At 71.9% G+C, this 57,671-nt stretch carries 49 protein-coding genes and 1 tRNA gene (2 of these 50 only partly in view); 40 read left to right on the forward strand and 10 right to left on the reverse strand.

The window, feature by feature from the left end:
• The 5 genes from pcrA to HC031_RS10915 all read left to right on the forward strand — a co-directional run.
• A protein-coding gene (gene pcrA, locus HC031_RS10895) for a DNA helicase PcrA (protein WP_167925100.1) crosses the window boundary here: on the forward strand, positions 1-2,245 show its 3' portion. Its footprint begins 275 nt before the window's first position; the window shows 2,245 of its 2,520 coding nt (coding positions 276-2,520); its start codon lies beyond the left edge, outside the window; its stop codon occupies positions 2,243-2,245.
• Positions 2,246-2,371: 126 nt separating this feature from the next.
• Positions 2,372-2,776: a coenzyme B12-dependent isobutyryl CoA mutase small subunit gene (locus HC031_RS10900; RefSeq protein ID WP_167925101.1), complete on the forward strand. Its 405-nt coding sequence runs from the start codon at positions 2,372-2,374 to the stop codon at positions 2,774-2,776.
• Positions 2,777-3,258: 482 nt separating this feature from the next.
• Positions 3,259-4,440, forward strand: coding sequence for an ADP-forming succinate--CoA ligase subunit beta (sucC, locus tag HC031_RS10905; RefSeq protein ID WP_167925102.1), 1,182 nt, complete (start codon positions 3,259-3,261; stop codon positions 4,438-4,440).
• Positions 4,441-4,448: 8 nt separating this feature from the next.
• On the forward strand, positions 4,449-5,336 hold the full coding sequence (sucD, locus tag HC031_RS10910; protein ID WP_167925103.1) for a succinate--CoA ligase subunit alpha: 888 nt from the start codon (positions 4,449-4,451) through the stop codon (positions 5,334-5,336).
• An 81-nt stretch (positions 5,337-5,417) separates the two neighbouring features.
• Positions 5,418-6,824: a cell division protein PerM gene (locus HC031_RS10915; protein WP_167925104.1), complete on the forward strand. Its 1,407-nt coding sequence runs from the start codon at positions 5,418-5,420 to the stop codon at positions 6,822-6,824.
• 54 nt (positions 6,825-6,878) lie between these two features.
• Here HC031_RS10915 and HC031_RS10920 read toward each other — a convergent pair whose 3' ends face one another.
• The gene (locus HC031_RS10920) at positions 6,879-7,160 is read right to left on the reverse strand and encodes a DUF4190 domain-containing protein (RefSeq protein ID WP_240942342.1); all 282 of its coding nucleotides are present in this window, start codon (positions 7,158-7,160) and stop codon (positions 6,879-6,881) included.
• 135 nt (positions 7,161-7,295) lie between these two features.
• Positions 7,296-7,853, reverse strand: a complete 558-nt coding sequence (locus tag HC031_RS10925) for a DUF4190 domain-containing protein (RefSeq protein WP_167925105.1) — start codon at positions 7,851-7,853, stop codon at positions 7,296-7,298.
• A gap of 288 nt (positions 7,854-8,141) precedes the next feature.
• Here HC031_RS10925 and purN point away from each other — a divergent pair, with 288 nt between their 5' ends.
• The 6 genes from purN to HC031_RS10955 all read left to right on the forward strand — a co-directional run bounded on the left by purN (position 8,142) and on the right by HC031_RS10955 (position 14,768).
• Positions 8,142-8,771 carry a phosphoribosylglycinamide formyltransferase gene (gene purN, locus HC031_RS10930; protein WP_338090586.1) on the forward strand — a complete coding sequence of 210 codons (630 nt, stop codon included), beginning with the start codon at positions 8,142-8,144 and terminating at the stop codon, positions 8,769-8,771.
• Positions 8,768-10,324 carry a bifunctional phosphoribosylaminoimidazolecarboxamide formyltransferase/IMP cyclohydrolase gene (gene purH / locus HC031_RS10935; protein WP_338090587.1) on the forward strand — a complete coding sequence of 519 codons (1,557 nt, stop codon included), beginning with the start codon at positions 8,768-8,770 and terminating at the stop codon, positions 10,322-10,324. Before purN ends, purH begins: the two co-directional genes overlap by 4 nt.
• A gap of 176 nt (positions 10,325-10,500) precedes the next feature.
• Positions 10,501-11,451 carry a malate dehydrogenase gene (gene mdh / locus HC031_RS10940; RefSeq protein ID WP_167925107.1) on the forward strand — a complete coding sequence of 317 codons (951 nt, stop codon included), beginning with the start codon at positions 10,501-10,503 and terminating at the stop codon, positions 11,449-11,451.
• Between the two features lie 140 nt (positions 11,452-11,591).
• Positions 11,592-12,809: an NADP-dependent isocitrate dehydrogenase gene (locus HC031_RS10945; protein ID WP_167925108.1), complete on the forward strand. Its 1,218-nt coding sequence runs from the start codon at positions 11,592-11,594 to the stop codon at positions 12,807-12,809.
• A gap of 401 nt (positions 12,810-13,210) precedes the next feature.
• Complete coding sequence (locus HC031_RS10950) at positions 13,211-13,984, forward strand: WecB/TagA/CpsF family glycosyltransferase (RefSeq protein ID WP_167925109.1); 774 nt, start codon at positions 13,211-13,213, stop codon at positions 13,982-13,984.
• Positions 13,985-14,063: 79 nt separating this feature from the next.
• Positions 14,064-14,768: a DUF4232 domain-containing protein gene (locus HC031_RS10955; RefSeq protein WP_167925110.1), complete on the forward strand. Its 705-nt coding sequence runs from the start codon at positions 14,064-14,066 to the stop codon at positions 14,766-14,768.
• Between the two features lie 22 nt (positions 14,769-14,790).
• Here HC031_RS10955 and cysC read toward each other — a convergent pair whose 3' ends face one another.
• The 4 genes from cysC to HC031_RS10975 all read right to left on the reverse strand — a co-directional run bounded on the left by cysC (position 14,791) and on the right by HC031_RS10975 (position 21,953).
• On the reverse strand, positions 14,791-16,314 hold the full coding sequence (gene cysC, locus HC031_RS10960; RefSeq protein WP_167925111.1) for an adenylyl-sulfate kinase: 1,524 nt from the start codon (positions 16,312-16,314) through the stop codon (positions 14,791-14,793).
• A 192-nt stretch (positions 16,315-16,506) separates the two neighbouring features.
• On the reverse strand, positions 16,507-19,305 hold the full coding sequence (ppc, locus tag HC031_RS10965; protein WP_167925178.1) for a phosphoenolpyruvate carboxylase: 2,799 nt from the start codon (positions 19,303-19,305) through the stop codon (positions 16,507-16,509).
• Positions 19,306-19,596: 291 nt separating this feature from the next.
• Entirely contained in the window at positions 19,597-21,381 is a 1,785-nt protein-coding gene (locus HC031_RS10970) for an FG-GAP-like repeat-containing protein (RefSeq protein WP_167925112.1), read from the reverse strand.
• A 95-nt stretch (positions 21,382-21,476) separates the two neighbouring features.
• A complete protein-coding gene (locus HC031_RS10975; RefSeq protein ID WP_167925113.1) occupies positions 21,477-21,953 on the reverse strand; it encodes a hypothetical protein in 477 nt (158 codons plus the stop codon).
• 193 nt (positions 21,954-22,146) lie between these two features.
• Here HC031_RS10975 and HC031_RS10980 point away from each other — a divergent pair, with 193 nt between their 5' ends.
• The 3 genes from HC031_RS10980 (at position 22,147) to HC031_RS10990 (ending at position 27,644) form a co-directional block, all read left to right on the forward strand.
• On the forward strand, positions 22,147-26,193 hold the full coding sequence (locus HC031_RS10980; RefSeq protein WP_167925114.1) for a polymorphic toxin-type HINT domain-containing protein: 4,047 nt from the start codon (positions 22,147-22,149) through the stop codon (positions 26,191-26,193).
• A gap of 65 nt (positions 26,194-26,258) precedes the next feature.
• On the forward strand, positions 26,259-27,056 hold the full coding sequence (locus tag HC031_RS10985; RefSeq protein WP_167925115.1) for a hypothetical protein: 798 nt from the start codon (positions 26,259-26,261) through the stop codon (positions 27,054-27,056).
• 162 nt (positions 27,057-27,218) lie between these two features.
• Complete coding sequence (locus tag HC031_RS10990) at positions 27,219-27,644, forward strand: YciI family protein (protein ID WP_167925116.1); 426 nt, start codon at positions 27,219-27,221, stop codon at positions 27,642-27,644.
• Positions 27,645-27,659: 15 nt separating this feature from the next.
• Here HC031_RS10990 and HC031_RS10995 read toward each other — a convergent pair whose 3' ends face one another.
• Positions 27,660-28,484 carry a formate/nitrite transporter family protein gene (locus HC031_RS10995; RefSeq protein ID WP_167925117.1) on the reverse strand — a complete coding sequence of 275 codons (825 nt, stop codon included), beginning with the start codon at positions 28,482-28,484 and terminating at the stop codon, positions 27,660-27,662.
• A 248-nt stretch (positions 28,485-28,732) separates the two neighbouring features.
• Here HC031_RS10995 and HC031_RS11000 point away from each other — a divergent pair, with 248 nt between their 5' ends.
• The 5 genes from HC031_RS11000 (at position 28,733) to HC031_RS11020 (ending at position 36,020) form a co-directional block, all read left to right on the forward strand.
• Positions 28,733-29,950 carry an EAL domain-containing protein gene (locus tag HC031_RS11000; RefSeq protein WP_167925118.1) on the forward strand — a complete coding sequence of 406 codons (1,218 nt, stop codon included), beginning with the start codon at positions 28,733-28,735 and terminating at the stop codon, positions 29,948-29,950.
• Between the two features lie 100 nt (positions 29,951-30,050).
• Positions 30,051-30,425 carry a VOC family protein gene (locus HC031_RS11005; protein ID WP_167925119.1) on the forward strand — a complete coding sequence of 125 codons (375 nt, stop codon included), beginning with the start codon at positions 30,051-30,053 and terminating at the stop codon, positions 30,423-30,425.
• A gap of 117 nt (positions 30,426-30,542) precedes the next feature.
• The gene (mfd, locus tag HC031_RS11010; RefSeq protein WP_167925120.1) at positions 30,543-34,190 is read left to right on the forward strand and encodes a transcription-repair coupling factor; all 3,648 of its coding nucleotides are present in this window, start codon (positions 30,543-30,545) and stop codon (positions 34,188-34,190) included.
• Positions 34,191-34,289: 99 nt separating this feature from the next.
• On the forward strand, positions 34,290-35,039 hold the full coding sequence (locus HC031_RS11015; RefSeq protein ID WP_167925121.1) for a hypothetical protein: 750 nt from the start codon (positions 34,290-34,292) through the stop codon (positions 35,037-35,039).
• A gap of 9 nt (positions 35,040-35,048) precedes the next feature.
• Positions 35,049-36,020 (forward strand): nucleoside triphosphate pyrophosphohydrolase, encoded by a 972-nt coding sequence (locus HC031_RS11020; RefSeq protein WP_167925122.1) that lies wholly within the window; start codon positions 35,049-35,051, stop codon positions 36,018-36,020.
• Here the strand turns inward: HC031_RS11020 and HC031_RS34340 are convergent.
• Positions 35,948-36,874: an EamA family transporter gene (locus HC031_RS34340; RefSeq protein WP_167925123.1), complete on the reverse strand. Its 927-nt coding sequence runs from the start codon at positions 36,872-36,874 to the stop codon at positions 35,948-35,950. The genes HC031_RS11020 and HC031_RS34340 overlap by 73 nt on opposite strands.
• A 68-nt stretch (positions 36,875-36,942) precedes the next feature.
• Here HC031_RS34340 and pdxR point away from each other — a divergent pair, with 68 nt between their 5' ends.
• Together pdxR and HC031_RS11035 are read left to right on the forward strand one after the other, a co-directional pair.
• Positions 36,943-38,331 (forward strand): MocR-like pyridoxine biosynthesis transcription factor PdxR, encoded by a 1,389-nt coding sequence (pdxR, locus tag HC031_RS11030; RefSeq protein ID WP_205862552.1) that lies wholly within the window; start codon positions 36,943-36,945, stop codon positions 38,329-38,331.
• A 37-nt stretch (positions 38,332-38,368) separates the two neighbouring features.
• Positions 38,369-39,976, forward strand: a complete 1,608-nt coding sequence (locus HC031_RS11035) for a DUF885 domain-containing protein (protein WP_167925124.1) — start codon at positions 38,369-38,371, stop codon at positions 39,974-39,976.
• Between the two features lie 3 nt (positions 39,977-39,979).
• On the opposite strand, the gene HC031_RS11040 is transcribed toward HC031_RS11035, so the two are convergent.
• Positions 39,980-40,708, reverse strand: coding sequence for a hypothetical protein (locus tag HC031_RS11040; RefSeq protein ID WP_240942344.1), 729 nt, complete (start codon positions 40,706-40,708; stop codon positions 39,980-39,982).
• A 219-nt stretch (positions 40,709-40,927) separates the two neighbouring features.
• On the opposite strand from HC031_RS11040, the gene eno reads away from it, so the two are divergent.
• The 17 genes from eno (at position 40,928) to HC031_RS11125 (ending at position 55,078) form a co-directional block, all read left to right on the forward strand.
• Positions 40,928-42,211 (forward strand): phosphopyruvate hydratase, encoded by a 1,284-nt coding sequence (eno, locus tag HC031_RS11045; RefSeq protein ID WP_167925125.1) that lies wholly within the window; start codon positions 40,928-40,930, stop codon positions 42,209-42,211.
• Positions 42,212-42,296: 85 nt separating this feature from the next.
• A complete protein-coding gene (locus HC031_RS11050) occupies positions 42,297-42,977 on the forward strand; it encodes an FtsB family cell division protein (protein ID WP_167925126.1) in 681 nt (226 codons plus the stop codon).
• On the forward strand, positions 42,978-43,502 hold the full coding sequence (locus tag HC031_RS11055; RefSeq protein WP_167925127.1) for a DUF501 domain-containing protein: 525 nt from the start codon (positions 42,978-42,980) through the stop codon (positions 43,500-43,502).
• An 11-nt stretch (positions 43,503-43,513) separates the two neighbouring features.
• Positions 43,514-44,020, forward strand: a complete 507-nt coding sequence (locus tag HC031_RS11060) for an amino-acid N-acetyltransferase (RefSeq protein WP_420813626.1) — start codon at positions 43,514-43,516, stop codon at positions 44,018-44,020.
• Positions 44,021-44,054: 34 nt separating this feature from the next.
• The gene (locus HC031_RS11065) at positions 44,055-44,960 is read left to right on the forward strand and encodes a Ppx/GppA phosphatase family protein (protein WP_167925181.1); all 906 of its coding nucleotides are present in this window, start codon (positions 44,055-44,057) and stop codon (positions 44,958-44,960) included.
• Between the two features lie 191 nt (positions 44,961-45,151).
• Complete coding sequence (locus tag HC031_RS11070; RefSeq protein WP_167925129.1) at positions 45,152-45,667, forward strand: LppU/SCO3897 family protein; 516 nt, start codon at positions 45,152-45,154, stop codon at positions 45,665-45,667.
• Positions 45,668-45,801: 134 nt separating this feature from the next.
• Positions 45,802-46,485 carry a dienelactone hydrolase family protein gene (locus HC031_RS11075; RefSeq protein ID WP_167925130.1) on the forward strand — a complete coding sequence of 228 codons (684 nt, stop codon included), beginning with the start codon at positions 45,802-45,804 and terminating at the stop codon, positions 46,483-46,485.
• 31 nt (positions 46,486-46,516) lie between these two features.
• Positions 46,517-47,254, forward strand: a complete 738-nt coding sequence (locus HC031_RS11080; RefSeq protein ID WP_420813627.1) for a uracil-DNA glycosylase — start codon at positions 46,517-46,519, stop codon at positions 47,252-47,254.
• A 15-nt stretch (positions 47,255-47,269) separates the two neighbouring features.
• Positions 47,270-47,977 (forward strand): DUF4129 domain-containing protein, encoded by a 708-nt coding sequence (locus HC031_RS11085; RefSeq protein WP_167925131.1) that lies wholly within the window; start codon positions 47,270-47,272, stop codon positions 47,975-47,977.
• Positions 47,977-48,570 (forward strand): hypothetical protein, encoded by a 594-nt coding sequence (locus HC031_RS11090; RefSeq protein WP_167925132.1) that lies wholly within the window; start codon positions 47,977-47,979, stop codon positions 48,568-48,570. Before HC031_RS11085 ends, HC031_RS11090 begins: the two co-directional genes overlap by 1 nt.
• 37 nt (positions 48,571-48,607) lie before the next feature.
• Positions 48,608-49,639, forward strand: a complete 1,032-nt coding sequence (locus HC031_RS11095) for an AAA family ATPase (protein ID WP_167925133.1) — start codon at positions 48,608-48,610, stop codon at positions 49,637-49,639.
• A 3-nt stretch (positions 49,640-49,642) separates the two neighbouring features.
• Positions 49,643-50,950: a DUF58 domain-containing protein gene (locus HC031_RS11100; RefSeq protein WP_167925134.1), complete on the forward strand. Its 1,308-nt coding sequence runs from the start codon at positions 49,643-49,645 to the stop codon at positions 50,948-50,950.
• The gene (locus HC031_RS11105; protein ID WP_167925135.1) at positions 50,947-51,495 is read left to right on the forward strand and encodes a hypothetical protein; all 549 of its coding nucleotides are present in this window, start codon (positions 50,947-50,949) and stop codon (positions 51,493-51,495) included. Before HC031_RS11100 ends, HC031_RS11105 begins: the two co-directional genes overlap by 4 nt.
• 50 nt (positions 51,496-51,545) lie before the next feature.
• Entirely contained in the window at positions 51,546-51,911 is a 366-nt protein-coding gene (locus HC031_RS11110; RefSeq protein ID WP_167925136.1) for a cupin domain-containing protein, read from the forward strand.
• On the forward strand, positions 51,908-52,471 hold the full coding sequence (locus tag HC031_RS11115) for a GrpB family protein (RefSeq protein ID WP_167925137.1): 564 nt from the start codon (positions 51,908-51,910) through the stop codon (positions 52,469-52,471). The genes HC031_RS11110 and HC031_RS11115 overlap by 4 nt, the downstream gene beginning before the upstream one ends.
• 97 nt (positions 52,472-52,568) lie before the next feature.
• Positions 52,569-53,534, forward strand: coding sequence for a polysaccharide deacetylase family protein (locus HC031_RS34345; RefSeq protein WP_338090588.1), 966 nt, complete (start codon positions 52,569-52,571; stop codon positions 53,532-53,534).
• A 182-nt stretch (positions 53,535-53,716) separates the two neighbouring features.
• Positions 53,717-55,078 (forward strand): FAD-dependent oxidoreductase, encoded by a 1,362-nt coding sequence (locus tag HC031_RS11125; protein ID WP_167925138.1) that lies wholly within the window; start codon positions 53,717-53,719, stop codon positions 55,076-55,078.
• Between the two features lie 19 nt (positions 55,079-55,097).
• On the opposite strand, the gene HC031_RS11130 is transcribed toward HC031_RS11125, so the two are convergent.
• Entirely contained in the window at positions 55,098-56,936 is a 1,839-nt protein-coding gene (locus HC031_RS11130) for a hypothetical protein (RefSeq protein ID WP_167925139.1), read from the reverse strand.
• Positions 56,937-57,015: 79 nt separating this feature from the next.
• On the opposite strand from HC031_RS11130, the gene HC031_RS11135 reads away from it, so the two are divergent.
• A tRNA-Leu gene (locus tag HC031_RS11135) sits at positions 57,016-57,099 on the forward strand.
• A gap of 82 nt (positions 57,100-57,181) precedes the next feature.
• On the forward strand, positions 57,182-57,671 hold the 5' portion of the coding sequence (locus tag HC031_RS11140; RefSeq protein WP_167925140.1) for a Bax inhibitor-1/YccA family membrane protein. Its footprint extends 278 nt past the window's final position; only the first 490 of its 768 coding nucleotides appear in the window; it begins with the start codon at positions 57,182-57,184; the stop codon falls past the right edge of the window.

A 57,671-nucleotide genomic window follows, 5' to 3' on the forward strand; every position in this document is an offset into this window, starting at 1 on the left:
CGCGATCACCTTCACCAACAAGGCCGCGGGTGAGATGAAGGAGCGCGTCGCCGCGCTGGTCGGTGGCCGCGCCCGGATGATGTGGGTGTCGACGTTCCATTCCGCGTGCGTGCGGATCCTGCGGGCCGAGCACGAGCACGCCGGGCTGAAGAGCACCTTCTCGATCTACGACGCCGACGACTCCCGCCGGCTGATGACGCTCGTGGCCCGCGAGCTCGACCTGGATCCCAAGCGGTTCCCGGCCCGCGGGCTGGCCGCACAGGTGTCCAACCTCAAAAACGAGCTGATCGGGCCGGAAGCGGCGGCGGCCAACGCGGCCGGTCCGCAGCAGCGCACGGTCGCCGAGGCGTACGCGCTCTACCAGCAGCGGCTGGGCGAGGCGCAGGCGCTCGACTTCGACGACCTGATCATGCGTACGGTCGAGCTGCTCCAGAATCACCCGCTCGTGGCGGACTCCTACCGGCGGCGCTTCCGGCACGTCCTCGTCGACGAGTACCAGGACACCAACCACGCGCAGTACGTGCTGATCAAAGAGCTGGTAGGCGGACATTCAGGGCCGCAGGGCGACGACCGTTCTGGGCCGCATGGCGAAGCCCGCGGGCCAGAACGGTCGCACGCGCGGGCCGGAATGTCCGTAGAGACCGGGGAGCTGTGCGTCGTCGGTGACGCCGACCAGTCGATCTACGCGTTCCGCGGCGCGACGATCCGCAACATCCTCGAGTTCGAGCGCGATTACCCCGACGCGCGCACGATCCTGCTGGAGCAGAACTACCGCTCCACCCAGACGATCCTGTCGGCCGCCAACGCCGTCATCGACCGCAACACCGAGCGCAAGCCGAAGCGGCTGTGGAGCGACGAGGGCGTCGGCGAGCAGATCGTCGGGTACGTGGCCGACACCGAGCACGCCGAGGCCGACTGGGTGGCCCGCGAGATCGACCGGCTCTGCGACGACCACGGGTTCCGCCCCGCCGACGTCGCTGTCTTCTACCGCACCAACGCGCAGTCGCGAGTGTTCGAAGAGGTGTTCATCCGGTTCGGGCTGCCCTACAAGGTGGTCGGCGGGGTGCGCTTCTACGAGCGCAAGGAGGTCCGTGACGCGCTGGCGTACCTGCGGGCGGTGGCCAACCCGGACGACACCGTGAACATCAGGCGGATCCTCAACACGCCCCGCCGCGGTATCGGCGAGCGGGCCGAGGCGTGCGTCGAGGCGCTCGCCTCGCGTGAGCGGATCTCGTTCGGCGCGGCGCTGGCCCGCGTCGACGAGGCGATCGGGGTCTCCGCCCGGGCGGCCAAGTCCATCAAGGACTTCGTGACGCTGCTCGACGAGGCCCGTGAGCTGGCCGCGACCGCGCCACCCGAGGAGGTGCTGGAGGCGGTGCTCCAGCGCAGCGGCTACCTCGCCGAGCTCGAGGAGAGCCTCGACCCGCAGGACGCCGGCCGGGTGGAGAACCTCCAGGAACTGGTGAGCGTAGCCCGGGAGTACACCGAGCGCGTCGAAACCGCGGCTGCCGAAGCGGAATCGGAGGAGGAAGCGGCGCGTCCATCGCTGGCCGGCTTCCTCGAGCAGGTGGCCCTGGTCGCGGACGCCGACGAGATCCCGTCCGACGACCCCGACCACCAGGGCGTCGTGACGCTGATGACGCTGCACACCGCCAAGGGCCTGGAGTTCCCGGTGGTGTTCCTGACCGGGCTGGAGGACGGCGTCTTCCCGCACCTGCGCTCGCTCGGCGACAAGCGTGAGCTGGAGGAGGAGCGCCGGCTGGCGTACGTCGGGATCACCCGCGCCCGCAAGCGGCTCTACCTGTCGCGCGCGGTCACCCGTACGGCGTGGGGTCAGCCGCAGTACAACCCGGCGTCGCGGTTCCTGGAGGAGCTGCCGACGGACCTGGTGCGCTGGGAGCGCACCGACGCGTCGTACACGAGCTGGTCCGGTGGGGGTGGCGGTGTCGGTGGCCGGGCGTCCGCAGTGGAGCGCAACAGCAACAGCCGCTTCGTGGGTGGGACCCCGAAGGCCACGCAGTTGGCCCAGAAGCTGGGCCTCGATGCCTCCAAGCTGTCGACGGCCAGTGAACTGAAGACGGACGTGCCGGCGGTCGCCGTCGGCGACCGGGTCAACCACCAGCGCTACGGGCTGGGCCGGGTCACCGCGGTCGAGGGGTACGGGGCGCGGGCCCAGGCTCAGGTGGACTTCGGTGACCAGGTGATGTGGATCGTCCTCCGGCACGCGCCGATCGAGAAGCTGTGACGCAGTAGTCACTCCGATTCCGGTCGGCGTCCCCGCCGGGGTACGTTTCGCGCGGGGGCATCGGCGCACCCGGCGCGCAGACCGTGGCGATCACGCAGCGCGCGAGATCTGAAAGGACGCGTCACCATGAGCTCACGGATTCGGGTTGTTGTCGCCAAACCGGGCCTCGACGGTCACGACCGGGGAGCGAAGGTGGTGGCCCGCGCGCTGCGTGACGCCGGTATGGAGGTCATCTACACCGGCCTGCACCAGACGCCGGAGCAGATCGTGGAGACCGCGATCCAGGAGGACGCCGACGCGGTCGGGCTGTCGGTGCTGTCGGGCGCGCACATGACGCTGTTCCGCCGGGTGGTCGAACTGCTGCGGGAACGCGGTGCGGACGACATGGTCGTGTTCGGCGGCGGCATCATCCCGGACGCGGACATCCCCGATCTGGAGAAGCTGGGCGTCGCGAAGGTCTTCACTCCGGGTGCCACCACCCGGTCCATCGTGGACTGGGTACGGGCGAACGTGCCCGCCGCGGTGGCGTAACGTTCCCAATAGGGGAGGGGCCGGACGTACCCCTCACACGTCCGGCCCCTCATGCACGATGCCCCGCCGCCACCCCTCGACCGACAGGGCATCGGCCGTCTTCGTCGTCGCTGGGCGTTTCGCCCGTTTAGTGCGCCGACATCACATCCAACGATGTGCCCGCGCGGGGGTTACGCCATGGTTGCTCCGTTTTTCGTGTGGGTCTTTGTCATATTTTCGTGCCACGGATGTTCGGCTGAGGGGCGCCTGCATTCGGGCGAGGCGGGCTCAGACGTCGGGCGACGCGGGCTGACCGTTGTGTGTAATCGAGCACACGTCGCGCCCGCTGCCGTCACCGGCGTACCACGCTCGCTAGGCTGCGCCGAAGGCGGCCTCACCCGGCCGGCGACTGGTCTGGGTCGCGGCGCGTCGTCAAACGCGCCGAGCCGGAGCCGTCGAGCGCCGAGCCAGACCAGTCCAAGAGATCACCAGAAGAGGTAGTTGTGGACCTGTACGAGTACCAGGGGCGCGAGCTGTTCGCCCGGCACGGGCTGCCGGTGCTGGACGGCGACGTCGCTACCACTCCGGATGAGGCCGCAGCCATCGCCGAGCGACTCGGTGTGCGCGCGGTTGTGAAGGCCCAGGTCAAGGTCGGGGGCCGAGGTAAGGCCGGCGGCGTCAAGCTCGCCGAGAACGCCGAGGAGCTGCGCGGGCACGCCGAGCGCATCCTCGGGATGGACATCAAGGGCCACACGGTCCACAAGGTCATGGTCACCACGACGGCGTCGATCGAGGAGGAGTACTACTTCTCGTACCTGCTCGACCGCGCGAACCGGACCTTCCTGTGCATCGCCAGCACCGCCGGCGGTATGGAGATCGAGCAGGTCGCCGAGGAGAGCCCGGAGAAGGTCGCGAAGATCCCGGTCGACGCCGGCAAGGGCGTCGACGAGGCGACCGCCCGCGAGATCGTGGCGAAGGCCGGCTTCCCGGCCGAGGTCGCCGACCAGGTCACCGAGATCGCGGTCAAGCTGTGGCAGGCGTTCGTCGCCGAGGACGCCACCCTGGTCGAGGTCAACCCCCTCGCCAAGGTCGCCGGCGGCAAGGTCCTGCTGCTCGACGCCAAGGTGACGCTCGACGAGAACGCCGGCTTCCGCCACCCCGAGCACGAAGAGTACGAGGACAAGTCGGCGGTCGACCCGCTGGAGCAGGCGGCCAAGGCCAAGAACCTCAACTACGTCAAGCTCGACGGGCAGGTCGGCATCATCGGTAACGGCGCCGGTCTGGTCATGTCGACCCTCGACGTGGTCGCCTACGCCGGCGAGGAGTTCGGTGGGGTACGCCCGGCCAACTTCCTCGACATCGGTGGCGGCGCGAGCGCGCAGGTGATGGCGAACGGCCTGGAGATCGTGCTGTCGGACCCGGGCGTCAAGAGCGTCTTCGTCAACGTCTTCGGTGGCATCACCGCCTGCGACGCCGTCGCCAACGGCATCGTCCAGGCGCTGGAGCTGCTGGGCCAGCGTGGCGAGCAGGTCACCAAGCCGCTGGTCGTACGGCTGGACGGCAACAACGCCGAGGAGGGCCGGCGCATCCTCGACTCGGCGAACAACCCGCTCATCGAGCGGGTCGACACGATGGACGGCGCGGCGAAGCGAGCGGCCGAACTGGCTGCGACGGCAGGGAAGTGACCTGACAAATGGCTATCTGGCTCACCAAGGACTCCAAGGTCATCGTTCAGGGGATGACCGGCTCCGAGGGCTCCAAGCACACCCGGCGCATGCTCGCCGCGGGTACCGACATCGTCGGCGGCACCAACCCGAAGAAGGCCGGCACGCAGGTCGACTTCGACGGCACCAAAGTGCCGGTGTTCGCCACCGTCGCCGAGGCGATGGCCGAGACCGGCGCGGACGTGTCGGTGGTCTTCGTGCCGCCGGCCGGCACCAAGGCCGCGGCGATCGAGGCGATCGACGCCGGCATCGGGCTCCTCGTCGTCATCACCGAGGGCGTCCCGGTGCACGACACCGCCGCCGTCTGGGCGCACGCCTGCGCGACCGGCAACCGGACCCGGATCATCGGGCCGAACTGCCCGGGCATCATCAGCCCCGGCAAGTCCAACGCCGGCATCATCCCGGCCGACATCACCGGCCCCGGCCGCATCGGCCTGGTCAGCAAGTCCGGCACGCTGACCTACCAGATGATGTACGAGCTGCGTGACTTCGGCTTCTCCACCGGCGTGGGCATCGGCGGCGACCCCGTCATCGGCACCACGCACATCGACGCGCTCGCGGCCTTCGAGGAGGACCCGGAGACCGAGGCGATCGTGATGATCGGCGAGATCGGCGGCGACGCCGAGGAGCGGGCCGCGGAGTTCATCAAGGCCAACGTCACCAAGCCGGTCGTCGGCTACATCGCCGGCTTCACCGCCCCGCCCGGCAAGACCATGGGGCACGCCGGCGCGATCATCTCCGGCTCGTCGGGTACGGCCGACGCGAAGAAGGCGGCCCTGGAGGCGGCCGGCGTGCGCGTGGGCAAGACCCCCAGCGAGACCGCGCGCCTCATGCGTGAGGTGATGAGCAAGCGCTGACGCGCTTTCTCGTAAACCCAACAAGTGTCGAGCGGCCGGTCGGATGACCGGCCGCTCACATTTTTGGAAGAGTGGACCTCGATGTCTGCCACAACCCCCGACGAAGTGCCCACCGCGCCCACCGACCCCCCGGCCGCCACGCCAGCCCCTGCCCCGTCGCCGGAGCACGCCGCGGATCCGGTCGTGTCGCGCGACGCGACCACGGACGGTCCCGCCCCGCGCGAGGCCCCCGCCGGCTCCGCGCCACGGGCCGCGGCCACACGTCCCCGTCCGGTCCGCCGCGCCCCGCTGGCGCTGGCCGCCACGGTCACGACCGGGTGGGCGGCGATCGTGTCCCTCGGCCCCGTACTCGTGGTCGTCTTCCTGGCCCAGCTCGCGTCCGGCGCGCACGCCCCGTTCGGTCGCGTGCTCCGGATCGGGCTGGCCGGCTGGCTGTTCGCCCACGGCGTCGAACTGCACACCGCCATCGGGCCGCTCGGCCTCGCGCCGCTCGCGTTGACGGTGCTGGCCGGCTGGCGGGTCGCGCGGGCGGGGGTGCACACCACCCGGGCCATCGGCGGCCGCCGTCGCGGGTCACCCTCGGTGGCGCTGACCGTCGCGGCGGCGGTGGGGGTCGTGTACGGGCTCCTCGGCGCCGGGCTGGCCGCACTCGTGACGATGCCGGGGCTGACCGTGCCGGCGTCGTCGGCCGGGTTGACGCTGGCCGTCTTCGGGTTCGTCACCGCGCTGGTCGGCGCCGCAGCCGAGAGCGGCGCGTACGCGCGGCTCTTGCGCCGGTGCCCGGCGGCGGTACGCGACGCGACCCGTACCGGCGTCATCGCCGCCCTGCTGGTGCTCGGTGCGGGCGCGGCGGCGGTCGGCACGTCGCTGGCGCTGTCCGGCGGCGCCGCCAGCAAGGTCCTTTCGGCGTACGACACCGGTGTGGCGGGGCAGATCGGGCTGACCCTGCTCTGCGTCGCGTACGCGCCCAACCTGGCCGTCTGGGCCGCCAGTTACCTGATCGGGCCCGGATTCGCCCTGGGGACCGGCACCGTGGTGAGCGCGGGCCGGGTGTCGCTGGGTACCGTGCCCGCATTGCCGGTGCTCGCCGCGGTGCCGACCAGGCCGCAGTCCGGTTGGGCGGGGCTGCTGCTCGCCGTGCCGCTGGCCGCCGGTATGGCGGCGGGCTGGCTGCTGACCCGCCGGCGGCTACGCGGGGCGGCGGCGGGGACGGGCGAGGCTCCGCTCGCCGCCGACGGGGCCACGGGCTCGCCGGTCGGGTGGGGGCAACTGCTCGTCGCGGCGGTGCTCGCCGGGCCGGTCGCCGGGCTCGCGCTGGCGTTCGCCGCGTGGGCGTCGGCCGGGTCGCTGGGCGGTGGCCACCTGGCGCACATCGGCCCCGGCGTGTGGCCGATGGCCGGCATCGCGGCCGGGCTCGTGGCGTTCGGCGCGGTGGTCGCGGCAGCGGCGACGAAGGCTCTCATCGGGACGCGCCGCAAGGACGCCTGATACGCCGATGGGACGCCTGCGAACAGGCGTCCCATCCAGGTTGTCGTGGTGTGTCTACTTGTTGCTCAATCCCGACAGGGCACCCGAGACGACACCGATGACGTTCAAGACCAGGAACACCGCGGCCAGGGCGAACCCTACGTAGGCGAGGGTCGGCTGCTTGCCCGCCTTCTTGGCCTCCAGCAGGGACAGGACGGCGAAGACGACGCCCAGTGGCAGACAGCAGATGGAGAAGATGATGCCGAGAACACCCCACAGAGTGGTCTTGTCGTTGCCGGCAGGCTGCGGCGTGGGCGGCATGGGCGCCATCGGGGGCATCGGGGGAATGTCGCTCAAGGTGTCCTCCAGGATCAATCACGCGGCTCCGGGCGCGGCGTGAACCGCATGATCGTCGCCGGTGGCCGGGCTCCGGTCAAGCACACACGCCTGACCGGAGCCTCTTGTGGACGCCTCGGTTTGTGGACGCCTCGGTCAGGGCGCGGTCGGGAAACTGAAGTTGTTGAGGCGAAGCACGAAGACGAGGATGATCGAAACGATCGCGAGGACCGCGCCGATCGCGCCGCAGATGACGCCGGCGAGGGCCTGCCCTCGGTTACTCGCCTGTCCCGCCTCCGCCTTCTTCATGCCGAGCCTGCCGAGCACGACCGCGGCGATGCCCAGGCCGAGCCCGACGATCGAGCAGCAGAGGGCGCCCGGTAGCGCCACGATGCCGAAGATCATGGCGAGCAGGCCCTGCGTGTTGTTCTGCTGCGGCGTCCCCGTCGGCGCTCCGTAGCCGGCGATCGGGTACGGCGTCGCGCTCGGGTAGCCGGGGCCGGAGGTCGGGTACGGCTCGCCCGAGGCCGGTGGCGGGTACGGGGCCTGGTACTGCGGCGGCTGTTCGGGCTGCTGCCCCGTCGGCGCCGCGGTCGGGTCGGCGGGCGGTTGCTGTGGCTGCTGTGGTTGATATTGCGGTTGGGCGTACGGGTCCGTGTACGGCGGTTGCTGTCCGTACGGGTCCTGGCCGGATCCGGGGTAGCCAGGCTGCATGGTGGTCGGCTCCTAGTGTTGACGTCGGTGTCCCGTCTGAGGACGTGCCCTGAGGGTACTAAGGGCATGCCCACGGGCCCGTCAGTTTTCCAGCGGTGGCCCGCCACTCCCGGCTGGCGCCGATGGGCAGGAACGATCGGCAGCGTACTGGCAGAGGGTGCGCTCGCGCAGTACCCGAGGGCGGGCGGTGGCGGATCGTCCGGCCGCGGGCCGCTGGCCGGAGTCGATGCGGCGCCCGTTAGGGTAGGCCCGCCGGGAGAACGATTCCGCGAAGAAATGGGAGCAGTTGTGACCGGACAGCCCGCCCCGCGCCGGGTGGCTCGCCTGCTCGTCCTCATCTCCGGCTCGGGTACCAACCTGCAGGCCCTCCTGGACGCCTGCGCCGACCCCGGTTACGGCGCGGAGGTGGTGGCGGTCGGCGCGGACCGGCCCGACGCCACCGGCCTGCGCCGCGCCGCGGATCGCGGCATCCCGACCTTCGTCTGCCGGGTGGGCGACTTCGCCACCCGCGAGGAGTGGGACGCCGCCCTCACCGAGGCCTGCGTCCGGCACAGCCCGGATCTCGTCGTCTCCGCCGGTTTCCTGAAGCTGGTCGGGCCGCAGTTCCTGGCCGCGTTCGGCGGCCGGTACATCAACACCCACAACGCCCTGCTCCCGGCGTTTCCCGGCATCCACGGGCCGCGTGACGCGCTCGCGTACGGCGTGAAGGTCGCGGGTGCCACGCTCCACTTCGTCGACGGCGGCGTCGACACCGGGCCCATCATCGCCCAGGTGGCCGTGCCCGTTCTCGACGACGACAGCGAGGACTCTCTCACCGAGCGGATTAAAGAGGCCGAGCGGCGGCAGTTGGTGTCGTACGTGGGTCGCATGGTCCGTGAGGGCTGGACCGTCAACGGAAGAAAGGTCACGATCCCGTGAGCGAGCAACGCCGCCCGATCCGCCGGGCCCTGGTCAGCGTGTACGACAAGGCCGGCCTCGAGGAGCTGGCCCGAGCGCTCGCCGGCGCGGGCGTCGAGATCGTCTCGACCGGGTCGACGGCCGCCCGGATCGAGGCCGCCGGGGCGCCGGTGACCCGGGTCGAGGAGCTGACCGGCTTCCCGGAGTGCCTCGACGGGCGGGTGAAGACGCTGCACCCGCGCGTGCACGCCGGCCTGCTGGCCGACCTGCGGCTGCCCGCGCACGTCGCGCAGCTCGCCGAGCTGGGGATCGAGCCGTTCGACCTGTTGGTCAGCAACCTGTACCCGTTCCGCGAGACGGTGGCCTCGGGGGCGTCCGTCGACGAGTGCGTCGAGCAGATCGACATCGGCGGCCCGGCGATGGTGCGGGCGGCCGCGAAGAACTACGCGAGCGTCGCGGTGGTGACCACGCCGCTGGCGTACCCGGCGATCCTCGAGGCGCTCGGAGCCGGCGGCTTCACGCTCGAACAGCGGCAGCGGCTGGCGGCCCGGGCGTTCGCCGACATCGCCGAGTACGACGTGGCGGTGGCGGAGTGGACGGCGGCGACCCTCGCTCCGGCCGAGGGTGGCTGGCCGGAGTTCGCCGGGCACGCGCTGCGCCGTTCGACGGTGCTGCGGTACGGCGAGAACCCGCACCAGCCGGCGGCCCTCTACGGCGACCCGGACGCGCCGGCCGGGCTGGCCCAGGCCGAGCAGCTGCACGGCAAGGAGATGTCGTACAACAACTACGTGGACGCCGACGCCGCCTGGCGCTCCGCGCACGACTTCACCGAGCCCTGCGTGGCCATCATCAAGCACGCCAACCCCTGCGGGATCGCGGTCGGCGCCGACGTCGCGGAGGCCCACCGCAAGGCGCACGCCTGCGACCCGGTCTCGGCGTTCGGCGGCGTGATAGCCACCAACGTCCCGGTCAGCGTGGCCATGGCCGAGCAGCTCGCCGACATTTTCACCGAGGTGATCGTCGCGCCGGCGTACGAGGCCGAGGCGCTGGAGGTGCTCACCCGCAAGAAGAACCTGCGGATCCTGCGCGCGCCCGAGTGGAGCCCGGCGCCGGTCGAGTTCCGGCAGGTCTCCGGTGGCGTCCTGGTCCAGGCCCCGGACCGCATCGACGCGGCCGGCGACGACCCGTCGACCTGGCGCCTGGTCTCCGGCGAGGCGGCCGACTCCGCGACCATGGCCGATCTCGTGTTCGCCTGGCGGGCGGTGCGGTCGGTGAAGTCGAACGCGATCCTGCTCGCCGCCGACCGGGCGTCGGTCGGGGTCGGCATGGGCCAGGTCAACCGGGTCGACTCGTGCCGTCTGGCGGTGTCGCGGGCGGGGGAGCGGGCGGCTGGTTCGGTGGCGGCGAGCGACGCGTTCTTCCCGTTCGCCGATGGACCGCAGATCCTCATCGACGCCGGCGTCCGGGCGATCGTGCAGCCGGGCGGGTCGGTCCGGGACGAGGAGACCGTCGCGGCGGCCAAGGCGGCCGGCGTGACGATGTACCTGACCGGCACCCGCCACTTCTACCACTAGCGCTTCCGCGCGATCTTGGACACCTGGCGGGCCTATAACCCCGCCAGGTGTCCAAGATCGCCGAAGAGTGTCGGTCGGCACCACCCGACGACCCGGGGCGGCCGTCGATCGGGGCCCGAGTTATGGTGCTGGACGCGTCGGGATAACCCGTTCTCACCGGGGAGAGCTGAGGATTCATGGGCAAGAAGGTCACCGTCGTCGGAGCCGGCTTCTACGGCTCGACGACCGCACTGCGCCTGGCTGAGTACGACATCTTCGAGACGGTCGTGCTCACCGACATCGTTGAAGGCAAGCCCGAGGGCCTGGCGCTGGACATGGGCCAGTCCCGACCGATCGAGGGCTTCGAAACCAAGATCGTGGGCCAGACCACCGGGCCGAACGGCGAGGGCTACGAGGCCATCGCGGGCTCGGACGTCGTCGTCATCACGGCGGGTCTGCCCCGCAAGCCCGGCATGAGCCGGATGGACCTGCTCGAGGTCAACGGGAAGATCGTCCGCCAGGTCGCGGAGAACGTCGCCAAGCACGCGCCGAACGCTGTGGTCATCGTCGTGAGCAACCCGCTCGACGAGATGACCGCGCTCGCGCAGCTCGCGACCGGATTCCCGAAGGAGCGGGTGATCGGCCAGGCCGGCATCCTCGACAGCGCCCGCTTCACGACGTTCGTCGCCGACACCCTCAACGTGCCGGTGCGCAGCGTCAAGACGCTCACCCTCGGCTCGCACGGCGACACGATGGTGCCGGTGCCGTCGCAGTCGACGGTCGACGGCAAGCCGCTGTCCGAGGTGCTGCCGGCTGACAAGATCGACGAGCTGGTGACGCGTACGCGTAACGGCGGCGCCGAGGTCGTCAACCTCCTGAAGACCGGCTCGGCCTACTACGCCCCGTCGGCCGCCGCCGCCCGCATGGCGAAGGCCGTGGCGGAGGACACCGGCGCGGTCATGCCGGTCTGCGCGTGGGTCGACGGCGAGTACGGCATCTCGGGCGTGTACCTGGGCGTCCAGGCCGAGATCGGCGCCGGCGGCATCAAGCGGGTCGTCGAGACGCCGCTCACCGACGGCGAACTGGCCGCGCTGAAGGAGGCCGCCGAGGCCGTGCGCGCGAAGCAGGCGGACGTCGCCAACCTGTAAGCGAGATCGTCACGGTGGCCCCGGGTGTCTGGTGACGCTCGGGGCCACCTGCCTTTGTGAGATGGAACCCGTCGGGGCGCCGACGTCCCCGGCATCCAGTACGCTCGTACTGTTAACTTCCGGAGAGGAGCGCCCTGCCGATGGCGAAGATCAAGGTTGAGAACCCGGTTGTCGAGCTCGACGGCGACGAGATGACCCGGATCATCTGGAAGCAGATCCGCGACCAGCTGATCCTGCCCTACCTCGACGTCAACCTTGAGTACTACGACCTGTCGATCCAGTACCGCGACCAGACCGACGACCAGGTCACGGTGGACGCCGCCAACGCGATCAAGCGGCACGGCGTCGGCGTCAAGTGCGCCACCATCACGCCGGACGAGGCGCGCGTGGAGGAGTTCGGCCTCAAGAAGATGTGGAAGTCGCCGAACGGCACGATCCGCAACATCCTCGGCGGCGTGGTGTTCCGCGAGCCGATCATCATGTCCAACGTGCCGCGGCTCGTGCCCGGCTGGACCAAGCCGATCGTCATCGGCCGGCACGCCCACGGCGACCAGTACAAGGCGACCGACTTCGTGGCGCCCGGCCCCGGGACAATGACCGTCACCTTCACCCCGGACGACGGCAGCGCCCCGATGGAGTTCGAGGTCGCCAAGTTCCCCGGCGGCGGCGTCGGCCTGGCGATGTACAACTTCGACGACTCGATCCGCGACTTCGCGCGGGCGTCGTTCCGGTACGGCCTGGCCCGCAAGTACCCGGTCTACCTGTCGACGAAGAACACCATCCTCAAGGCGTACGACGGCCGCTTCAAGGACCTGTTCGCTGAGGTGTTCGAGACCGAGTTCGCCGACGAGTTCAAGGCGGCCGGCATCACGTACGAGCACCGGCTGATCGACGACATGGTCGCCGCCGCCCTGAAGTGGGAGGGCGGCTTCGTCTGGGCCGCCAAGAACTACGACGGTGACGTGCAGTCCGACACGGTCGCCCAGGGCTTCGGCTCGCTGGGCCTGATGACCTCGGTCCTCATGACCCCCGACGGCCGCACCGTCGAGGCCGAGGCGGCGCACGGCACGGTCACCCGGCACTACCGGCAGTGGCAGAAGGGCGAGAAGACCTCGACCAACCCGATCGCGTCGATCTTCGCCTGGACCCGGGGCCTCGCGCACCGGGGCAAGCTCGACGGCACGCCGGCGGTCACCGAGTTCGCCGAGAAGCTCGAGCAGGTCTGCGTCGAGACCGTCGAGGGCGGCCAGATGACCAAGGACCTGGCGCTGCTGATCTCGAAGGACTCGCCGTGGCTGACCACCGACGAGTTCATGAACGCGCTCGACGAGAACCTGGCGCGCAAGCTCAACGCCTGAACCGCGCGGCGGCCGGCCGGTCCGCTGGAGACTCGGACGATCCGGGTCCCGGCGGATCGGCCGACCCCGTTCGGGGGAAAGGCGCGTCACCCGGCGCCGAGCCGGATCGTTGAAACCAACGTGGACGCGATGTGAATCGCGGCCCAGCGGGCAACTCGGGCAGGTCCCCACCGCAGCGCGAGCAACGGTGTGTCCGGGTTTTCGTCCGTACTGGTGATTGCCTGCCGTCCCTTCCCAGTCGGGGCCCGGTCCAACCGGGCCCCGTCCCATGTCCGGCAGGAATCCGCGGGGCGGCGACCGCGCGTCGGCAGCGCGGCGGCCGTACAAAATGTCCGCGTACCAGTTGCCCCCGGTCCCTCGTTTGCGTAGTCGTGGCGTTCGATACACGGGCTGGGGGCGGGATGGAACAACGAGTCGTACTCGATGGCGTCGGCATCGACCGCCGTACCGAGGCCGAGATCGTCGCCCACGTACGCGAAAGCCTCTCCCGGTGCCGCGGCGGGCGGATCGTCGCTCCGACCGTCGACCTCCTGCGCCTCGCCCGTCGAGATCCGGACCTGCGCGCCCAGCTCGCCGACGCCGACCTGGTGGTCGCCGACAGCACGCCGCTGCTGTGGGCCTCCCGGCTGGCGCGCGCGCCGCTGCCGGAGCGGGTGGCCGGGCTGAGCCTGGCCAGGTCGCTCGCCGCCGCCCTGGCCGCCGACGGGCGGTCGCTGTACCTCTTCGGCGGCGCGCCGGCCTTCTTCGGCCGCATCGAGGGCTCGCACCGGGCCGCCCGGGCGCTCGTCCACGCGTACCCGGGGCTGCGCATCGCCGGCCACGCGAGCCCCCGGGAGGGCTTCGACCGCGACCCGGCCACCCGCGACGCGTTCCACCGCGAGATCGTCGAGGCCCGCCCCGACGTGGTGTACGTCGGGCTCGGCGCGTCCACGTACGCGTGGCTGGCCGAGCGGCTACGCCACGACCTGCCCGGCGCCTGGCTGCTCGGCTGCGGCGCGGCGATCGACGCGCTCGCCGGCGACCACGTGCGGGTCCGGGAGCGGGTACGGCGACGGGGCCGGGAGTGGGCGCACCGGCTGGTGCGCGAGCCCAGCCAGCTGGCGGACCGGTACCTGTGCCACGACGGCCCGTACGCCCTCGGATTGCTCCTTCGTGCAGCGGTTCGCCGCAGATAACGAGTTGTGCGCAATCTTGGACAGTTGTGCCGCCTATAACCGGCATCAGCGTCCAGTATTGGCTCGAGGAGGCGGTGCGATGTACCAGGACGATGAGATGGCGGAAGTCGCGGCGCCCCGCGGGCGACGGACCGGCGTCCTCGCCGTCACCGCCGTAGTGGTCGTGGTGCTCGTCGCGGCCGGGATCTGGCTCGCGCTGCGTGGCGGCGGGCGGCCCGGTTCGCCGGCCGACGGCGGCACCGGCCAGGCCAACGCCGCGCCGGTCGCATCGGCGTCCGGCGCAGGCGCGCCGGGTGGCACCACCGAGCCGGGGGCGGGCACGTCAACAGCCGCCGACGGCGGCTCGACCGCCGCGCTGCCCCGCTGCCACACCGCCGACCTCGACGCGCACCTCGAGCCGTCGGCCGGTGGTGGCGCCGCCGGCTCGATCTACGTCGATCTCGGCCTGACCAACCACGCGGCACACCCCTGCGCGGTCTACGGGTACCCCGGCATGACGCTGGTGGATTCGGCCCACAAGTGGCTTCCCACCACGCTGCGCCGCGACCCGGGCGAGCCCACGCGGGTGACGCTCCAACCGGGGCAGACCGCCTGGGCGGTGGTGCACTACACCCACATCCCGGCAGACGACGAGGGTTCTCCCTGCGCGCCGGCGGCGGCCGGCCTCGCCGTGACCCCACCGGACGAGACGACCCAGCTCACGGTCGACAGCAAGCTCGACGACGTCTGCCAGCACGGCCAGATGTCGACCAGCCCACTGACGGCCACCCGCGGCACGCACTGACCACCCTCCCGGAAGGGGAGGATCAGGCCAGCCGCGGATCGATCCAGCCGTGGGCGCCCAGGTGCCGCAGCACCATGGCGACCGCCTCGCCGATCTTCACGCCCGTGGTGTCGATGACGAGGTCGGCGTCGGTCGGCGGCTCGTACGGGTCGTCGATGCCGGTCATCCCGGTGATCTCACCGGCCCGCGCCTTCGCGTACAGGCCCTTGCGGTCGCGCCGCTCGCACTCCTCGAGCGGGGTCGCGACGTGAACCAGCACGAAGTCGGCCCCCGCCTCGGTGGCGAACCGCCGCGCCGCCGTGCGGGACACCGCGTACGGGGCGATCGGGCAGCACAGGGCGACCCCGCCGTGCCGGCCGACCTCGGCGGCGACCCAGCCGATGCGCCGGACGTTGGTGTCGCGGTCGGCGGCGGAGAAGCCCAGGCCCTTGGACAGGTGCCGGCGTACGACGTCGCCGTCGAGCAGCGTGACCGTACGCTCGCCGGTCTCCTTGAGAGCGTCGGCCACCCCGCGGGCGATCGTCGACTTCCCCGAGCCGGACAGGCCCGTGAAGAACACGACCAGGCCGCGGTGGCGGCGCGACGGCCGGGCCCGGGCGAGCTCCTTGGCGACGGCCGGCGGGGTGTGCCACTCCGGCAGCGCCGCGCCCCGGTCGAGCAGATCGTCGATCTCGGTCTTGGTCAGCGCCAGCCGCCGGTGACGCGGCGGGATGTCGTCGCGGGTGCGCCACTGCCCGTCGCGGGTGTCGTAGGCCAGCTCGCGCGGCACCAGGACGCGCAGGCCGCCCGAAATCATCGACGTGCCGGTGGCGAGCAGGTGGGTGACCCCGTACGCGGCTGCCACCCGCGCGCGCAGCAGCGCGTCGCGGACCTCGTCGCCGTGCGGGACCAGCGGAACGGTGACGAACGTGACCGGCGGCATCCGGTCCCGCGCGGCCAGGACACAGCGCACCAGCGCCTCGGGCGCGAGCCCGTCCGGTCCGGGCGCCGCGACCGGGATCAGGACCAGCAGGTGGCCGGCCAGGGTACGGGCGGCGTGCGCGATCTGGGCGAGCTGGGGGCGGTGCAGGGGCCGGTCGACGATGACCCCGAGCACCCGGCCGGACGGGACCAGCTCGCGGACCTCGGCCGGGGTGCGGCGCAGCCGGCGGAAGGGGCCCTGCCCGGTGTCGCCGATCCGGCGCACCACGCCGGCGACGCCGCCCATGCCGTCCCGGGTGGGCCACACCTCGGTCACGTCGACGGCGGCGACCGGAGCGCCTTCGGTGTCGGTGAGCACCAGCACGCGCTCCAGCGGGTTCGCCACGTCGATGCGGCTCAGGAGGTCGGTCGGGACCTCCAGGGTGACCGGCACCGGCCACGCGGTGCCGTCGACGAGCCGGCCGGTGCGGGCGACGCTGATCAGGTCGGCCCGGCTCAGGAAGCCGGTCAGCGGCGCGTACACCTCGGTGAGCAGCAGCTCCAGGTCGGCTAGCTCGTGCATGCGCGGCGTGTACGCCGGAGCGTCACGCAGCACTCCGTCGGGCAGCACCCACCCGTTGTTCATGTCACCTCTCACGCCGTACGCCCCCGCTGGCCTCGCCACAGTCTGTCAGCACCTGGCGTCCCTGGTCGAGGGAATCGGCCAGGGACGGAGGCGTCCAGTACACCACGCGCCGGCTGTGCCCGGTTTTGTCGCTGCCGATTCGTGTCTCCGGCAGCGGGCCGGGCGCTCCGGGTCAGACCAGCGGGGCCGGCCTCACCCCGTGTTACGCATGCCGGCCGCGATGCCGTTGATCGTGGTCAGCAGCGCCCGCTGCAGCGCCGGGTCGGCCGGCTCCCGCTGCGCGGTGGCGGCCCGGTGCCGGGCCAGCAGCGACACCTGCAGGTGGTGCAGCGGCTGCAGGTACGTGTCGCGGACGCCGAGCGTACGGGCCAGCACCGGCTGCTTCTCCAGCAGTTCCGACTCGCCGGTGACCGCGAGCACCTCGGCGACGGTCCGGTCGTACTCCTCCCGGATCTGCTCGAAGATCGGCCGCAGTTGCTCCGGGACCAGCGAGTCGACGTACCGGGACGCGATGTCCAGATCGGTCTTGGCGAGCGTCATCTCGACGTTGGACAGGAACGTCCGGAAGAAGTGCCACCGCTCGTGCATCTCGCTCAGCACATCGGACAGCCCCGCGGCCCGGGCGGCGGCGAGGCCCGACCCGACGCCGAACCAGCCGGGCACGATCTGGCGCGACTGGGTCCAGCCGAAGACCCACGGGATCGCCCGCAGACCTTCCAGGCCGGCACCGGTGTTCGGGCGCTTCGACGGCCGGGAGCCGATGTTGAGCGCGCCCAGCAGTTCGGTCGGCGTGGACGCCCAGAAGTACGCCGGCAGGTCGGGCTGCTCCACCAGGCCCCGGTAGGCCTGGAAGGCGGCGTCCGACACCAGGGTCATCGTCGAGTCCCAGCGGGCGAGCTCCTCGGCGGGCTGACGGGGCGCGGTGTGCAGCAGGGCGCTCTGGAGCACCGCCGCGAGCGTCAGCTCGAGGTTTTCGCGGGCCAGCGCCGGCAGCGTGTACTTGTCGGAGATGACCTCACCCTGCTCGGTGACCTTGATCGCGCCGTCGAGGGTGCCGTACGGCTGGGCCAGGATCGCCTCGTGGGTGGGGCCGCCGCCGCGCCCGACCGTGCCGCCCCGGCCGTGGAACAGCCGCAGGCGTACCCCGTGCTTGGCCGCGACGTCGCGCAGCGCGCGCTGGGCGCGGTGGATCGACCACTGCGAGGTGGTGATCCCGGCCTCCTTGTTGGAGTCCGAGTAGCCGAGCATGACCTCCTGCACGTCGCCCCGGGCGCGGACCACCGAACGGTACGTGGGCAGCGACAGCAGCGCGTCCAGCAGCGGACCGGCGGCGTCCAGCTCCTCGGTGGTCTCCAGCAGCGGCACGAACCCCAGCCGCGCCCGCACCGGGTCCGCGCTCAGGTCGACCAGCCCGACCTCACGGGCGAGCACGACCGGGGCGAGCAGGTCGTCGATGCCGCGGGTCATGGAGACGATGTACGACTCGATGACGCCCGGCCCGAACCGGTCCTGAGCCTCCCGGATCGTGGTGAACACGTCGTACGTCTTGCGGGCGGCGTCGGACAGCGGCGTGTCGGGCAGCGACAGCGGCCGCCGCGAGGCCAGCTCGCTGACCAGCAGCGCGGTCCGCTCACCGCGGTCCAGTGAGCCGTACTCGACCTCACCGACCCGCGCGTACAGTTCGGCGAGCACCGCGTGGTGGGCGTCGGCGTGCTCGCGTACGTCGAGCGTCGCGAGCTGCAGCCCGAACGCCGAGATCGCCCGGATCGCCGAGGCGAGGTGGCCCGCCGCCGCGAGCTGGCCGCCGTTGCGGGCCAGCGACGCCCGCATCAGCTCCAGGTCGGTGATCAGCTCATCGGTGCCGAGGTAGTCCCGGCCGGGCACGTGTGATGTCCCGGCAGTGAGCCGGGCGCGCGTGTTTGCCAGCTTGAGCCGGATGCAGCGCAGCTTGAGCCGGTAGGGCTCCTCGGCGTTGACCCGCCGGAACCGGGCCGGCAGCTCGGGCAGCGCGTCGAGGTCGGCCGCCAGGCTGGCCGCGAGGTCGAGCGAGGTGCCGCGCAGGCGCTTGGAGACCGACAGCGTGTCGATCAGGTTGTCGATGACGCGTTCGGCGGCGCGAATGCCGTACTCGTGCTGGATCAGCAGCACCTCGCGGGTGACGGCGGGCGTGACGTAAGGGTTGCCGTCGCGGTCGCCGCCGATCCACGACCCGAACGTCAGCGGCCGGGCCGCCGGGGGGAGCTTCACTCCGAGGTCACGCAGGATCTCGGTCAGCTCGTCCAGTACGTGCGGAGCGGCGTCGCGGGCGAGGTCGGCCAGGTAGTAGACCGCGTTGCGGGCCTCGTCGGCCGGCTCCGGCCGCTCCAGCCGCAGCTCGTCGGTCTGCCACAGCATGTCGAGCAGTTCGGCCAGCCGCTGGTCGGTCCGGTGGACGAGGTTCGGGTCCCGCCACCCGTCGATCGCGGTCGCCGTGGCCTCGGCGTCCAGCGCGTCGGCGACCCCGCGCAGCTTGGTCAGGATCGACCGCCGGGCCGCTTCGGTCGGGTGCGCGGTGAACACGGGACGGACCGCCAGCCGCCCGGCAATGATCCCGATCTCGCGGGTGTCGACCCCGCGGTCGGCGATCAGCTTGGCGGCCCGGTCCAGCCAGCCGCCCTCGCGTACCCGGATCCGGCGCAGTTCGCGCGCCCGGTGCACCTGCTCGGTGACGTTGGCGAGGTGGAAGTACGTGGAGAAGGCGCGGGCCAGTTGGGTGCCGGTGGTCAGGTCCAAGCCGGCCAGCCGCTCGGCGGCGGCCTCGGGGTCGGAGCGCACCAGCGCCCGTACCTCTTCCACCAGGTCGAGCAGGTCCTGGCCGTCCTGGCGGACGAGGCTCTGGCCGAGCAGGGTGCCCAGCCGCCGGATGTCGGCGCGTAGCGCCGCGTCGGCTTCGTCGGTGTGGGGGGCTTCGCCACCGGCCGGGGGTGTCGTCTGGTCCTGGTCGAGCTCGATGCTCACGCTGGGTCCTTCGTCTCGGGGTACCGGGGGACAGCGCTGTCCAGGGTTAACGCAATGCTATCGGGTGGCCGGGTAGTGGCGTCCGCTCGGTAGGCCGGCGTGCGGTCGGCACCCGAAAGTAACCGTACGTAGCTGATCGAGCACGTCTGGGCCATGAGCGCGCGCCGCCGGGCCGCGGCTCGGCTGACCGCCATTGACGTCGCTGCGCCCCGGATCCCGCGCGGGATCCGGGGCGCAGTCGTTTCCGCCCGGCGGCGCTCGGCCGGTGTCCGGCGGGATCGTTGGTCAGGAGACCGGTGTGATGCGGTCCCAGTACCAGTTGCCGGGGCCGGAGTCCCACACCATCTTGGTCGTTACCGACGGTGTGCCGACTCCCTGGAAGAGCCAGAGTGCGGTGCGGCCGTTGCCGTAGTCGTAGTAGGCGGCGATGTCGGTTTTGCCGTCGCCGTTGAAGTCGCCGGCGACCGGCTTGGTGCGGGTCATCTCCCAGTTGCCGGTTCCGGAGTCCCACGCGATCTTGGGTGTGACGGAGGGGGCGTCGAGTCCCTGGAACAGGAACAGTCGGGTGAGGCCGTTGTCGTAGCGGTAGTAGGCGGCGATGTCGGTCTTGCCGTCGCCGTCGAAGTCGCCGGTCACGGGTGTGATGCGGTCCCAGTACCAGTTGCCGGGGCCGGAGTCCCACACCATCTTGGTCGTTACCGACGGTGTGCCGACTCCCTGGAAGAGCCAGAGTGCGGTGCGGCCGTTGCCGTAGTCGTAGTAGGCGGCGATGTCGGTTTTGCCGTCGCCGTTGAAGTCGCCGGCGACCGGCTTGGTGCGGGTCATCTCCCAGTTGCCGGTTCCGGAGTCCCACGCGATCTTGGGTGTGACGGAGGGGGCGTCGAGTCCCTGGAACAGGAACAGTCGGGTGAGGCCGTTGTCGTAGCGGTAGTAGGCGGCGATGTCGGTCTTGCCGTCGCCGTCGAAGTCGCCGGTCACGGGTGTGATGCGGTCCCAGTACCAGTTGCCGGGGCCGGAGTCCCACACCATCTTGGTCGATACCGAGGGTGTGCCGACTCCCTGGAAGAGCCAGAGTGCGGTGCGGCCGTTGCCGTAGTCGTAGTAGGCGGCGATGTCGGTTTTGCCGTCGCCGTTGAAGTCGCCGGCGACCGGCTTGGTGCGGGTCATCTCCCAGTTGCCGGTGCCGGAGTCCCACGCGATCTTGGGCGTGACGGAGGCGGCGTCGAGTCCCTGGAACAGGAACAGTCGGGTGAGGCCGTTGTCGTAGCGGTAGTAGGCGGCGATGTCGGTCTTGCCGTCGCCGTCGAAGTCACGGAGGACGGGTACGCGGGCGTTCTGGGTGATCCAGGCGGTGATGTCGTCGGTGCGGGTCTCGGTGGCGCCCTGTCGGGTCTCGGTCTCGGCGTAGCAGCCGTGCTGCCAGGAGGTGTGGTTGAGGCCGACGAGCTCGGGACGGCCACCGGCGTCGCGCAGGGCCGGTCCGCCGGCGTCGCCCTTGCAGATCGCCGCGTCCGGGGTGGCGCCGACGAGATCGAAGGTGGTGGCGGTGGAGCCCTGCACGGTGAACTGGGCGGTGTGCTGGGTGTCGGGCACCCATTCGGTGGCGGTGCGCCCGTAGCCGGCCACGGTCACCGTCTGGCCGGTGGTGGCCGGGGTGGTGGCCAGCGCGACCGGGGCGACGTCGGTGACCGCGGAGGCGAGCTTGGCGAGCACCAGGTTGCGGCCGTCGCGCGGCACCAGGGTGGTGACGGCCAGGACGTGCCCGGCGGTGGTGGTCAGGTCGGGGCGGCCGACGGTGACGGTGGCGGGCTTGGTCGGCGGTCCGGCCGGCAGGGTCTGGCCGGGTTCGGTGAAGCAGCTCGCGGCGGTGACGACCCACCAGGCGTTGATGAGGGCACCGGTGCAGCCTCGGCCGCCCGCGTCGATTTTGGCGACGAAGCCGTAGGCGTCGGCGGGCGCCGGGGCCGGTCCGGCGACGGCGTGGGCCGGCGTGGCGGCCGTCAGGCCGATCGCGAGGGTGGAGGTCAGCAGGCCGGCGGCCCAGCCGACCCGGGTACGGGTACGTGGCACGGCGGTCTCCCCGTGGTGTGTGCCGTTCGGACGATGTGGACAGAGGTTGTCATCGTGGGCGTGCCGGACGTCGCTTATGGACGTGGTGCCCGGCGTCAACTCTGCGAGCGAAGCTCCAGCAGGATCGCGGGGCCCGTGCCGCCGGCGACCCCGACACCTTTCCAGCTGTCTTTGGGCACCGGGATGGGGTCTTTGACGGTGCTGACCTTGGCACTGATGTCGAAGTCGTTGTAGTTCCTGATCCCGTAGACGTCGTGCAGTTCGAGGGTCACGTAGCCGGTCTTGCCCGTGAACTGGAAGCAGTACGGCTGGTCGGAGTTGTAGCTCCAGACCAGCGCGGAGGTCTTCCCGGCGTCGCACCCGACGAGCAGGATGTGGCCGTCCCCCTTGATGAGCTTGATGCCGGTCGTCTTGTCGCCGTTCGGATAGTCGTAGGTCTCCACCAACGAATCCGGCGACGGTGTGCCGTCGGCGGCGGTGGCCGGCAGGGCGTGCCCGAGGCTGCTGACGCCGACCACGGCGGCGGCGACGCCCAGGACGCTGACGGCGAGCAGGCGTGGATTGATCCTCACGGTGATGTCGCTTTCGGGGTGGGGGAAGGCGTGTCTCGCGGTCGGCCGTAGGGATATCGGCTCATCGAGATCGTATTGATGTGCCACTATACGTTGCATCCGGTTCGCGTGCTGCCCGGGGTCGCGCCGCACGGATCGCTTCTGCGCGTTCATGGACGGCTGTCTGTCGCCGTTTCTCACGAGGGGATGTACGTTGCTGCTCCGAATCCGTGGGCGCCACGCGCCCGGTCACCGCCTGCGCCGACTGGTCGCCGGCGCGCTGGTGCCGATCCTCACGATGACGACGCTGTCCGTTCCGGCGGTCGCGTACGCGGACACGCCTCCGCCGTCGGGCCCGTCGGAGCCGCCCTCACCGGCGGACCTGCGGGCTGATCGCGCCGACGTCCGGTGGCTGATGCGGTTCGGCGGTCCGGCTACGGCGAAGGCCGCGAAGGCCGCGCTGCTGGGTTCGGACGAGGACGTCCGGCAGTTCCTCACCACCGGTCAGGAGTCGTTGCGCGGTCACGACCTGCGCGTTCAGGTCCTGCGCCTGATGGCTGCCGGTGGCCCCGGGGTGCGGGCCGCCGCGAGCAAGGCACTCGATGGCTCGGACTCCGACCGCGAGGACTTCGTCCGTTCCGGCTGGGACAAGGCGTGGGTCCAGGATGAGCGGGCGCGGGCGGTGCTGGTGAGCAACGAGGGCGGGTTCGCGGTGCAGCGGGCAGCGAAGACCGCTCTGGACGCCGGGGACGACGCGATAGCCGAGTTCCTGGCGTCTGGTCAGTTCAAGGCGCGCGAGCAGGACGAGCGTGCACAGGTGCTGTCCATCATGGAGTCAGGTGGGGCGGCCACCAGGGACATGGCGAAGGCGGCCCTTGACGGTGGGCCGGAGACGATCCGCGAGTTCCTGGCCACCGGTGCGGAGGTCGGGCGCGCGCGGGACGCGACGCTGGCGTCGGTGACCGAGCTGGCCGACCAGGCCAAGGCCGCAGGCCAACAGGCCGCCGCCGAGACGGAGGCCGCGAAGGAGGCCGCCGCGCAGGCTCTCGCGGCGGCCGAACGGGCCAAGGCGGCGGCGCAGCAGGCGGCCGCGGAGACCGCGGCCGCGAAGGACTCCGCGGCGAAGGCCGCCGCTGCGGCGGGTCGGGCCGCGGACGCCGCGAGCCAGGCCGCGAACGCCGCGCAGGTCGCGATCGGGGCGGCCAACCAGGCGCATGCGGCGGCCCGCGCGGCGGCCGGGGCGGCGGCGCGCGCTGCCAGCCTGGCGGTACAGGCCGGGGACGCCGCGAGGCGGGCCTACCAGGAGGCCTCGGCCGCGACGCTCGACAAGAACAGAGCCGACGACGCCCGTAGGGCCGCCACGGACGCATTGAAGATCGTGCAGGTGGCGAAGGCCGCCGCGCAGGCCGCGCAGCAGGCGTCCCAGGCCGGAAGCGCGGCGGGACAGGCCGCGCTCGCGGCGGCGTCGGCATCGGACCACGCCGACAAGGCGGGCCAGGCCGCGGATGAGGCCGGCGGCTACTCGCAGGCCGCCGGCGAGGAGGCCGACCGGGCCCGGCGCAACGCCGCGGCCGCCCACGCGGCGGCGGCCCGCGCGACGAGGGCGGCGAACGCCGCCAAGGCACTGGCCGACAAGGCCGCAGCCGCCGCGCGGGAAGCCGCGCAGGCGGCCCAGGACGCCGCGGCGCACGCCGAGGCCGCCGCGGTCGCCGCCAACAAGGCGGCCGACGCTGCGGGGCAGGCCCGCGACAAGGCGGCGGAGGCCAAGGCACACGCCGACGCCGCGATCGCGGCCGCGAACGACGCCAGCGCCGCCGCGAGCCAGGCCGAGAAGGTGGCGGCGATCGCGGACGCGGCCGAGACGGAGCGGCTCCAGCTTCAGACCGACGAGGGGGTCGCGGCGGCCGAGGCCGCGCTGCGCACCGAGGAGGAACAGCGCAACCAGGCTACGTGGGACGCCGAGGAGCAGGCCCACCGTGACGCCGAGACCCAGCAGTTGCTGGCCGATGCCGCCGCACCCGGGGCTCCCGCCGACGTGATGCTCAGCAAGGGCCGGCAGGCGGCGATGCGGCTGCTGACCGCCGCCGGGCCGTACACGAGCAGCGCAGCCGAGGAGGCCCTGATCGGTGGCGAGACGGAGATGCGCTATTTCCTCACCGACGGGCTGGCCGCGGCCGGGGAGCAGGACGACCGGACGAGGGTGGCGTACCTCGCCGAGTACGGCCAGCCCGCCGCGCTGCGAACCGCTGCGGAGCAGGCGCTGGCCGGCCCCATCGCCGGGGTCCGCGCGTTCCTCAGGACCCGCGCCTACCCGGGCAAGGCCAACGACGACCGGGCCAGGATCCTGCAGTTGATGGAGGCCGCCGGCCCCGATTCCGCGACCCACGCCGCCGGCGCCAAAGCCCTGGACGGTACCGACGCGGACCGGCAGGAGTTTCTCGCCCACGGTCAGTACGTCGCCGCGGTCCACGACGAGCGTGCTCAGATCCTGAAGATCCTGTCGGCTACGCCCGGGCCCGGCCCGGAGGTCGCGTCGGCCGCCAAGGTCGCGCTGGCCGGACCCGAGTCGTACCTGCGCGGCTTCCTGCGCGTCGGGCTCGCTCGCGCCCAGGAACGCGACTACTTCGCCGCGACGCACCGGGCCCGGGTGGGCGCGGTCGTGGCCGAAGCGGCGCGCACCGCGGCGGTCGCCCAGCAGAACGCCTACGAAGCCGCGCGGGCCGCTGTCGTCGCCCGCGGCGCCAGCGACGACGCCACCCGCTACGCCAACCAGGCGGCCGAGTCCGCCCGGCAGGCCAGCGGGTACGCCAGCCAGGCCGGTGAGTCGGCCAAGCGGGCCCAGCAATCGGCCGACCGGGCTGCCGCGTCCGCCGCGACCGCCCGGAGCGCCGCCGCGTCGGCTCACGCCGATGCGCAGCAGGCCGACCGGTCGGCCGCCGACGCCCGGTGGTCGGCGTACGTGGCTGCGGACCATGCCGGTGACGCGCGGGCCGCGGCCGACCGGGCCCGTGAGGATGCAGAGGCGGCCCACAAGAGCGCCGAGGAGGCGCAGCAGGACTACCGGACCGCCTACGACATCGCCCTCGACAAGATCAAACAGGAGGAGGAGGCTCGGCGGAAGAACCCGGGCTCCAGCGACGGCAAGCACTGCGACCGGCCGGCCGGCTACGGCGCCGACCCGTCCTGCTATCCCAGCCTGCCCAACCTCAACCGGACCGCGAACGACGGCGAGATCATCTGCTACACCTGGAACGCGGAGGCCGGCCAGAAGCAGTGCGGCTACACCGTCGTCACCCCGGAAGACCGCCGGATCTTCGAACAGCAGCGCCAGGCCCAGGAGAGTCTCAACGCCTGCCTGATGCTCGTACCCGGTTGCTTCAGCGTCGTTACCGCCATCATCGGTGCTTCCGATCCGGACGCGCTACGCGACCCGGAAACGATTCTGGATGCCACGCTCCAGGTCCGGATGGGGGAGAAGGCGGCGCAGCTCACCCGTGAGTGGAAGCTCTACGGCAAGGTCCGGTGCGGCGCGGGCGGGAACAGCTTCGACGGCCACACCGAGGTCGTGATGGCTGATGGCAGCACCAAGCCCATCAGCGCCGTCAAGCTCCATGACCGGGTTCGGGCCACGGATCCGGTCAAAAAGTCCACCGGTGCCCGTGAAGTGATCGCGCTGCACCGCCATCAGGACACCGATCTGGCCGACGTCAGGATCAGAGACGACAGGGGTCGCATCTCGACGATCCACACAACCCAGGAGCACCCCTTCTGGAACGCCGGACGCAACGTGTGGACCGAGGCGAAGGACCTGACACACGGCGATCGTCTGTACGCGTCGGAGACGGTCAGGCCCACCGTTGTCGGGACCACCTCGTTCACCGGCGGTGAGGCGATGTACAACCTCACGGTCGCCGGTGTCCACACCTACTATGTGGTGGCCGGGCGTACGCCGGTGCTGGTGCACAACGCCCGGTGCACGACGCCGCTGACCAAGGAACAGCAGATAGACCTGGCCAAGTTCCTCGGTTACACCAGAGTTCGCGGAAACTACGGCAAATCCGAGGTGTACGAAATCAAGAAGCCCGGTTCCGGGCAGCCCCGGTACATCAGCCGCGATCTACCGACCGACCAGCACAATGGGGGAGTCTTCAAGGGAGCGAACAAGATCGAAGACCTCTGGAAGAAGGAAACGCGTATGGGTACCTACGATCTCGACATCGTCGACGGCACCGTACGCGGCCTCGTGAAGATCGGCGACTGATGCGGAATCGACGTTGGTACCGGATCGCCCGTCAGAGCGGTTCGGAACCGGCACAAGTTGTCTCTGTGTTGTTGAAGGCGATCCCGTCGCTCGCCACAGAGCCGTTCGTCATCCGAAGTCCCGAGGCGCGTTGCCGGCGCGACACCTGGGACCCGGCGAAGCTTCACGATGGCCGGGTTGTCCAGGGTGACGATCTGCTCCGGCTCGTCGGCGACCTCCTCGAGGACGCCTGTTTCTGGTGTGAGCTCCAGTCCGACCACACCGATGTCCACGTTTCGGAAGAGGCCGTCTACCTCGGGTTCTCATCAGATCAGCCCGGTTTGGCAACAGCCTTCCACGCCGAGCCCGTGACCGCTTCGCCGTATGCGGACGACGACATGGGCGCCTCGCCGTACCGGCCGGCCTCGACCGACTACTGGATGGAGGTGGAGCGCCTGCTGGACAGGTACGGTTCGCTGACTCTGCTCAGCCAGTGGGCTGCCGGCATTGGCGGAGAGCAGTGGTACCACGTCCGGAGCGCGGCTGACCTCGCCGTCGCTCGACGCGAAGTCGTCGCCCGGTCGGTTCTCGCCGCCTTCGCCCCCGCACATTTCGTCGTGATCGGCGTCAGTAGCGAAGCCGAGGTCGAAGCGTTCATCGGCGGGGAGCCCCTGTACGGAAATCTGCGCTGGCTCGCCCCGGGGCAGGGGCCGAAGCTCGTGACGGCCACGGTCGACGACGAGAACGATCTGCGGGACAAGATGAGCGTGCCGCGGCCGGGTACCGTACTTCTCTCCTGGCCGGAGGATGACCTGGCCGGACTCCTGTTTGCCGCTTGCCCCGACGAAGATGGGGTTGTCCGGACGACGTTCAGATTCGGTTAGGACCCTGGCTCGTCGGGGTGGCGTGCCGCGAGGGGCGGCACCGTCAGAAAAAATCTTGGAAAAAATCCGGTCGCGGTGTCGATCCGGCCGGTCCCCCGCTCGACGCGTTGGTGGAGACACGGTTCACCGGCCGGGTGAACCACCGACGACGAGGAGACAGCGATGCGGGTCATGGTCCTGGTCAAGGCCAGCGCGGACACCGAGGCGGGCGTTCTGCCGAGCGAGGAGATGCTCACCGCGATGGGCAGGTACAACGAGGAGCTGGTCAAGTCCGGCGTCCTGCTCGCCGGCGAGGGGCTGCACCCGAGCTCGAAGGGGGCCCGGGTCCGGTTCTCGAACGGCGGGACGACCGTGATCGACGGGCCGTTCACCGAGGCCAAGGAGCTGATCGCCGGTTTCTGGCTGTGGCAGGTCGCGTCGATGGAGGAGGCGATCGAGTGGGCCCGGCGCTGCCCGAGCCCGACCGGCGCGGAGTCCGAGATCGAGATCCGGCCGGTTTTCGAGCCCGACGACTTCGGCCCCGCGCTCACCCCCGAACTCAGGGAGAACGAGGAGCGGCTGCGCGCGCAGTCGGCCGAGAACCGGTAGCCGGACCCGTCGGCGTCACCCGACGGCCTCTTCCGTCGCCGCCGCCTCTTCCGCGCGTTTTTCCTGGATGAGGCGGCGGCTGCGGACCAGTCGCAGCAGGGTGACCAGGCCGATGCCACCGACGATGTTGCCCAGGATCGCCCAGCCGACCCAGGTCAGCCAGTCGAGGTAGCCGTACGGGGCGTGGCCGGTGTGCAGCCCGGCGAAGATCAGCAGCGAGTCCAGGATCGAGTGGTTGAGCTGCAGGCCGGCCAGCAGGAACCCGGCGGCGACCGCGGCGACGATCCGCGCGGGCATCGACTCGGTTCCGTGCTGCATCCGCGTCATCAGGGTGATCGTGCTGCCCCCGAGGACGGCCAGGCAGAACGATTCCAGGTTGATGCCGAGGTCGACGAAGTGTCGGCCACCCTCGATCGCCTGCGACCCCAGGCTCGGGAACGCCTTCATGATCAGCCAGGTGATGATCCAGCCGCCGACGAGGTTGGCCACCAGCACCACGAACCACATCCGTACGAGGTCGACGACGCGGGCCTTGCCGGCGGCGACGGTGGTCACCGGGATGAGAAACCCCTCGGTGAACAGTTCACTGTGGCCGAGCAGCAGCGCGATCAGCCCGATCGAGAAAGCGACCCCGGCGAGCAGGTGGTTGTGGGTGGCGGCGAGCACCGCGAGTAGCGCCAGCACACCCGTGGCGACGTCGAAGCCGCCGAGCGCCCCCGTGGCGGACAGCGCGAGCCACCCCCGGTGGAGCCGTGGCTCGCCCTCCTCCACGATCCGGTCGAGCGATTCCTCCACCCGGGCCTCGCCGGGCTCGACGCGTCCGGAGCCGTTCACGGTCATGTCGGTGGACTTACCCGGGGTCGGTCGGCGGCAATCGGTGGTTGTCGGCCTAGGGCGGGGACGTGCGGATCGGGCATCCGGGCGAGAGCCGGGAGACCATGGCCGGTCCTCGCAGGATCATGGCGGTCATGGCTCAGATCGGGTAAGGGCCGGTCGATAGAGGGTGCGGTGGTATCCCCGCCTCGTCGCGGACGGCGCGGCGGGTACCGGATCGGACTCGGCGCATTCAGCGACGAAGGGAGGCGTGGGTGGCACGACAGCGGTCGGAAGCCGAGAAGCGGATCGCGAACCTACTGCTGACCGCCAAGGAGTCGCTCGGCGTCAGTGCCGCGTTCCTGACCCGGATGGACGAGACCACGCAGTACCTCGAGGTGATGGAGTCGTCGGTACCCCTGCCGTTCGAGGAGGGCCACGGCCACCCCCGGGAAGCCAGCTTCTGTCACGCGGTCCTCGACGGCAGGCTACCGGCGGTCATGCCCGACGTCCGGGCGTTTCCGGAGGCGGCAGTGCTCCCCGCCGTCGCGCTTGGCGTGCGCAGATTCGCGTCGGTTCCGGTGGTCCTGAGCGACGGCACCCTGTACGGCACCTTCTGCGCCGCGGGCCTCGCCTCCGATGACGAGATCAGCCAGCGGGACAGGGCGCTCATGGAGGTCCTCGCGCAGGCTGCCTCGGTGATCATTGAGCCCGAGGTGCGTACCCGGGCCCGCGAGTCGGAGATCCACGACCGGCTCAACCCGGTCGTGGCGGCCGGCGGCCCGGTGGTGGTGCTCCAGCCGATCGTCGATCTCGCAACCGGGATGCGTAAAGGAGCGGAGGCGCTCAGCCGCTTCCCCGAGGCCTGGAACAAGGCGCCGGACGTCTGTTTCGCCGAGGCGCACAGCGTCGGTCTGGGGCACCGCCTGGAGGTACTCGCCCTGGAGCGGGCCGCAGACCACCTGAAGCGGGTCTCCGGCTACATCGCCATGAACGTGTCCCCGTCCACCCTGCTCACCCGCGCGTGCACGGATCTGCTCGGCCATCTCCCGGTCGAGCGCATCCTGCTCGAACTCTCCGAGCACGATCCGGTCGAGGACTACGACGCGCTGCACGCCGCTCTCGCACCGTTGCGCGCACGCGGCATGCGCCTCGCGATCGACGACGTGGGCGCCGGCTTCTCGTCCCTTCGCCACATCGTCCTCACCGCCCCGGAAGTGATCAAGCTGGACAGCAGCCTCGTCACCGGGGTCAACGCCGACCCCGTCCTCACGGTCCTGGTCCGTTCGATGGTGGAGTTCGCGCACGGCTGCCAGGCGCGGGTCGTCGCCGAGGGGGTCGAGACCGCCGAGGACGCAGCCGCGTTGCTGGCCCTGGGGGTGGACTGCGGTCAGGGTTGGCACTTCGGCCGTCCCGGCAGTCCGGAACAGCTCCGGCCGTGGTCGCCCGTCGCGGGCGATGAGCCGGGCGCCGATCATCCCGCCGCCGCCTGAGGCAGGTGGCCCGCCGCTGAGCGGTTCGGACAGTATGGAGGCGCGGGTACCCGCGAGGTCCGAGGGCACCTGCTCATCGCGGTAGGGGACAGGGGGAGCCGTGGCGGTCGGTCCATTGACCCAGATCTACATCGCTGTGCGGAACATCTACAGTTCGATCGGGTTCTACCGCGACATTCTGGGCGTGCCGTTCCTCTTCAAGGTCCCCGACCAGCCGGTGGCCTATTTCCAGAGCGGAAACGTGCGGCTGTGCCTCGGGAAACCCGAGTCGCCCGCGCAGGCGACCAAGGCTCTCATCTACTTCCCGGTCGATGACCTCGACGCCGAGTACGTCCGGCTGTCGCGGATCGGCCTGGAGTTCGAGCAGGATCCGTACCTCGTGCGCCGCTCCGGACTGCAGGAGGTACGGATGGCGATGCTCCGCGACCCCGACGGGCACAGCATCGCGTTGGTCCAGGAGCGGCAGGTCAGCTGACCGCAGCCGCCGCCGGCGGCTCGGCGTCGGCCTTCGGGGTTACGCTGGACGTCATCACCCCCACCCTCGCGCAGGTTGCGGGGTTTTCGTCGTGCGTACTCCACCCGAAGGTTTGCCATGAAGCTGTCCGGCCTGCTCCGCGCCGCACTCGACGATCCCGCGCTCACCCGCGCCCGTGACCTGGCGCGCGCCGGCCACGTCGACCTCCCTGTCGAGGTCACCGCACCCGCGGCGCTGCGGCCGTTCGTGATCGCCGCTATCGCCGCCGACGGCGGCCCCGACGGCGCCGCGGCGGCAGACGGTGCGGTCGGCGCCGGCCGGCCGGTCCTCGCCGTCACCGCGACCAGCCGGGAGGCCGAAGACCTCGCCGCCGCCCTCGGCTGCCTGCTGCCCGCCGATGAGATCGCGGTCTACCCGTCCTGGGAGACGCTGCCGCACGAGCGGTTGTCACCGCGCTCGGACACCGTCGGCCGGCGCCTCGCCGTGCTGCGGCGGCTGGCCCACCCGGACCCCGCCGACCCGACCCGCGGGCCGGTGCGCGTCGTCGTCGCGCCCGTCCGCAGCGTGCTCCAGCCGCAGCTCAAGGGCCTGGGCGACCTGGAGCCGGTGGAGCTGCGCCCCGGTGGCGCCGCCGACCTCGACGAGGTGGCCCGGCGGCTGTCCGAGATCGCGTACGCGCGGGTCGACCTGGTCACGAAGCGGGGCGAGTTCGCCGTACGCGGCGGCATCCTCGACGTGTTCCCGCCGACCGAGGAGCACCCGGTGCGGGTGGAGTTCTGGGGCGACGAGGTCGAGGAGATCCGCACGTTCGCCGTCGCCGACCAGCGCACCCTGGCCACCGCCGACCGATTGTGGGCGCCGCCGTGCCGCGAGCTGCTGCTTACCCCTGAAGTCCGCGAAAGAGCCCGGCAGTTGGCGGAGAAGCACCCCGAGCTGGCCGAGATCCTCGACAAGCTGGCCGAGGGGATCCCGGTGGAGGGCATGGAGTCGCTCGGACCCGCGTTGCTCGACGGCAGCGACTCGATGGAGCTGCTGCTGCACACCATGCCGGCCCGCACCCACGTCGTGCTGTGCGACCCGGAGCGCATCCGCACCCGGGCCCACGACCTCGTCCGGACCAGCGAGGAGTTCCTCCAGGCGAGCTGGGCCGCGGCGGCGGTCGGCGGCCACGCCCCGATCGACCTGGGCGCCGCCGCGTTCCGCACCCTCGCCGACGTGCGGGCGGCGGCGGCAGCGGCCGGCCAGGCGTGGTGGTCGATCTCGCCGTTCGGCGTGGCCGAGCCCACCCCGGCCGCGGAGCCGCTGCCCTGGGAGGAGGGGGAGACGTCCGGTTCCGTCGACGTCGCCGACGACGCCGCCAAGATCACGGTGTCGGCCCAGCCGGTGCCGCTCTACCACGGCGAGACCGGCCGCGTCGTCGACGACCTCAAGCGGTGGGTCACCGACGGGCTGCGGGTGGTGCTCGTCTTCGAGGGTTCCGGCCCCGCCCAGCGCGCGGTGGAGGTGCTGCGCGACGGCGGCCTCGGGGTGACACCCACCGACATGCTCGTCACCGAGCCCGCCGACGGCGGCGTCACCGTCACCACCGGTTCGCTGGGCAACGGCTTCCTCGACGAGGCCGGACGCCTGGTCATCGTCACCGGCACGGACATCTCCGGCGGCCGGGGCGCGTCCACCAGGGACATGCGCAAGATGCCCAGCCGCCGGCGCAACCAGATCGACCCCCTCGAGCTGCGCCCCGGCGACTACGTCGTGCACGAGCAGCACGGCATCGGGCGGTACATCGAGATGGTCCAGCGCACCGTCAACGGCGCCGACCGGGAGTACCTGGTCATCGAGTACGCGCCGAGCAAGCGCAACCAGCCCGGCGACCGGCTGTTCGTGCCGACCGACCAGCTCGACCAGCTCTCCCGGTACGTCGGTGGCGAGACGCCGACGCTGCACAAGATGGGCGGCGCCGACTGGCAGAAGTCCAAGGCGCGGGCCCGCAAGGCGGTCAAGGAGATCGCCGCGCAGCTCATCCAGCTCTACGCCGTACGGCAGAACTCGAAGGGCCACGCCTTCGGCCCGGACTCGCCCTGGCAGCGCGAGCTGGAGGACGCCTTCCCGTACACCGAGACCCCCGACCAGCTCGCCGCGATCGAGGAGGTCAAGGGCGACATGGAGAAGTCGGTGCCGATGGACCGGCTGATCTGCGGCGACGTCGGGTACGGCAAGACCGAGATCGCCGTACGGGCGGCGTTCAAGGCGGTACAGGACGGCAAGCAGGTGGCGGTCCTCGTGCCGACCACTCTGCTGGCGCAGCAGCACTACAACACGTTCTCGGAGCGGATGGCGCAGTTCCCGGTCGAGATCCGGCAGCTGTCGCGGTTCGTGACCCCCAAGGAGGCCGAGGAGACGCTCGCCCGGATGGCCGACGGTACGACCGACATCGTCATCGGCACGCACCGGCTGCTGCAGAGCTCCACCCGGTTCAAGAACCTGGGTCTGATCATCGTGGACGAGGAGCAGCGCTTCGGCGTGGAGCACAAGGAGCACCTCAAGACGCTGCGGGCATCGGTCGACGTGCTGGCCATGTCGGCCACGCCGATCCCGCGCACCCTGGAGATGGCGATCACCGGCATCCGGGAGATGTCGACGATCGCGACCCCGCCGGAGGAGCGCCACCCGGTCCTGACCTACGTCGGGGCGTACGACGACAAGCAGGTCGCCGCCTCCATCCACCGTGAGCTGCTGCGTGACGGCCAGGTCTTCTACCTGCACAACCGGGTCGAGTCGATCGAGCGGGCCGCGCGGCGGCTGCGCGAGCTCGTACCCGAGGCGCGGATCGCGGTGGCCCACGGCCAGATGGGCGAGGAAGCCCTCGAAAAGATCATGGTGGGCTTCTGGGAGAAGGAGTACGACGTGCTCGTCTCCACCACGATCGTGGAGAGCGGCATCGACATCCCCAACGCCAACACCCTCATCGTGGAGCGCGCCGACTTGCTCGGCCTGGCCCAACTGCACCAGATCCGGGGCCGGGTCGGCCGCGGGCGGGAGCGGGCGTACGCCTACTTCCTGTACCCGCCGGAGAAGCCGCTGACCGAGCACGCCCACGAGCGGCTGGCGACCATCGCCCAGCACACCGAGCTCGGCGCGGGCATGTACGTGGCGATGAAGGACCTCGAGATCCGGGGTGCGGGCAACCTGCTCGGCGGCGAGCAGTCCGGCCACATCGAAGGGGTCGGCTTCGACCTGTACGTGCGGATGGTCGGCGAGGCGGTGCAGGCCTTCAAGGGCGAGCGGCCGGAGGAAGAGGCCGAGGTCAAGGTCGACCTGCCGGTCGACGCGCACCTGCCGCACGACTACATCGGCGTGGAGCGGCTGCGCCTGGAGATGTACCGCAAGCTCGCCGGCGTCCGGGACGCGGCGGCGCTCGACGAGACCGTCGCCGAGATGCGCGACCGGTACGGCGAGCCGCCGGCCCAGGTCGCCAACCTGATCGCGGTGGCCCGGTTCCGGCTGCTGATGCGCTCCTACGGGCTGACCGACGTGTCGGTTCAGGGCAAGCACATCCGGTTCGGGCCGCTCAGCCTGCCCGACTCCAAGCAGTTGCGGCTCAAGCGGTTCTACCCGGACGCGGTGTACAAGGCGGCCGTCGACACCGTGTCGCTGCCCAGGCCGATGACCAAGCGGATCGGCGGGGAGCCGCTGCGCGACACGGCGCTGCTGGACTGGGCGGCTGAGCTGCTCAAGACCGTCCTCGGCGAGCCGGCTCTCGTCTGATGATCGCGGAAACGTTTCCGTGTCCCGGCACGGAAACGTTTCCGCGATCATGGGGAGTTGGGTGAAAGTAGCGATCGCGGTCGTGAGAGAGTGTGGGCCATGCAACGTGCTCGTCGTCTGGCGCTTCTCGCCGTTCTCCCTGTCGTCGGAACGTTCGCGCTCACCGGTTGCCGTTCGCAGCCGGGCACCGCGGTCTACATCGGCTCGACGTCGTACAGCCAGAAGTACGTTGACGACCTCGCCGACCAGCTGCGCAAGATGCCGAGCTTCAGCACGGGCGACAGCCGCCAGACCATCGCGCAGTGGCTGATCCTGCGCGATCTGAGCAAGCGGCTGGTGGCCGACAACCGGTGGCAGCAGCCGGCGGTCGACGAGAAGACCGCGACCGCCACCATCGAAAACGGCCTGCAGCAGGCGGGTGGCCAGGTCAACACCGAGTCGGTGCGGCCGCTCATCAAGCTCTACGCGCAGCTGGAGGCCTACCAGGGCGCGGTGCAGGAGCACATCACTCCGCAGCACGCGACCGCCGCCGACTACGCCGACCTGTACCAGCGGGCCAAGGCGGCCGGACAGGTGCCGCCGAACGTGGACGAGGCGACCTACACCAAGACCGTCGGCCAGCAGAACGAGCAGACGATCCAGGCCGTCCTCGGCGCCCGCAAGCTTTACGCCGACGCGGTCAAGGCGGCCCCCGTGTCGCTCAACCCCAAGTACGGCCCGGCGGAGCTGGCCCTGCTGAGCAACCAGGGTGCTCCGTTGATCGTCCTGCCGCTCAAGGCCGGCGCCGGCCAGCAGCCGGTGGTGCCCGCGCCGGCGCAGCCGCAGACCCAGGCTCAGGCCAACGGCTGACGGGTAGTCATGGCGGGCCGGATCGTCCTGCTGGTCACCTCGCCCCGGCTGCCGGCCGGCCTGCTGACCGCCGCCGCCTGGGACGCCGTCCGTAGCCTCCCGGTGCTGGCCGGCGCCGAGAGCGAGCAGACCGAGGCGCTGCGGGCGGCCGGGGTGGACGTACGGATCGTGCCGGCCGCGGCTGACGAGGTGCTCGCGGCCGCCGCGCCGGACGTGGTGTGGCTGGCGGGGCCGACCGGCGACCAGCATCTCGCCCGCGAGCTGGGGATGCGGCTGGCGCGCGAGCCGGGCCTGGCGGAGCTGGAGCTGATGTACGGCTCCTGGGATCCGCCGGGGGCCCGGCTGCTCGACGCCGTGGCGGTGATGGACCGGCTGCTGTCACCCGGCGGCGACCCGTGGAAGCGGGCGCAGACCCACGCCAGCCTCGCGCCGTACCTGCTGGAGGAGGCGTACGAGGCGTACGACGCGATCCTCGCCGGCGACCCCGGGCACCTCCGCGAGGAGCTGGGGGACGTGCTGCTCCAGGTGATCCTGCACGCCCGGCTCGGCGAGGACGCCGAGGAGCCGTTCACGATCGACGACGTCGCCGGCGGGCTGGTCGACAAGCTGATCCGGCGCAATCCACACGTGTTCGCCGACACCGCGGTGCACAGCATCGACGAGATCACCGAGAACTGGGAGCGGATCAAGCAGGAGGAGAAGGCGCGGGGGTCGGCGATGGACGGCATCGCGCTCGTGCAGCCGGCGCTTTCGCTCGCGGCCAAGGTGCTCGGCCGCGCTCAGCGTGCCGGTGTGGACGTGCCGCTGCCCGCCACCGACGACCTCGGCGCGCGGCTGCTCGCGGCGGTCGCGCGGGCCCGGGAGCAGGGGCTCGACCCGGAGGGTGCGCTGCGGCAGGCTGCGCTCGACTACGCCGACGCGGTCCGGCGCGCCGAAGCCCCGACCGCCTCCGACGATCCTGAAGGATCCGCGGGGTCATAGCGCCCCGGATCCTTCAGGATCATGGAGATGGTGAGGCCGACGGCGACGACGAGCACGCCGAACGCCTGCCCCGGCGCGGGCGACCGCCGGTCCAGCAGCGCCTGCGCGGCCAGGCTCGCCACCGGGAGCACACCCGCGAACAACCCGGCCCTGGCGACGCCCAGGCGCCGCAGGCCCGCGTACCAGAGCAGGAACGCGCCGACGGTGAGGACCAACGCCAGGTAGCCCAGCGCCGCCAGCTCCGTCGAGGTCGGCAGGCGCGGGTGCTCACGGGCCACGACGGCCGCGCCCGCGAGCATCGGTACGGCCAGGGCGCAGGTCCACGCCGACACCCGCACCGCGCCGAGTCGTGGCAGCACCGGCGCGGCCAGCAGGGAGAACAGGGCCTCCCCGGCCAGTGTCCCGACCGCGGACAGCAGGCCGCGCCCGGTGGCCTGGCCGGCGCCCTCGACCAGCGCGGCTCCGACCACCACGACCGAGGACGCGACGACCAGCCGGCGGGAGATCCGCTCCCGGCGGCTCAGCGGGCCGGCCACCGTGAGTACCAGCGGCGAGCAGCCGACGATCGTGCCGACGACCGCCGCGTCCGCGTGGCGCAGCGCGTCGAGCAGACACAGGTTGAACCCGACGAGCCCGGTCGCCGCCAGGGCCGCCAGCCGGGCCACATCCCGCCGGTCCGGCCTCGCGCCCGGCCTGACCAGTACGGCGAGAACGACGGCTGCCACCGCGTACCGGAGGGCCTGTCCGGTGAGCACCGGGTAGTCGAGCAGGGACCGGCTGACCGCCACCGATCCGCCCAGAATGGTCATCGCCGTCACGCAGGCAGCGGCGCCGGAAGCATGGGGACGTCTCACGGATGCGACGGTAGGCCGATGATTGGTACTGGCTACAGTGCCAATCACCGGCCGATTCGGAGGACCAATTGCCGGGCTGGGAAGCCATCGTCGACCTCGACCGGACGCGACCGCGCCTCGGCGAGCAGGTGACGTGCGCGCTGCGGGCGGCCATCTCGGCGGGACGGCTGACGCCCGGAACGCGGCTGCCGTCCACCCGTGACCTGGCAGCCGACCTGGGCCTGTCGCGGGGCGTCGTGGTCGGCGCGTACGAGCAGCTCGTCGCGGAAGGCTGGCTGGTGGGCCGGCGCGGCTCAGGCACCGTCGTGGCGAGCGCGGTCGCGCCGGCCGTCACCGAACCGCAGGGGCGCGACGGCGGTCGCCCCGCCGTCGCGCCGCTGCGTCCGGGCGTACCCGATCTCGGCATGTTCCCGCGCGCGGTGTGGCGGCGGGCGTACGAGCGGGCGCTGGCCGGCGCGCTGGACGCCGATCTCGACTACGGCGACCCGGCCGGATCGTCCCGGCTGCGCCGTGCGCTGGCCGCCTACCTGGGCCGGGTACGGGCCGCGCAGGTCGACCCGGCCGGGCTCTGCGTGACGACCGGGGCGGCGCAGGCTGTCACCCTGCTCGCCAGCGTGTTGCGGGCGGCCGGGGCGACGCGGGTCGCGGTGGAGGACCCGGGCCCCGCGTCAGCCCGTGACCTGCTGGTGAGCCACGGGCTGCGGCCGGTACCCGTACCCGTCGATCCTGGTGGGCTGGACGTCGCCGCGCTGGCCCGGTCGCGTGCCACGGCGGTGCTCGTCACGCCGGCTCACCAGTTCCCGACCGGGGTCGTGCTGGCGCCCGACCGGCGCGCGGCGCTCGTGGCGTGGGCGCGGCACACGGGCGGGCTCGTCGTGGAGGACGACTACGACGCCGAGTTCCGGTACGACCGCGACCCGGTGGGCTGTCTGCAGGGGCTGGCCCCGGACGTGGTCGCGCTCGTCGGGTCGGTCAGCAAGGCGCTCGCTCCCGCCCTGCGGATCGGCTGGCTGGCCGTGCCCCCGGCGTTCCGCGACGCCGTCACCGCGGCGAAGTTCGCAGCCGACCTCGGCGGGCCGGTCCTCGACCAGCTCGCCTTCGCCGAACTGCTGGCCTCCGGCGGGTACGACCGGCATCTGCGGCGGGCGCGCCGGTCCCACCGGCAGCGTCGCGACGCCCTCGTGGCCGCGCTGCGCCGGGACCTGCCGCAGGCCCGGATCTCCGGGGTGGCGGCCGGACTTCATCTGGTCGTGGAGCTACCGGCCGGCGTGGACGACGTCGCGGTCGCCGAGCGGGCGCGCGACGCGGGGCTGGGTCCGACCGCGCTGTCGCGACTGCGGCTGCGCGGGGGCGGCCGACCGGGCCTGGTGCTCGGGTACGCCGCGCACACTCCACAGGAGCTGGACCGGGCGGTACGGGTCCTGGCGCGACTGGTCGAGCGTGAACCGGGGCGCTAGGTGGTCGCCGGTCCGGCCCCGCGGGTAGGTTGCTCGCATGCCGCAGGACTTCGTGCCGCTTGCCGAACTCATCGTCGATGCCGTCCTCGAAACCAGCCCCGCGCTGGCCGCGTTCGCCGGCGACCACCGCTTCGACGACCGGCTGCCCGACTACTCGCCGGAGGCTGTCGCCGGTGACGTCGCGATGCTGCGGGACGCCTCGTCGGCGCTGTCGCAGGTCGACGTCGACACGCTCGAACCCGAGGACCAGGTGGACCACGCGGTGCTGCTGGCGCGGGTCGAGCGGTCGCTGTTCGAGCTGACCGAGGTACGCGAGCACGAGTGGAACCCGCTCGCGCACAACCCGGGCTCCCTGCTGTACGGGCTGATCGCCCGGCCGTTCGCGCCGGCCGAGCAGCGGCTGATGTCGATCGCGTCCCGGCTGTCGGCGATCCCGGACGCGCTCGCGACGGCCCGCTCGGTGCTCACCGACTGCCCGCGCATCCACCTCGAGACCGCCGTCGGCCAGTTCTCCGGCACGGCGGCGCTGGTCCGCGACGAGCTGCCCGCCCTGATGGCCGAGGCGCCGGCGCTCACCGGCACGATCGAACCGCTGCGGCAGCGCGCGATCGCGGCGCTCGGCGAGTTCGTCACCTGGCTGTGCGACCGGGCCGCCGAGGCCGGCGACGGCGGCCGGGATCCGCGGCTGGGCCGGCGGCTGTGGGAGGCGCGGCTGTGGCACGCGCTCGACACGGAGCTGTCGGCCGCGGAGATCCTCTCGCGGGCGCGGGCCAACGTCGAGCGGGTCACCGGGGAGCTGCGCGAGCTGGCAGCCGAGATCACCGGCGGGAGTGACATCCGGGTCGCGCTCGATCAGCTCGCCGCCGAGCACCCCGACAACACCACGATCGTGGATCTGGCGAAGGTGACGCTGGGGGAGGCGACGGAGTTCGTCGGCCGGCACGAGCTGGTCACCCTCATCGACGATCCGTGTCTGATCATGGAGATGCCCGAGTTCGCCCGCGGCATCGCCGTCGCGTACTGCGACCCGCCCGGTCCGCTGGAGACCGGCGACCTGCCGACGTTCTACTGCATCGCGCCGACGCCGGCCAACTGGTCCGCCGAGCGGGTGGAGTCGTTCTACCGCGAGTACAACAACCACATGATCCGCAATCTGAGCGTGCACGAGGCGATGCCGGGGCACTTCCTCCAGCTCGCCCACTCGCGCCGGTTCCGCGGCTCGACACGGGCCCGCGCGCTGGGCTTTTCCGGCCCGTTCGTGGAGGGCTGGGCGGTGTACGCCGAGGAGCTCATGGTCTCCTGCGGGTTCGGTGGCGCGCCGGTACGGGCCCAGCAGCTCAAGATGCAGCTGCGCATGAGCATCAACGCGATCCTCGACCAGCTCGTGCACTGCGAGGGGATGACCGAGGCCGACGCGATGGCGATGATGCGCGACGAGGGCTTCCAGGAGGAGGGCGAGGCGGCCGGCAAGTGGCGTCGGGCGCTGCTCACCTCGACCCAGCTGTCGACCTACTTCGTGGGGTACACCGAGGTCTCGGCGATCGCGAAGGAGCGTCCGGCCGGCGTCTCCGTACGGGACTGGCACGACCGGATGCTGGCCCACGGCTCGCCGGCGCCCCGCCACGTACGCGCGCTGCTGGGCTGAACGCTACGAGCGCTTCGTGCGCTGGTCGACGATCTGGGCGCCGGCCGGCGGGGTGAACGCGTCGTCGGCGATCGTCGTGGCGTAGCGGGTGAGCGAGATGTCCACGGACGCGCCGTCGACGACGCCGTTGAACGAGCCGAGTACGCCGTCCGACGTGATGCAGGCGTCGAACGCAGAGGCGGGCGCGTTCTCCACCCCGGAGACCTCGACGCAGGTCGCGTGCTCACCGGCGAGCGTGGTGTCGTGCTGCTTGATCACGGTGTTCGACGACAGCGACGCGGCGGTGAGGAGGTTGACGACGAGGGTGGGCGGCACCATGCCCCGGTTGCGCAGCACGTTCACCAGCGTCGTCGTGGCGTCCGAGCCGCCGGGCGGCGGCGCGGTCAGGGTGCACGTGGTCGTACCGCCGGCGGTCTGGCAGTCCATGGTCGCCTCGCGCGTCGTCGCGTACTTGCCGGCGGGGTAGATGTAGGCCGTCCGCATGGGGGACTGCGCCTGGACGATCGTGGCCTGCCCCCCGCCGGGCAACTGGTAGTCGGCGGTGTAACTGAGCTCGCTGGCGTGGTCGAGCCGGCTCGCCAGTTCGTTGACCAGATGGGCGCGGTCGATCACCTGCTGCGCGTCGCCGATCGAGGCGCATCCCGTCAGCCCGCCGAGCGCCGTCGCGAGCAGCGCGGCCACGGCGCGTCGGCGGTGGTGGCGGGCGGTGGACCGGGGACGCGCGTGACGCATGCGCCATAGCCTCGCCCTTAACGTCGAGTAAACGCAAACCCCTTCCTGTTCGCCGGTGCGGTTTGGCGTCGACCGGGCGGGAAAGTGTGACCGGCGGCACATCGGTTGAGATCACCGAGGCGCGTGAGCCAGCTCGCGGGAGCGTCGATAGGCTGCCGGTGTACATGTGCCGCATCGGCGCGGCTCTGGCGTTCTCGATAAGGCGAAGGAGCGCAAGCAGTGGCCACCATCGAGGGAATCGTCGCCCGCGAGATCCTCGACTCGCGGGGTAACCCGACGGTCGAGGTCGAGATCGGGCTCGACGACGGCACGATCGCACGGGCAGCCGTGCCGTCCGGCGCCTCCACCGGCGCTTTCGAGGCTCTGGAGCTGCGCGACGGCGACCCCAAGCGCTACGGCGGCAAGGGTGTCCAGCGCGCGGTCGAAAACATCACCGAACGGATCGCACCCGAGCTGGTCGGGTACGAGGCGAGCGAGCAGCGCGCGATCGACCAGCGCATGCTCGAGCTGGACGGCACGCCGGACAAGTCCAACCTGGGTGCCAACGCGATCCTCGGCGTCTCGCTGGCCGTGGCCAAGGCCGCCGCCACCTCGGCCGAGCTCAGCCTGTTCCGTTACCTGGGCGGCCCCAACGCGCACCTGCTGCCGGTGCCGATGATGAACATCCTCAACGGGGGTGCCCACGCCGACTCGAACGTGGACATCCAGGAGTTCATGATCGCTCCGATCGGGGCGTCCACGTTCGCGGAGGCGCTGCGGTACGGCGCCGAGGTGTACCACACCCTCAAGTCCGTACTGAAGAAGAAGGGCCTGTCGACCGGGCTCGGTGACGAGGGCGGCTTCGCGCCCAGCCTGCCGGCGAACGCCGCCGCGCTGGACCTGATCGCCGAGGCGGTCTCGGCCGCCGGGTACACGCTCGGCGAGGACATCGTGCTCGCGCTCGACGTCGCCGCGACGGAGTTCTACAAGGACGGCGGGTACGTGTTCGAAGGCGCGTCCAAGTCGGCGGACGAGATGGTCGCCTACTACGCGAAGCTCGTCGACTCCTACCCGATCGTGTCGATCGAGGACCCCCTCGCGGAGGAGGACTGGGCCGGCTGGACCGCGATGACGGGTGAGCTGGGTCGGCGCATCCAGCTCGTCGGTGACGACCTGTTCGTGACCAACCCGCAGCGCATCGCCCGCGGTATCGCCGAGGGCGCGGCCAACGCGGTCCTGGTCAAGGTCAACCAGATCGGTTCGCTGACGGAGACGTTCGACGCGGTCGAGCTGGCCCACCGCAGGGGCTACCACACGATGATGAGCCACCGGTCGGGCGAGACCGAGGACACCACGATCGCGGACCTGGCCGTCGCGGTCGGCTCGGGGCAGATCAAGACCGGTGCGCCGGCCCGGTCCGAGCGGGTCGCCAAGTACAACCAGCTGCTGCGCATCGAGGACGAGCTCGACGACGCGGCCCGGTACGCCGGTCGCGGCGCCTTCCCGCGGTATCGTCAGGGTTGATTTCTCCGCCGATCTTGGACACGTGGCGGGGCTATAGGCCCGCCACGCGTCCAAGATCGCGGAAGTGGCCGAGGGGAGGGCGCGCATGCCACAGCGGCGAACGCCGAGCGGGCAGGGGCCCGGTGCCCGCGGTGGCCGGGACCTCCGCGGCGGCCGGCGGACCGGCGCGCGATCGGTCGGCCGTGACGCGGGTACCCGCGTCGAGTCGGCGCGCTCCAGCGGCCTGCGCGGCTCCGTCCGCACCGGAGCCGTCCGCACGACGGCGTCACGGGTGGGCGGAGCGGACGGCGTCCGTTCGAGCAGCCGACCGGCCGCGGCGCGCCGCGCTGCCGGCGGCGGTGTCGCCAAGCGCACCCGGGCGCCCCAGCCGCGCCGGCTGACCGGCCGGGCCGCCGTGCTGTGCATGGTGCTGATCGGGCTGCTGCTGGCGTACGCGTACCCGGTGCGGGTCTACCTCTCCCAGCAGAGCGAGATCGACCAGTTGGAGAGCAGGCAGGCCGCGCAGCGAGCGCGGATCGCCGACCTCAGCGGCCGGCTGGAAAAGTGGAACGACGACGAGTACGTCAAGGCGCAGGCGCGCGGGCGGCTGCTGTTCACCATGCCCGGCGAGAAGCCGCTGTTGGTGATCGACAAGTCCCAGCCGCAGGACAACAAGCCCGGCAAGGTCGGGGCGGTGGAGACGCCGGCCGACGGGGGCGCTGACGCCGGCCCCTGGTACGGCAAGCTCTGGTCCAGTGTCCGCGCCGCCGATCAGGGAGCACGCTAGTTGGTTGATCAGGAGGCGGTCGGCCCGCCCACCCGAGAGCCGGTCACCGATACCGACCTCGCCGTCGTCGCCGCACAGCTCGGCCGGGTGCCGCGCGGCACCCGGTTCGTGGCGCACCGCTGCCCGTGCGGCCTGCCGGACGTCGTCGAGACGACGCCCCGGCTGCCCGACGGCACCCCGTTCCCCACGCTGTTCTACCTGACCTGCCCGCGCGCGGTGGCCGAGTGCAGCCGGTTGGAGTCGGCCGGGGTCATGAAGGAGATGACCCAGCGCCTGGCCGACGACCCGGAGCTCGCGGAGCGCTACCGCGCCGCCCACGACGACTATCTGACCCGGCGCGAGGCGGTCGGCCACGTGCCGGAGATCGCGGGTACGTCCGCGGGCGGCATGCCCGGCCGGGTCAAGTGCCTCCACGTCCACCTCGCGCACCGGCTCGCGGTCGGGCCGGGTGTGAATCCGATCGGCGACGAGACGCTCGCCCTGGCCGCCGAGTGGTGGGCTGCCGGACCCTGCGTCGCGGGATAGCCTTGCCGACCGTGGAGGTCATAATCCGACGGGCACGGCCCCGTGACGTACGCGAGATCCAACGCCTGATCGAGACGTACGCCGACGACCGGATCCTGCTGTCCAAGGCGCCCGTGGCGCTCTACGAGGACGTACAGGAGTTCTGGGTGGCGGAGCGCACGTCCGACGGGCGGGTGGTCGGCTCCGGCGCCCTGCACGTGCTGTGGGAAGACCTCGCGGAGGTACGCACGGTCGCGGTCGACCCGTCGTGCCGCGGGCAGAAGATCGGCCACCGGATCGTGTCGGAGCTGCTCGCGGTGGCGCGGGAGTTGGACGTGGCTCGGGTCTTCGTGCTGACGTTCCAGACCGAGTTCTTCGCCTCCTTCGGCTTCCAGCCGATCGACGGCACCCCGGTGTCGCCGACGGTGTACGAGGAGCTGCTGCGCTCGTACGACGAAGGCGTCGCCGAGTTCCTCGACCTCGAGCGGGTCAAGCCGAACACGCTCGGCAACACGAGGATGCTGCTGCACCTGCGCTGACGGCGACCTGGGTAGGGTTGGCCGCGTGACGAGGGTGGCGGCGATCGACTGCGGTACCAACTCAATCCGGCTGCTGGTGGCGGACCTGGACGGCGGCGCGCTGACCGACGTGGTCCGCCGCATGGAGATCGTTCGGCTCGGCCAGGGCGTCGACCGTACGGGCCGGCTGGCCCCTGAGGCGATCGAGCGCACCCGGGTGGCGCTGGCCGACTACGCGGCTCAGATCAAGGAACTGGGCGCGGAGCGGGTACGGATGGTGGCCACGAGCGCCACCCGCGACGCGGCCAACGCCGCCGACTTCCGGGCCATGGTGGTCGGCACGCTGGGCGTCGCGCCGGAGGTCGTCAGCGGCGACGAGGAGGCCCGGCTGTCGTTCACCGGCGCCGTCCGTGGCCTGCCGGCGGACCTCGCGAAGCCGTACCTGGTGGTGGACATCGGGGGCGGCTCCACGGAGTTTGTCCGCGGTGCCGTCGACGTGGACGCCGCGATCAGCGTGGACATCGGGTGCGTGCGGATGACCGAGCGGCACCTGCACGGCGACCCGCCCACGCCGGACGAGGTCGCCGCGGCCGAGGCCGACATCGCCGCCGCGGTCGACCGGGCGCTGGAGGCGGTCAAGGGCCACGACGCGGGTACGCTCGTCGGCCTCGCGGGATCGGTCACCACGGTGGTCGCGATCGCGCTGGGGCTGACCGGGTACGACCCGCAAGCGATCCACCACGCCCGGATCGGGTACGCCGACGTGGCGAAGGTGAGCGCGGACCTGCTGGCGGCCACGCGTGAGCAGCGGCTGGCGATCCCGGTGATGCACCCGGGCCGGGCCGACGTGATCGGGGCCGGGGCGCTCATCCTCCGCGTCATCATGCAGCGGGCCGGCGTCGACGCGGTCGTCGCCAGCGAGCACGACATCCTGGACGGCATCGCGTACAGCCTGGGGTGACGCGCCGCTCCCCGCCCGCCGCGCTCGCCGCGGCGCTCCGTCGCCCGCCGCGCCCGCCGCGCTCCAAGATCCGCGCAATGTGTGCAACATTGCTGCCTCCCGGCGTGGGATAGCAGCAATGTTGCACAAGTTGCGGGGATCTTCGGATACTGTGCCGTCCGTCGATGCGCACCGACGCTGGAGGACCCGCCGTGGCCGATGAGGTGACCCCGCCGGAGGCGGTCGAGCCGCCGGAGGCGGCAGTTCAGCCCGAGCCGTTCGAGCCGGCCGGCGCGGAGCCTCCCGAGCCGTCGGAGCCTCCCGAGCCGGCCGGCGCGGAGCCGCCTGTCGTCGCCGCGGAGGCACGGAAGCGCTGGACGCCGCGCCGTACGTTCGCCGCCGTCGGGTGGGCCGTGACCGCCGCTGTCGTCATAGCCGCGGTGGTGGCGGCCGTCGCCATCGTGACGGGTAACCACGGCGGTGGTCGGTCACTTCGCGCGAAGGCGGGCGATTGCCTCTCCGGCGACAGTGATCATGATCTCAGGTTCGTCCAGTGTGACGACCCGGCCGTCAAGTGGACCGTCGTCAGTGTCGTCGATGGCCAGAGCCAGCGGGATTCGCGGCAGAAGTCCTGCCAGCGCTGGCCGGAGGCGCAGGCGTCCTACTGGGAGAGCCGCAACGCCCAAAACGGATTTGTCCTATGTCTACGGCCGGTGACGCCAGGCTGAGCCGTTCCGACGGTGAATTTAGGGTGTACCCCACGTCACGGTCGGCTTTCGCTCCTGCCTGCGCCATGGTTGGCTACCCGCACAACACCCCCTGGCTCTACAGCCAACGAAGACTGACTGACAGGAGGCGGCCGGTGGGCGAGATGGTCAGCTACCCCGACAACGGTGGGACGAGTGAGGGTTATCTGGCGCTGCCCTCCAGCGGCAGCGGGCCGGCCGTGATCGTCGTTCAGGAGTGGTGGGGTCTCGTGCCCCACATCACGTCGCTCGCCGACCGTTTCGCCGAGGCCGGCTTCGTCGCCCTGGCGCCCGACCTGTACCACGGCGCCCAGACGACCGAGCCGGACGAGGCGGGCAAGCTGATGATGGGCCTGGCGATGGACCAGGCGGCCAAGGACATCGGGGGCGCCGCGGCCTACCTGGCCGGCCGGGACGAGGTCACCGGCCGGATCGGCTGCGTCGGCTTCTGCATGGGCGGCAGCCTCGCCCTCTGGTCGGCCACGCTGTCCGAGCACGTGGTCGCGACGGTCGGCTTCTACCCGCCCGTGCCCTGGGAGCGGATGAGCCCACAGTGGTCCAACTACACCGGCAAGGCCGCGTTGATCCACGCCTCGGAGGAGGACGGCACCTGCGCGGCGCCCGGCGTACAGCAGGCCATCCGGCTGATCTCGGCGGCCGGTGGCGAGGTCGTCTGCTACGACTACCCCGGCACCCATCACGCGTTCTTCAACGACGACCGGCCCGAGGTGTACGACCGGGAGGCGTCGGCCCTCGCGTGGGCCCGGACCCTCGAGTTCCTGCGTACCCGACTTGGCTGAGCCGGTAACGCCGCCGGAGCGGGCCGGCCGGATCACGCGGGACGCGCCGGACTATCCGGCGCGGGTCGCGCCCGCCATCGCCGACCTGTCGCGGTTGGACGGCGTGATCTCCGAGTGCCGGGCGTGTCCACGCCTGGTCGCGTGGCGTGAGGAGGTCGCCACCACCAAGCGCGCGGCCTTCCGGCACCAGGAGTACTGGGGCCGACCGGTGCCCGGCTTCGGGGCGGTCGACGCGGAGATCGGCCTCCTCGGGCTGGCGCCGGCCGCGCACGGCGGTAACCGGACCGGCCGCATCTTCACCGGTGACCGCTCCGGTGACGTGCTCTTCGCGGCGCTGCACCGCGCCGGCCTGGCCAACCAGCCCACGAGCGTCAGCCGCGACGACGGCCTGCAGCTTGCGCACACGCGCGTCTTCTCGGCCGTACGCTGCGCGCCGCCGGACAACAAGCCGACGCCGGCCGAGCGCGACACCTGCGCCCCGTGGCTGCACCGCGAGCTGGAACTGATCCGCCCCACGTTGCGCGTCGTCGTCGCGCTCGGCGGATTCGCCTGGTCGGCGTTCTGGCCGGCGCTCCGCGCGGTCTACGGGATGAAGCCGCCTACGCCCCGTCCGGCGTTCGGTCACGGTACGCTCTGGCGCGGACCCGCGGGCGTGCCCGCGCTTCTCGGCTGTTACCACGTCAGCCAACAGAACACCTTTACGGGCCGGCTCACGCCCGCGATGCTGGACGACGTGTTCGCCCGCGCGAAGGATCTCGCCGGGCTCTAGCCACTCGGGGACCCGATGAACCGCCGCCCGTTCGGCCGCCTGCTGCCGCCGCTCGCCGTCGCCGCGTTGCTGATCGGCGCGGCGCTGACGGCGGCACTGTCGTCACCCAGAGTGACGCGGGTGCCGCTGCCGGCCAAGACGCCGCCCCAGCAGGCGGCGGACGCCGCGGAGGCGGTCCCCACGGCACCGGCGTCGGCGGCCGCGGGGGATGCTGCCGCCGGCACGGCCCACCAGTTGCCGTCCTGGGCCGGCGCCGCCGCGGGCCTGCTCTGTCTGGCGTTCGTCGTCGTGGTCGCCGGCATGTTGAGCTGGTACCTGGTACGCGACCGGCTCCGGGTCACCTCCGCGCCGCTGGTGTCCATTGCGGACGGTGCCGCTCCCGAGCGTACCGAAGATGTGGTGGCCGCGGTGGACGCGGGCCTGGACCGCCTCGGCGACCGGGACGCCGACCCGCGCCGCGCGGTCATCGCCTGCTGGGTGCGGCTGGAGGAGGCCGCGGCCGCCGCCGGCACGCCGCGCCGGCCGGGGGACACCCCGACCGACCTGGTCGGACGCCTTCTCCTCACGCACCGGGTGAGCCACCCGGTCCTCGACGAGTTCGCCGCGGTGTACCGGGAGGCGCGCTACGCCACACACGGAGTTGACGAGCGGATGCGCGCCGCCGCGGTGGCGTCGCTGCGCCACCTGCGGGCGGAGTTGACGGTACGTGCGGAGGTGGGCTGATGGCGCGTGAGCGGGACGTCGGTATCGACGATCTGTTGGGTGCCCCGGCCGAGGGGGAGGCGGAGCCGCAGCCCGGGACGGGCCGGCCGGTCCGCTCCCGGCGATGGTGGACGGCGCTGGTCGCGGCGGTCGTGTCCGGAGCGGCGTACGTGGTGTCGCTCCCGTTGGGGCTCAAGATCCCGTACATTCTGCTTTTCTCGGGCTGCTTCGCCCTGCTCGCCGTTCGGCGGGCGGTCAGGGCGGTCGCCGCGCCGAGGATGACGATCGGTACGGACCGTCCGTCGCCGGTCGCCGCCCGGATCGACCCGACCCGGGTGCCCGACGGCATCGAGCTCGCGTTGGGGCGCTGGGACACCCGGCTGTCGGAAAGCGAGCGCGACCCGAAGCGGTTCATGTCGATCGTCCGGCCGCGGCTGGCCGAGATCGCCGACGAGCGGCTGCGCCAGCGGCACGGGGTGAGCCGGGTCGACGACCCGGCGCGGGCCCGGCAGCTCATGGGGGAGCGGTTGTGGACGTTTCTGTTCTCGCCGCTCGGTGCCGTGCCGAACCCGCGGGAGCTCGCGGACGTGGTGGAAGACATGGAGAAGCTGTGAGTCGGGCCGGACGGGTCGGGCCAGCCGAGGAGGTCGAGTGAACGCGCCAGCATTGCCACCCGCGGAGGTGGGCCGGCTCGGCCGGGCCGTGCTCGACGCGGTGGGCGCCGTCGTCGTCGGCAAGCGGGAACCGTTGGAGCTGGTGCTCGCCGGCATCCTCGCCGGCGGCCACGTACTGCTGGAGGACCTGCCCGGGCTCGGCAAGACCCTCGCCGCCCGGTCGTTCGCGCAGGTGCTCGGCATCGAGTTCCGCCGGCTGCAGTTCACGCCCGACCTGCTGCCCGCCGACGTCACCGGCTCCTTCCTGTACGACCAGCGGGCCGGCGACTTCTCGTTCCGGCCCGGGCCGGTCTTCACCAACCTGCTGCTCGCCGACGAGATCAACCGGACCCCGCCGAAGACGCAGGCGGCCCTGCTGGAGGCGATGCAGGAGAAGCAGGTCTCCGTGGAGGGCACGACCTACCGGCTGGAGGCGCCGTTCCACGTGCTCGCCACGGCCAACCCGATCGAGTACGAGGGCACCTATCCGCTGCCGGAGGCGCAGCTCGACCGGTTCCTGCTGCGGGTGTCGTTCGGCTACCCGGACCGCGACGAGGAGTGGGAGGTGCTGCGCCGGCGTATCGACCGCCGACGCGAGGAGGCGGTCCTGCGCCCCGTCGTGGACGCGCGGACGCTGCTGGCGATGCAGGCGGCGCTGGAGTACGTCGCGGTGGAGGACTCCGTCGGCCGGTACATCGTCGACCTGACCGCCGCGACGCGCGCGCACCCCCAGGTGCTCGTGGGCGCGTCCCCGCGCGGGTCGCTGGCGTTGCTCCTGCTCTCCCGCGCGCGGGCGGCCCTGGCCGGTCGCGACTTCGTGATCCCGGAGGACGTCAAGTACGTGGCGATCCCGGCGCTGGCCCACCGGATCACGCTCCGGCCGGAGATGTGGCTGCGGCACATCGACCCGGCGACGATCGTGGCCGAGGTGGTGGACGCCACGCCCGCGCCCGCGAGCGGTGCCGTGCCGACCTACGCCGGGGCGGCGCCCGCCGCCGCCGGTCAGCGGTACACCGCGCCGAGAGGCTGAGGCATGGCCGACGCAGGCGGCTGGGTGCCCACCCGTGCGTTCGGCCGGGCCATCCTGGTGACCGGGCTGCTGGTGGTCCTGGCCGTCGCCATCGGACGGTACGACCTCGTGGTCCTCGCCGCCCCGTTCGCCCTCGGCACCGCGCTGTCCCTGCGCCGCCGACCCGCCACGCTGCCCGTCCCCGAACTGTCGACGGTGGACGCCCGAATCGTCGAAGGCGACGACGTCACGGTACGGGTGAGCGTGGCCAACCCCGACCCGGTGGCGCTCGACTTCGTCCTGCTGCGGCTGTGGCTGCCGCGGTGGGTACGGGCGCACCACGGCGACCACCCGTACGCCGCCTCGGCCCGGGCCGGCAGCGTCGCCGAGATCGACCTCGCCGGGTCCGCCCTGCGCTGGGGCCGGCACGCCGTCGGCCCCCTGTCGCTGCACGGCGTGGCCTGCGACGGACTGCTCGCCTCGCTGCGGGTGGAGTGCGAACCGCTTCCGATCAAGGCGTACCCGGCGACGGAGGCGTTCCGCGCCGACGAGGCGATGCCGCGCGCCGCCGGCCTGGTCGGCCAGCACCACTCGCGCCGCCCCGGCGAGGGCGGCGAACTGGCCGGGGTCCGCGAGTTCACCCCCGGCGACCGGCTGCGCCGCATCGATTGGCGGGTCACCCTGCGTACCCGGCGGGTGCACGTCGTGTCGACGCTGTCGGACCGGGACGCGGAGGTGGTGGTGCTGCTGGACGTGCTCCACGAGGCGGGCGCGTCGGGCGGTATCGGCGGCGCCGCCTCGGTGCTGGACACGACGGTACGGGCCGCGGCCGGCATCGCCGAGCACTACCTGCACCGGGGCGACCGGGTGGCGATGCTCGAGTACGGGTTCCGGGCCCGCCGGCTGCGCCCGGGTGCCGGCCGCCGCCAGTACCTGACCGTGCTCGAATGGCTGCTCGACGCCGCGCCGGCCGGTGGCGCGGACGAGTCCTCGGCCGGCGCGTTCGGCGCCCATCTGCTCAGCAGCAACGCGCTGGTGATCGTGCTGACGCCGCTGCTGGACCAGCGTTCGGCGGCGATGGTCGCCGGGCTGGCCCGGTCCGGGCGGTTCGTCGTCGCGGTCGACACGCTGCCGGCGGACCTGCGTCCGCCGACCGGCGGCCCCTGGGCCGCGCTGGCGGCCAGGCTGTGGCGGATGAGCCGGGAGAACGTGGTGGGCCTGCTCCGCGAGCACGGCGTACCGGTGGTCGGCTGGGCCGGTGCGGGCAGCCTCGACCAGGTCCTGCGCGACGTGACGCGGATGGCGGCCGCGCCGAAGGCGGGCCGGCGATGATGAGCCTGCGCGGGCTGCGGGACCGGGCCACCCGGATCACGCCGGGCACCCTGCTGGTACGCGGCGCGGCGCTGCTGTCCGCGGCGGGCGCCCTCCTGGTCGCGTGCCCCGGCGAGATCCTCGCCAGGCCGGGCGCCGCCGTGGGGCTCGTGGCCGGCGGGGCGCTGCCGGCGCTGGCACCGCGTACCCGGGTCACCACGATCGTGCTGTTCGCGGCGATCGGCGGGTGGCTCGCCGCGACGACGGTGTACGGGCAGCCGGTGACGCCGGCCCGACTGGCGGTGCTGGCGTGCCTGCTGTACCTGGCGCACACGACGACGGCGCTCGCGGCGGCGCTGCCGTACGACACCGTGGTGTCGCCGGCCGTGCTGGCGCGGTGGTTCGCCCGTACCGTCGTCGTGCTCGTCCCGACCGCCGGGTTCGCGGTGGCGGCGACGCTCGGCGTCCGGTACGTCGGCGGGCGCGCGTACCTGGTCGCGGCCGTCGCCGGGCTGCTGGTGGCCGCCGCGCTGGTCGGGCTGCTGGCCAGGTGGCGCAGGTCCTGACCGCCGGACCCTATGATTCGATGCCTCGCCGTCGATCAGGAGAGGTCGCTATGCAGGTCATCACGGGCGCTGGCCGGTTCACCGCACCCGAGCCGGGTGAGTCGAGGCGCTACGACGAGCAGTTGCGCGTCACCGACCTCAGCCTCGGCACGTACTCGGTGCCGGTCGGCGGCGTCGACACCCAGCAGCCGCACAACGAGGACGAGGTGTACGTCGTGACCGCCGGCCGGGCCCGGCTCGTCGCGGACAGCGGCGAGGTCGAGGTGGGGCCGGGCAGCGTGATCTACGTACCGGCGGGCGAGCCGCACCGGTTTGTCGACGTGACCGAGGATCTCGCGGTACTGGTGCTCTTCGGTCCGGCCGAGTACACCCGGTCGCAGTCGCAGTCGCAGTCGCAGTCGCAGTCGCGGTCGTGAAGAGCGAGGACGAGATCCGGCAGGCGACCGTGGGGGCGGTGCAGCCGTTGACCGGACCGATCGAGATCCGTGACTACGATCCGGAGTGGCCGCGGATGTTCGCCCGCGAAGCCGAGCGGATCCGGGCCGCGCTGGGCGGGCGCGTGTCGGCGCTCGAGCACGCCGGCTCCACCGCGGTGCCCGGCCTGCCCGCCAAACCGAGAATCGACATGGTGCTCGTGGTGGCCGACTCCGCCGACGAGCCGGCGTACGTGCCGGATCTGGTGGCGGCCGGGTACCACCTCCAGATCCGGGAGCCGGACTGGTACGAGCACCGGATGCTCAAGGGTCCCGACATCGACGTCAACCTGCACGTCTTCTCCGACGGCTGCCCGGAGGTGGCGCGGATGCTGCTGTTCCGGGACTGGCTGCGCACGTGCGCCGAGGACCGGGAACTGTACGCGTCGACCAAGCGGCGCCTGGCCGAGCGGAACTGGACGTACGTGCAGCAGTACGCCGACGCGAAGACCGAGGTCGTCGAGGAGATCCTGGCGCGGGCGCAGGCCGGCACGAGGTCGTAGCCGTCCGGGCACCGACGGTTACGGGGCAGCGCGCCCGGCGTGCGCTTCGGTATGTTTGGGCACGCATCGATGCCAATACCCCTCGGGAGTTTCCGCCGTGCGCCGTGTCGCGCCGCTCGTTGTCGCCCTCATCGCATGTGCTCTCCTCGCCTCCGGCTGCGGCCGGCCCGTCGCGGTGCGGTGGGCCAACGCCAGCAGCCCGCTGACGCCGGCGAGCCCGGAGCAGTCGCGGACCGAGCCGCCCTCGCCGGCCGGGTCGCGGCTCCACAGCCCGTCGCCGGAGCTGGGGCACACGTCGTCACCGGCCACATCCGGTCCGGCCGCCAGGACGGGGCCGTCGGCGGCGTCGAGCAGCGGCCCGGCGGCTCCCGGCACGTCAACGCCGCCCGCGCCGCCGGCGGCCCCGATCCCCGCGACGGGGCGCGGTCCGGGCGGGTCGATCACGAACACCGGCACGGACGCCGTGGCGTTGACGTTCGACGACGGGCCGGACCCGCAGTACACGATGCAACTGCTCGACCTGCTCAAGGAGCAGGGGGTGAAGGCCACCTTCTGCGTGGTCGGCTTCCGGGTCCGCAGCCACCCTGAGGTGGTCAGGCGGATCGTCGCCGACGGTCACACGCTGTGCAACCACTCCTGGCAGCATCTGGATCTGTCCAAACGCGACGACAACTATCTCGCGGGGGATCTGCAGGCGACCAACGACGCGATCCACGCGGCGGTGCCCGACGCGCCCATCGAGTACTTCCGGGCACCGTACGGCAACTTCACCCCCGGCATGGTCCGGCTGGCGACCCGGATGGGCATGAAGCCGATCTACTGGAGCGTCGACGACCAGTGCTGGATGAGCAGTACGTACGGCACCGGCCCCGCCATGATCGACCACATCGCGACGATGGTGCGGCGCGGCACCCGGCCGGGCGGGATCATCCTCTCCCACGACATGGGCAAGCCGCAGACGATCGCGGCCTACCGGTCGCTGCTGCCCTGGTTGACCTCGCGGTTCCACCTGGAGGCGCTGCCGACCGACCAGCCGCACCGGTCGGGGCAGGAGCCGCGGTAGCGCCAAGATCCGCGCAAGGTGTGCCATATTGTCGCTATCCCGCGTCAGGAGACAGCAATATGTGACACCTTGCGCGGATCTTGGGGCGCTGGCGTCGACGTCCGTCAAACCGCAACGCTCGTCACATGTGACGCACGGCAAGTTCGTGCCGTAGGCGAGCGGCGGAGCGGGAGGATAGGACCGTGGCTGCCAAGCGGATTCTTGTTGTCGGTGCGGGACATGTCGGTCTTTACGCTGCTCTTCGCCTGTCTAAGAAGATCAGGCGGAGCGAGGCGGAGATCATCGTTGTCGATCCCCAGCCGCACATGACCTACCAGCCGTTCCTGCCGGAGGCCTCGGCCGGCAACATCTCGCCCCGGCACTCCGTGGTGCCGCTGCGCCGGGAGTTGAAGCGTTGCCGGGTGCTGGCCGGCGAGGTGACGCGGATCGACCACACCCACAAGGTGGCGACGATCGCGCCGATCATCGGCCCCGAGCGCGAGCTGGCGTACGACCACATCATCGTCGCGCCCGGCAGCGTGTCGCGCACCCTGCCGATCCCCGGCCTGCGCGAACACGCGGTCGGTTTCAAGACCATCGGCGAGGCGATCTACCTGCGCAACCACGTCCTCGAGCGGCTCGACGTCGCGGCGACCACCACCGACCCGGGGGTCCGTTCGTGCGCGCTCACCTTCGTGTTCGTCGGCGGGGGGTACGCGGGCATCGAGGCGCTGGCCGAGATGGAGGACATGGCGCGCGACGCGCTCCGCTACTACCCCGAGCTCAAGCCGGAGGACATGCGCTGGGTGCTCGTGGAGGCCACCAGCCGGATCCTGCCCGAGGTCGACCCTGACATGGGCGCCTACACGGTCAACCAGCTGCTCAAGCGCGGCCTCGACATCAGGCTCGACACCCGCCTGGAGTCCTGCGCCGGCGGTGTGGTGACGCTCAGCGACGGCGACAGCTTCCGGGCCGACACGATCGTGTGGACCGCCGGGGTCAAGCCGCACCCGATGCTCGACGCCACCGACCTGCCCCGCGACGAGCGGCGCCGGGTCACGTGCCTGCCGACGCTGCAGGTCGTCGACGCGCAGGGGCGGGTCGTGGAGGGCGCGTGGAGCGCCGGGGACTGCGCCGCCGTGCCGGACCTGACCTCCAACAAGCCGGGCGCGTTGTGCTCGCCCAGCGCGCAGCACGCGGTACGCCAGGCCCGCCGGATGGCCGACAACATCGCGGCCGTGATCCGGGGGCGCCAGCCCAAGGAGTACCGGCACAAGCACGCCGGCTCGGTCGCCAGCCTCGGCCTGCACAAGGGCGTCGCCCAGGTGTACGGGGTCAAGCTCACCGGCTGGCCGGCGTGGCTGATGCACCGCAGCTACCACATGAGCCGGATTCCGAGCTTCAACCGCAAGGTCCGGGTGGTCGTCGACTGGACGCTGGCGCTGTTCCTCAAGCGCGAGGTGGTCTCGCTCGGCGAGCTGCACGAGCCGCGGGAACCGTTCACCGACGTCACCCCGACGGTGCCGGCCCAGGCGGTCAGGGGTGATCTCGCCGCCAAGCGGTGAGCTGTCCGGTGGGGAAGCGTCAGCCGGTGGGGAAGTGCCACACCGTCACGTCGTCCACGTGTCGGCCCGGCCCGAACAGCGCTTCCACCGTCCGGCGCAGCTCGGCCGCGTGTGGCTGGTCGTGGTCGGCCACGACGAGGCAGGACGCGTGCCAGTACGCGACGTCGTCGCGGGCCCGGGCCTGGTCGTCCGGCGTGATCTCGGGTACCGCCCCGCTGCGCTCCACCTCGTTGAACAGCTGCGAGGTGGGGCGGGAGTAGATGCCGATGGAGGCCTGGCCGCCCGCGGCGTACGGTGCGATGAAGAAGCCCTCCGGGATGGCGAAGGCATCGTCGGCGGCCGCCGGCCAGCGCATCTTGTCCGCATTGCCCGGGTTGGGCAGCGGCACGGGCACGAGCACGCCGCCGGGACGTACGCAGTCACGCCAATGGCCGGTGGTGACGAACCGCGGCACGGGTGCCCGGTCGGCGACCGGCAGCGGTTTGGGTGCGATCGGCAGCAGGGCAAGGGCCACGACCGCGGGTACGACCAGGCGTACCTCCCGGCGGTCGGCGCGCAGCGCGCGGTCGAGCGCGGTGGCGAGCACGATCCCGATGATCGGGATGAGGGCGAGGGCGAACCGCGTCGGCAGGGCGCCGTCGATGACCGGGAGTCCCTGAATCAGCCGGTAGGGACCGCTGTGTGTGGTCCGTACGGCGTTCACCACGAGGTGCGGCCCGAGGGCCAGCGCGGCCATCACCAGGCCCGCCGCTACACAGGCGAGCACCTCGGGTCGGCGGCGCAGCCATACGGCCGCGCCCGCGGTGACGAGCAGCAGCGGGATGCCGAAGAACGTGTTGTACTCGGCCGGCCCGCTTACCAGCCGGGCCGCGTCCGGCGACCCGAACCACGACAGGGGCGAGATCAGCCAGAAGCCGCGCAGGTCGGCGGAGAAGAAGTCGGGCGAGAAGGGGCCGTTGGGCACGTGCTGCGGCCCGGCGAACTGCACCCACAGCGGGTAGGCCAGCCCGGCGAGCCCGACGACGCCCCCGATGACCAGGCCGAGCGTGAGCGGCGGCGCCACCCGGAGGGCGTGCTTCGGGGCGATCACCGCGTACGCCAGGCAGAACAGCGCCATCGTCACGGCGGCCAGCAGCAGTACCTCCTCGCCCAGGAACAGTTGGACGCACACGATCGCGCCGAGCAGCACGCCGGCGGTCACGATCCGGCGCACCTGGCGACCTGCCGGGAGGGTGTCGGGCGTACGGGCGAGCCGCAGCACGCACCACACGATGACGGGCACCAGCCACTGCGCGGTGATGTGCAGGTGGGCGTTGGCCTGCGAGATCATGCCCGGGGCGAACGCGCAGGCCGCCGCGCCGACGGCTGCGGCGGCCCGGTGCAGTCGGAGGGTACGCGCGAGCAGCAGGTACCAGGCGATGGCGGTGGCGGCGAGGTTGCCGGCCACCGCGACGGCGAAGCTGACCGGCGCGCCGAGCGTGGCCGTGACCGGGGCGAGGATCATCCCGAGGACGATCGACGAGGCGTTGCTGAGCAGGTTGATGCCGTCGGGGGCGTTGAGCAGGTGGGTGACCAGGTGGAGGTCGCCGGTCCAGAAACGGGGTCCCAGCGCGAGTAGCCACTCGTCCAGGGCCTGGTCGTTCGGGTTGAGGGCCAGCGCCCGGTTCGTCGGGTTTGTGAGGAGTCCGTGGTCGAGGATCACCGCGATCAGCGTCAGCGCCGCGCAGATCGCGAAGTCGACCGGCCACCGGCGGGCCACAGTTGCCCCGGGGGCGGCACTGACCTGCGCCGATCGGGCAGAGCCGCCTGGCTGCTCGGCTCCCTCGGCGTCCTCAGTGGCCGACGACAGAGTGGTCACCCGGACGACGGTAACCCGGACCAGTAAGCCGGTGTGCACCCAGTCCCTCACCCGTTACGGTGAACGCATTCGCACACCGGCCCGGGTGGTGGAAAGGCAGACACGGCCGCCTTAAAAGCGGCTGCCGCGAGGCGTGCGGGTTCGACCCCCGCCCCGGGCACCACTGGCTCCCAGTTCGTGAACGGCCCGTTTTGCGGGGCGGCGCTAATCTTGTGACGTCGTTATTCCTTGGTGGGAGGCCGCCAGTGCAAAGTTCCAATCCGGTTCTGACCCGACTCGGGGAGACCGCGTCGCGTGAGCGTGTCGGGGGCGGGTACGGCTACGGCCCGGTCTCCGAGCGCATGATGAGCCTCGACGACGTCGTCGTGCGCACCATCGGGCTGCTCGCCCTCACCGCCATCAGCGCCGCCGTGAGCTGGAATGTGCTGACCGGCGTGACCGCCGCGGTCGCGAGTTTCGGCTCGGTGCTCGCGGGTCTGGTGCTCTGCCTGGTCATCACGTTCGCCCGGGTCACCAACCCCCTCGTCATCGGCGCGTACGCGGTGGTCGAGGGCGTGTTCCTCGGCGTCGTCAGCCGGACCTTCGAGGCCCGCTTCGGCGGCATCGTCGTCCAGGCCGTCGTCGGCACGCTCGGCGTGTTCGCCGGCATGGCCATGCTCTACAAGATGCGGGTGCTGCGGGCGACGCCCCGGTTCAACCGGTTCGTGATCGGCGCCCTGATCGGCGTGGTCGTGC

It is taken from the genome of Planosporangium thailandense (assembly GCF_011947195.1).
GTDB classification, from domain to species: Bacteria; Actinomycetota; Actinomycetes; order Mycobacteriales; family Micromonosporaceae; genus Planosporangium; species Planosporangium thailandense.

Coding starts and splice junctions, on each gene's coding strand:
- HC031_RS10955 (WP_167925110.1), top strand. CDS start 14,064: ATGTACCAGGACGATGAGATGGCGGAAGTCGCGGCGCCCCGCGGGCGA.
- HC031_RS11035 (WP_167925124.1), top strand. CDS start 38,369: ATGCCGCAGGACTTCGTGCCGCTTGCCGAACTCATCGTCGATGCCGTC.
- HC031_RS10915 (WP_167925104.1), top strand. CDS start 5,418: ATGTCTGCCACAACCCCCGACGAAGTGCCCACCGCGCCCACCGACCCC.
- HC031_RS11085 (WP_167925131.1), top strand. CDS start 47,270: ATGAACCGCCGCCCGTTCGGCCGCCTGCTGCCGCCGCTCGCCGTCGCC.
- HC031_RS11100 (WP_167925134.1), top strand. CDS start 49,643: ATGGCCGACGCAGGCGGCTGGGTGCCCACCCGTGCGTTCGGCCGGGCC.
- HC031_RS11015 (WP_167925121.1), top strand. CDS start 34,290: ATGCAACGTGCTCGTCGTCTGGCGCTTCTCGCCGTTCTCCCTGTCGTC.
- cysC (WP_167925111.1), bottom strand. CDS start 16,314: ATGAACAACGGGTGGGTGCTGCCCGACGGAGTGCTGCGTGACGCTCCG.
- HC031_RS11090 (WP_167925132.1), top strand. CDS start 47,977: ATGGCGCGTGAGCGGGACGTCGGTATCGACGATCTGTTGGGTGCCCCG.
- HC031_RS10950 (WP_167925109.1), top strand. CDS start 13,211: ATGGAACAACGAGTCGTACTCGATGGCGTCGGCATCGACCGCCGTACC.
- mfd (WP_167925120.1), top strand. CDS start 30,543: ATGAAGCTGTCCGGCCTGCTCCGCGCCGCACTCGACGATCCCGCGCTC.
- mdh (WP_167925107.1), top strand. CDS start 10,501: ATGGGCAAGAAGGTCACCGTCGTCGGAGCCGGCTTCTACGGCTCGACG.
- HC031_RS11040 (WP_240942344.1), bottom strand. CDS start 40,708: ATGCGTCACGCGCGTCCCCGGTCCACCGCCCGCCACCACCGCCGACGC.
- HC031_RS10900 (WP_167925101.1), top strand. CDS start 2,372: ATGAGCTCACGGATTCGGGTTGTTGTCGCCAAACCGGGCCTCGACGGT.
- HC031_RS10990 (WP_167925116.1), top strand. CDS start 27,219: ATGCGGGTCATGGTCCTGGTCAAGGCCAGCGCGGACACCGAGGCGGGC.
- HC031_RS11050 (WP_167925126.1), top strand. CDS start 42,297: ATGCCACAGCGGCGAACGCCGAGCGGGCAGGGGCCCGGTGCCCGCGGT.
- HC031_RS10925 (WP_167925105.1), bottom strand. CDS start 7,853: ATGCAGCCTGGCTACCCCGGATCCGGCCAGGACCCGTACGGACAGCAA.
- sucD (WP_167925103.1), top strand. CDS start 4,449: ATGGCTATCTGGCTCACCAAGGACTCCAAGGTCATCGTTCAGGGGATG.
- HC031_RS11105 (WP_167925135.1), top strand. CDS start 50,947: ATGATGAGCCTGCGCGGGCTGCGGGACCGGGCCACCCGGATCACGCCG.
- HC031_RS11110 (WP_167925136.1), top strand. CDS start 51,546: ATGCAGGTCATCACGGGCGCTGGCCGGTTCACCGCACCCGAGCCGGGT.
- HC031_RS11020 (WP_167925122.1), top strand. CDS start 35,049: ATGGCGGGCCGGATCGTCCTGCTGGTCACCTCGCCCCGGCTGCCGGCC.
- HC031_RS10945 (WP_167925108.1), top strand. CDS start 11,592: ATGGCGAAGATCAAGGTTGAGAACCCGGTTGTCGAGCTCGACGGCGAC.
- HC031_RS10995 (WP_167925117.1), bottom strand. CDS start 28,484: ATGACCGTGAACGGCTCCGGACGCGTCGAGCCCGGCGAGGCCCGGGTG.